Consider the following 55,040-nt stretch of genomic DNA (forward strand, 5'->3'; position numbering starts at 1 on the left):
AGAAGATTCCGGGCGCCGACGGCGTGCGGCCCCAGGGCGTTCGGCTGCGGCTGGCGGTCACGCCGACCTTCTCGCGCCAGATCTTGCTGCCGCGGCTGGCGCTGTTCCGGCATGCGAATCCGGAGATCGAGCTGGTGATGCAGGTGGCCATTCCGCTGGCGGACCTGAAGTCCGAGGAGGCTGACCTGGAGATCCGCTTCGGCAGCGGCGAGTACCCCGGCCTGGAAACCCGCCGCGTGCTGACCGACGACCTCAGCCCCGTCTGCAGCCCCGACTATCTGCACGAGCACGGCCCGTTCGACGGCTTCGACACCGTGGCCGACATCCGCCGCGTGCACCTCATCCGCAGCCCGCTGGCGCCCTGGAGCAGTTGGTTCGAGGCCCACGGCCTGCCGCTGGACGAGCCGCGCGGCGGCGCGCAGTTCAACGACCTGGGCCTGGTGCTGGACGCCGCGGCTGCCGGCTTCGGCGTGGCGCTGATGCGCATGAAGCTGGGCGCGTCGTGGCTGGACTCCGGGCGCCTGGTGCGCCTGTCGCCGCGCACCGTGCCGTCGAGCTTTCACCACTACATCTGCTGGAAGCCTGGCGCGCTGGAGCGCTGGGAATGCGCGGCCTTTGTCGAGTGGCTGACGCGCGCGCTGGCTTAAGTTGCGCCCCTCGCCCGGCCTCGCACCGCTGAACGCGGGCGAGTCCAGTCGGTCTTGCAGACCGCGCTGCGGCTCAAGCCGCAGCCCTTCGGCAGGCACATGCCGCCCACCGGGCGCCATGTGTCCGGCCTCAGCCCCCCGAGGGGACGGCGATGCCTGCGGCATTGAGCCGCAGGCACATCGCCGGAGCGGGCCGGCTTGGGGGCGGCCCGGCGCTCGGCCCGGAATACTTCGGTACCCCCCGGGCCAACCCTGTGTCCGCCCGGGCACCTGAAATTTCTTCACGCGACACGCCAAGAGGATTCACGCCGCCCGGTGGCGCTCGCCACGACCATCCCGCCCCAGTTCCCGCCTCGCCGCGGAAAAGATTTCAAAAACTGGAGACGACCATGGTCTGGCAACAGGTCTACAACCCCTTCGACAACATGCTGCTCAGCACGCTGGTGGCCGCCGTTCCGGTGGTCGTCATGCTGCTGGGGCTGGGCGTGTTCCACCTCAAGGCCCACGTGGCGGCCGCGGCCGGCCTGGTGAGCGCCTTTTTGATTGCGGTGTTCGCGTTCGGCATGCCCGCCGGCATGGCCAGCCGCGCCGCGCTGCTGGGCGGGCTCACCGGCCTGCTGCCCATCGGCTGGATCGTGCTGAACATCATCTTCCTGCACCAGCTGACCGAGAAGAACGGCAGCTTCCAGGTGCTGCAGGACTCCATCGCCGGCATCACGCAAGACCGCCGGCTGCAGCTGCTGCTGATCGCCTTCGCGTTCGGCGCGTTCTTCGAAGGCGCAGCCGGCTTCGGCACGCCGGTGGCCGTCACGGCCGCCATCCTGATCGGCCTGGGCTTCTCGCCGCTGGCCGCCTCGGGCCTGAGCCTGATCGCCAACACCGCACCCGTGGCCTACGGAGCTTTGGGCACGCCGGTCATCACGCTGGCCAAGGTGCACGGCTACGACCTGATGGCGGTGAGCGGCATGATTGGCCGCCAGCTGCCGTTCTTCAGCCTGCTGGTGCCGTTCTGGCTGATCTGGGCCTTCGCCGGCCGCAAGGCGATGTGGGAGATCTGGCCGGCCATCCTGGTCACGGGCCTGTCCTTCGCCATTCCGCAATACCTGGTCAGCAACTTCATCGGCCCCGAGCTGGTGGACGTGATCGCGGCCATGTGCTCCATGGTGGCGCTGGTGGGCTTCCTGCGCTTCTGGCAGCCCAAGAAGCTGTGGACCTCCGTCTCGCTGCGCGGCCATGAGCACGATGGCCCCGAGGCCAAGCCGGCCCTGGCGCCCCGCGTGCACCCGCGTGCCGCTGTCATCAAGGCCTGGACGCCCTGGGTCATCCTGACCGTGTTCGTGTTCGTCTGGGGCCTGCCGGCCACCAAGGCGGCGCTCAACGGCATCTACGCGCCCAAGTTCCCCATCGACGGCCTGCACAAGCTGGTGGAGAAGGTGGCGCCGGTGGTGCCCAAACCCACGGCAGAAGCCGCCGAGTACGTGTTCGGCCTGCTGTCGGCCACGGGCACCGGCATCCTGCTGGCGGCCATCGTCGGCGGCCTGGTGATGGGCTACCGCTTCGGTGGCCTGGTGAAGTGCTTCGGCCAGACCGTGTGGCTGGTGCGCACCTCGCTGCTGACCATCGTGCTGATGCTGGCGCTGGGCACGCTCACGCGCTTCTCGGGCCTGGACACGACGCTGGGCCTCGCGTTTGCCAACACCGGCGTGCTCTACCCCTTCTTCGGCACGCTGATGGGCTGGCTGGGCGTGGCCATGACCGGTTCGGACACCGCCAGCAACGTGCTCTTCGGCGGCATGCAGAAGGTGGCAGCCGAGCAACTGGGCCTGAACCCCAACCTCATGGGAGCGGCCAACAGCTCCGGCGGCGTGATGGGCAAGATGATCGACGCGCAGTCCATCGTCGTGGCCTCCACCGCCACGCGCTGGGAGAACGGCGAGGGCCCCATCCTGCGCTACGTGTTCTTCCACTCCATCGCGCTGGCCTGCCTGGTGGGCGTGTTCATCACGATGCAGGCGTACGTCTGGCCGTTCACCCTGCTGGTGTGGTGACGCCGTGCCGGCCGCTACAGTTGGCCGGCACTGAATGAGACTTCGGATCGCCTGCGATGAATGCCCTCGTCCAAGACCCCGAGCTGGACCCTGTCGCGCACCGCGCCGCGCGCCTGCAGCAGCTGGTGGCGGCCCTGTCGCCCGTGCTGCCGGCCCACGCGCTGCTGTACCAGGCCGAGCAGACCACGCCGTATGAGTGCGACGGCCTGACGGCCTACCGCCAGCGCCCGCTGGCTGTGGCCCTGCCCGAGACCGAGGCCCAGGTGGGCGCGGTGCTGAAGGCCTGCCATCGCTTGGGTGTGCCCGTGGTGGCGCGCGGGGCCGGCACCGGCCTGAGTGGCGGCGCCATGCCGCACGAAGCGGGCGTGACGCTGGCGCTGGCCAAGTTCAACCGCATCGTGTCCATCGACCCCTACGCCCGCACCGCCCGCGTGCAGTGCGGCGTGCGCAACCTGGCCATCAGCGAGGCGGCCGCCCCGCACGGCCTGTACTACGCGCCCGACCCCAGCAGCCAGATCGCCTGCACCATCGGCGGCAACATCGCCGAGAACTCCGGCGGCGTGCACTGCCTGAAGTACGGCCTCACGCTGCACAACGTGCTGCGCGTGCGCGGCTTCACGGTGGAGGGCGAGCCCATCGAGTTCGGCAGCGAGGCGCTGGACGCCGCGGGCCTGGACCTGCTGGCCCTCGTCGTCGGCAGCGAAGGCATGTTGGCCGTCGTCACCGAGGTCACGGTCAAGCTGGTGCCCAAGCCGCAACTGGCGCGCTGCCTGATGGCGAGCTTTGACGACGTGCGCAAGGCCGGTGATGCGGTGGCGGCGCTGATTGCCGCCGGCATCATCCCGGCCGGCCTGGAGATGATGGACAAGCCCATGACGGCGGCGGTGGAGGACTTCGTGCACGCCGGCTACGACCTGACGGCCGAGGCCATCCTGCTGTGCGAGAGCGACGGCACGCCCGAAGAGGTGGCCGAGGAGATCGAGCGCATGACCGCCGTGCTGCGCGGCAGCGGCGCGACCGACGTGCAGGTGAGTGCCGACGAAGCCCAGCGCCTGCGCTTCTGGAGCGGCCGCAAGAACGCCTTCCCGGCGAGCGGCCGCATCAGCCCCGACTACATGTGCATGGACTCCACCATCCCGCGCAAGCACCTCGCCACCATCCTGCTGGACATCCAGCAAATGGAGAAGAAGTACGGCCTGCGCTGCGCCAACGTGTTCCACGCGGGCGACGGGAACCTGCACCCGCTGATCCTGTTCGACGCCAACGACCCCGACCAACTGCACCGCTGCGAACTCTTCGGCGCCGAGATCCTGGAGCGCAGCGTGGCGCTGGGCGGCACCGTGACCGGCGAGCACGGCGTGGGCGTGGAAAAGCTCAACTCCATGTGCGTGCAGTTCAGCCCCGAGGAACGCGAGCAGATGCTGGCGCTCAAGAGCGCCTTCGACCCCGCCGGCACCCTCAACCCCGGCAAGCAGATCCCCACGCTGCACCGCTGCGCCGAGTACGGCCGCATGCACGTGAAGCGCGGGCTGCTGGCCTTCCCTGAGCTGGAGCGGTTTTGAAGTTCGACGACCTGCAAGCGCAGCTGCGCGACGCCCGCCAGCCGCTGCGCATCACCGGCCACGGCAGCAAGGATTTCTATGGCGAGCGTCCGCAGGGTGAGGTGCTGTCCACGCTGGGCCTCACCGGCATCACGGCCTACGAGCCCAGCGAGCTTTACCTGAGCGCCTTGGCCGGCACGCCCATCGCCGATGTGGAAACCGTGTTGGCCGCGCAGCGCCAGCGCCTTGCCTTCGAGCCGCCGCGCTTCAACGGCCGGGGCACGGTGGGCGGCATGGTGGCCTCGGGCCTTTCCGGCCCCAGCCGCGCGGCGCTGGGCTCGGTGCGGGACCACGTGCTGGGCGCCGTCGTCATCAACGGCGCCGGTGAATTGCTGAGCTTCGGCGGCACGGTGATGAAGAACGTGGCGGGCTTTGATGTGAGCCGCGTGCTGGCCGGCTCGCTGGGCCAGCTGGGCTTGATCACCGAGGTGACGCTCAAGGTGCTGCCACTGCCGGCGGCCACCGCCACGCTGCGCTTCGACCTGATCCAGGCCGACGCGCTGAAGGCGCTGAACACCTGGGGCGGCCAGCCCTTGCCCATCGAGGCCAGCGCCTGGTGGGACGGTGCGCTGGTGCTGCGCCTGGCCGGTGCGCAGGCGGCCGTGCAGGCGGCGATGACACGGCTGGGTGGCGACCGCATTCCCGACGACCTGGCCGCAAGCTTTTGGACCGGCCTGCGCGACCAAAGCGACGAGTTCTTCGTCGGCGCCGAGCGCGCGGTGGCGGGCGGTGCGCGCTTGTGGCGCCTGTCGCTGCCCAGCACCGCGCCGGAGCTCAAGCTGCACGGCGAGCAGCTCATCGAATGGGGCGGCGCCCAGCGCTGGGTGGTCACGCCCATGGAACCGGCTGCCGTGCGCGAGGCCGCGGCCAGCGTGGGCGGCCACGCCACGCTGTTCCGCGCGCTGGACAAGTCGCCCGGTGCGTTCACGCCGCTGTCAGCACCGCTCGCGGCCATCCACCGCCGCCTCAAGGCCAGCTTCGACCCCCACGGCGTGTTCAACCCAGGGCGCCTCTATGCGCACCTCTGACAACGTCGAACAGGTCATGCCGCGCTACTACGCGCAGCGCGCGGCCGAGTACGAGCGGGTGTTCGACAAGCCCCACCGCCAGCCCGACATCGCCACGCTCCAGGCCTGGCTGCGCAAGCAGTTCGCCGGCCGGCGGGTGCTGGAGGTGGCCACGGGCACGGGCTTCTGGCTGCCGGCCGCGACGGCCGATGCCACCGCCTGGCTGGGCACCGACCTGAACCCCGAGGTGCTGGCCGTGGCGCAGCAAAAGCCGCTGGACTTCCACAAGGTGCGCTTCCAGCATGCCGACGCGTATGCGCTGGCGGCCACGGTGGCGCCCGGCGGCTTCGATGCCGCCTTTGCCGGGCTGTGGTTCTCTCATGTGCCCATGTCGCGCCGCGCGGCCTGGCTGGCGCAACTGCACGCCTGCCTGCAGCCCGGCGCGCGCGTGGTGCTGATGGACAACCGCTACGTGGCGGGTGACAGCACGCCTATCACCCGGCACGACGACGAAGGCAACGGCTTCCAGCAGCGCCAGCTGTCGGACGGCAGCACGCACGAGGTGCTGAAGAACTTCCCGACCGCCGCCGAGTTCGCCGCCTTGCTGGGCGGGCGCGCCTTCGAGTTCCGCGAGCTGACCTACTTCTGGACCCTGGTCTACGAGGTCTGACCATGGGGCTGCTGCGCGGGCTCACGCTGCTGCTCATCGCCCAGGCGCTGGGCGAGGCCCTCGTGCGGCTGACGCACCTGCCGCTGCCCGGCCCGGTGCTGGGCCTGCTGTTGATGTGGGCGGCGCTGCAATGGGCGCCGCTGCGCCAGACGGTGCAGCCGGCGGCCGAGGGGCTGCTGGGCCACCTGTCGCTGCTCTTCGTGCCGGTGGGCGTGGGCGTGATGACGCACCTGCACCTGATCAGCGAGTTCGGCCTGCGCCTGCTGCTGGCGCTGGTGCTGTCCACGGGCATCGGCCTGGCGGTGACGGCGTGGGTATTGCGTGCCTTCCTTCGGCGGGAAGGCGAGGCCTGAGATGCAGGACTTCGTCCAGCTCTGGGTCTACCTCAGCGCCACGCCGCTGTTCGGGCTGACCGTCACGCTGTCGGTCTACGTGCTGGCCCACGCGGCCTACGTGCGGCTCGATCACGCCGCCTGGGCCAACCCCGTGCCCTGGAGCGTGGCGGTGCTGGCCACCGTGCTGCTGGCCAGCGGCACGCCGTACCCGACCTACTTCTCCGGCGCGCAGTTCATCCACTTCCTGCTGGGCCCCGCCGTGGTGGCCATGGCCTGGCCGCTGTGGCAGCGGCGCGAGGAACTGCGCCGCCGCTGGGGCGCCATCCTGGTGGCCGCGCTGGCCGGCGGCGCGGCGGCTTCGCTGAGCGCCGTGGCCATCGGCTGGGCGCTGGGCTTGCCGAAGGAGCTGGTCGCGTCGCTGGCCACCAAGTCCGTCACCGCGCCGGTGGCCATGGGCATTGCTGACAAGATCGGCGGCATCCCGGCGCTCGCGGCCGTGTTCGCCGTGCTCACCGGCATGGTGGGCGCAGTGGGCGGCAAATACCTGTTCGACCTCATCGGCGTGCATCCCATGGTGGCGCGCGGCTTTGCTTTAGGCACCTGCGCCCACGGCCTGGGCGCGGCGCGCGCGCTGCAGGTGAACGCCGATGCCGGCGCCTACGCCAGCCTGGCCTTGGGCGTGCAGGTGGTGCTGGCGTCGCTGCTGATGCCTCTCGTCTTCAAATTCTTCGTCTAGCCATGCAAACCAAGCTCGCTCCCGAATTCGTCGGCACCCGCGACGGCACCGAGGCCGAAGCCATTCTGCGGCGCTGCGTGCACTGCGGCTTCTGCACGGCCACCTGCCCGACCTACCAACTGCTGGGCGATGAACTCGACGGCCCGCGCGGCCGCATCTACCTCATCAAGCAGGTGATGGAAGGCGTGACGCCCACGCGTGAGACGCAGGCCCATCTGGACCGCTGCCTCACCTGCCGCAACTGCGAAACCACCTGCCCCTCGGGCGTGGAGTACGGCCACTTGGTGGACATCGGCCGCCGCGTGGTGGACGCCAAGGTGCCCCGCCCGGCGGGTGAGAAGCGCGTGCGCTGGCTGTTGAAGGAAGGCCTGACCTCGCCACTCTTCAAGCCCGCGCTGCGCGTGGGCCAGGCCCTGCGCCCGCTGGTGCCTGCCGCGCTGAAAGACAAGGTGCCGCCCAAGCCGCCGGCCACTGCGCACGACTGGCCCACACGCCAGCTCAACCGCAAGGTGCTGCTGCTGCTGGGCTGCGTGCAGCCGGGCATGGCGCCCAACATCAACAGCGCCACCGCGCGCGTGCTGGACGCCGCCGGCATTCAGACCGTGGTGGCCGACGGCGCCGGCTGCTGCGGCGCCATCCGCGAGCACCTGGGCGACCACGGCGGCGCGCTGGACGACATGCGCCGCAACATCGACGCCTGGTGGCCGCTGGTGGCTGGCCCGGGTGAGCGCGTGGAGGCGCTGGTGATGAACGCGTCCGGCTGCGGCGTCACCGTCAAGGACTACGGCCACGCGTTGGCCCACGACCCGGACTACGCCGACAAGGCCGCCCGCATCAGTGCCCTCACGCGCGACCTGAGTGAGCTGCTGCCCGACCTGGTGCCCACGCTGAAGACGCGCCTCAAGGCCAAGCCCGGGTCGCTGGCCTACCACCCCCCCTGCACGCTGCAGCACGGCCAAAAGCTCAAGGGCGGCGTGGAGACCGCCTTCCGCGAACTGGGCTTCACCATCGGCTGCGCGCCGACCGACAGCCACCTGTGCTGCGGCTCAGCTGGCACCTACTCGGTGCTGCAGCCCGAACTCTCGAAGCAACTGCGTGACCGCAAGCTGGCGGCCTTGGCCCCGCTGCAGGCCGAGCAAATCGTCTCGGCCAACGTCGGCTGCATCCAGCACCTGCAAAGCGGCACCGCCCAGCCCGTGCGGCACTGGGTGGAGGTGCTGGACGACGCGCTGCGCGGGGTGGGGGCGTAGCGCTCAGGTCCGGAAAGTCGACACCAGCTTCACCAGCTCGTCGGCCTGGTGGCGCAGGCTCTCGGCGGCGGCGGCACTTTCTTCCACCAAGGCTGCGTTTTGCTGGGTGGCCTGGTCCATTTGCGTGATGGCTTGGCCGACCTGGTTGACGCCCGTGCTTTGCTCCTGGCTGGCGGCGCTGATCTCGCGCACGATTTGCGCCACGCGGCCGATGGACGCCACCACGTGGTCCATGGTTTCGCCGGCGCGGTTCACCAGCTGCGCGCCTTGCTCCACGCGTTCCACGCTCACGCCGATGAGGCTCTTGATCTCCTTGGCGGCTTCAGCACTGCGCTGCGCCAGCATGCGCACCTCGCTGGCCACCACGGCGAAGCCGCGGCCCTGCTCGCCGGCCCGGGCCGCTTCCACGGCCGCATTCAGCGCCAGGATGTTGGTCTGGAACGCAATCGCGTCGATGGTGCCGATGATGTCGGCGATCTTGCGTGAGCTTTCTTCGATGCCGCGCATGCGCTGCACGGCCTCGCCCACCACCTCGCCGCCCTGGCGCGCCACGTCGCTGGCGTCTTGCGCCAGGCGGTCGGCTTCATTGGCGTGGCTGGCGTTGAGCTTCACGGTGGCCGACAGCTGCTCCATCGACGCGGCGGTTTGCTGAATCGCGCTGGCCTGCTGCTCGGTGCGGGAGGACAGGTCGTTGCTGCCCATCGCGATTTCCGAGCTGGCGGTGGCCACTTCGCTGGCGTTGTTGCGCACCGAGCCCACCAGGCCGCGCAGGGCTTCCTGCATGCTGGCCAGGGCACGGGTGAGTTGGGCGGTTTCGTCGTCGCCGATGGAATGGATGGGGCGCGACAGGTCGCCTTGACCGACCAGTTCCGCCTCGGCAATGGCGGTGTGCAGCGGACGCACCACCGACCGGGTGATGAACCACGCCGCCGCCACGCCCAGCGCCAGGCAGCCCAAGGCCATGAACACCATGATCAGCTGCGTGCGGCGGGCCTCTTCGCGCACCGCTTGCGTTTCGATGCGGACCCGCTCGCCCTGGAAATCGGCCATGGCGCTGATCTTGGTGATGTAGGCCTCGGACGCCGGGCGCATCTTGCTCTCCAGCGTGCGCAGGGCGTTCTCAGCCTCGCCCGCCTTCAGATCGGCAAACACCTGGTTGCGGATGTCGACGTAGGCCTTGCGGGCATCGGCGATCTCGGCCAACAAGGCTTTGCCGCGCTCGCTGTCGACGACCTTGACCAAGGTCTCCTGCAGCTCGCTGATCTTGGTGCTGGTGGTCTTGACGAGCGGCGAAAAATGCTCGGCCACCGGGCCGGTACCGCCCGCCCGCGCCACCGCTTCGGTGCGGGTCACGTTCAGCTGCGTCAGGGTGCGCCACTCTTCAGCGAGGCGCTGGCGTTTTTGCAGTTCCAGCAGCAAGTCCAGATGCGGGCCCACCGCGCCCACTTCCCGGTAACTGAGACCGACGGCCACCGCCAGCAGCAGCAGCACGGTGCCGAAGCCCACCGCCAAACGAGCGCCGATGCGCAGCGTCAACAAGTTCATTGCCGTTCTCCTTTGCACGCCGGCCGGGGCTAACGGCCCAGCCAGCGGATGACAACGACTTTACTCCTGAAGTTGGAAAATTTGATTTAATCGATTTAATCAAATTAGCCAAAGACGGGAATAGTCGGCGCTTGGATGCGGCCGGCGCCGACGGGCGGGCCGGGGTGGCTGCCCATGAAAAACGCCGCCCGAGGGGGCGGCGTGGTGGGCACGGTGGGGGACGCGTTCGCGCCGCCGGTGCGTGGTGCTGGGGCCACAGGGGCCGGCGCGCGGCGGCCTTACAGGCCGGCTGCAGCCTTGAGGGCTGCAGCTTTGTCGGTACGTTCCCACGTGAACTCGGGCTCTTCGCGGCCGAAGTGGCCGTAGGCGGCCGTCTTGGAGTAGATCGGGCGCAGCAGGTCCAGCATCTGGATGATGCCCTTGGGGCGCAGGTCGAAGTGCTCGTTCACCAGCTTGGCGATCTGCTCGTCCGGAATCACACCGGTGCCTTCGGTGTAGACCGTCACGTTCATCGGGCGGGCCACGCCGATGGCGTAAGCCACCTGCACCTGGCACTGGCGCGCCAGGCCAGCGGCCACCACGTTCTTGGCGACGTAACGCGCGGCGTAGGCGGCCGAGCGGTCGACCTTGGACGGGTCCTTGCCCGAGAAGGCGCCACCGCCGTGCGGGCAGGCGCCGCCGTAGGTGTCGACGATGATCTTGCGGCCGGTCAGGCCGCAGTCACCCTGCGGGCCGCCGATGACGAAACGGCCGGTCGGGTTGATCAGGTACTTGGTGTCGGCCGTGAGCCATTCCTTGGGCAGCACCGGCTTGATGATTTCCTCGCGCACCGCTTCGTAGAACTCGTCGGTCATGCGGTTGCCGAGCGAGTACTCCGGCGCGTGCTGGCTGGACAGCACGATGGTGTCGATGCTGTGGGGCTTGCCGTCCACGTAGCGCATCGTGACCTGGCTCTTGGCGTCCGGGCGCAGGAAGGGCAGGCGACCGTCCTTGCGCAGCTGGGCCTGGCGCTCCACCAGGCGGTGGGCGTAGTAAATGGGCGCGGGCATCAACTCGGGCGTCTCGTCGCAGGCGTAGCCGAACATCAGGCCCTGGTCGCCGGCGCCGAGGTTCAGGTAGTCGTCGCTGGCGCGGTCCACGCCCTGGGCGATGTCGTTGCTCTGCTTGTCGTAGGCCACCAGCACCGCGCAGCCCTTGTAGTCGATGCCGTACTCGGTGTTGTCGTAGCCGATGCGCTTGATGGTGTCGCGCGCGACCTGGATGTAGTCGACGTTGGCCTGCGTGGTGATTTCACCGGCCAGTACCACCAGGCCGGTGTTGCACAGGGTTTCGGCGGCCACGCGCGAGAGCGGGTCTTGCTCGAAGATGGCGTCGAGGATGGCGTCCGAGATCTGGTCGGCCACCTTGTCGGGGTGTCCTTCAGAGACGGATTCAGACGTGAAGAGGAAATCGTTGGCCACTTTTAAACTCCTGGTTGCTGTGGGTCGGCGTTGCCGTAGCTCCTGGAGGTGCGGCGAACGCTTTAGCAGGATTTGTGAATCGCCCCGCAAGTAGTTCATTAACTCGGCGATACCCCAAGTATAGGAAACATGGTCCTGCTCTTTCGTTGGTTCTCCCGGTGTCCTTTGGCGCTTTTGCACGCTTTGGGGTCGGTGTTGGGGTGGGCGGTGTACGCGGCGTCGGCCACTTACCGCCGCCGGTTCAGGGCCAACGTGGCGCAGGCGGGCCTGCCTTGGGCCGCTGCGCGCCCGGCTATCGCGGCCGCAGGGCGCATGGCGGCGGAGCTGCCGTGGCTGTGGGTCGGGCAGCGCGGCAAGCCGCTGGGGCGTGCCCTGCGCTGGGACGGCGAGCACCTGATCGCCGAGGCGCTGGCCGAGAAGCGGGGCCTGGTGGTGATGACGCCGCACCTGGGGTGCTTCGAGATCTGCGCGCAGGCGATTGCCGAGCGCTTCACCACGCCTGAGGCGCCCATCACCGTGCTGTACCGGCCTGCCCGCCAGGCGGCGCTGCGCGAGGTGATGGCCGGCTCGCGCGAGCGGCCAGGCCTGGCCACCGCGCCGGCTTCGCTGGCGGGCGTGCGGCAGATGATCCGGGGCCTGCGCCGCGGTGAGGTGATCGGCTTGTTGCCCGACCAGGTGCCGCCGGACGGCCTGGGCGTGTGGGCCCCGTTCTTCGGCCGCCCGGCCTACACCATGACGCTGGCGGCCCGCCTGGTGCAGCAGACGGGCGCCGCGCTGCTGCTGATCTGGGGCGAGCGCCTGCCCGGCGGGCAGGGCTACGTGGTCCATGTGCTGCCTGCGCCGAATATTCCCCGCGAGGCCAGCGCCGAAGACGCCGCCGCCACCGTGAACGCCGCCATGGAAAGCCTCATCCGCCGCGCGCCGGGTCAGTACCTGTGGGGTTACCACCGCTACAAGCAACCGCGCGGTCTGGACATCGGCGCCGCGCCGGATAATCCGGCCCCATGAACAAGCCCCCACGCTCACTGCGCTCGCTGCCCCCCGAGGGGGCGCGTCAGTCCCTTCGGACGGCCGGGCGGGACTGACATGAGATTGCGTTTCACCAAGATGCACGGCGCGGGGAATGACTTCGTCGTCATCGACGCCACGAAGCAGCCCCTGACGCTCACGCCCGAGCAGATGCGTCACCTCGGCGACCGCCGCTTTGGCGTGGGCTGCGACCAGATCCTGGTGATCGAGCCCAGCACCGACGCCGGCGCTGACTTCCGCTACCGCATCTTCAACAACACCGGGGCCGAGGTGGAGCACTGCGGCAACGGCTCGCGCTGCTTCGTGCGCTACGTGGTGGACGCGGGGCTCACCGACAAGCGCGAGATCCATGTCGACACCCTGAACCGCCGGCTGCGGCTCATGTTGCAGGACGATGGCCGCGTGACGGTCAACATGGGTGCGCCGGTGTTTGAGCCGGCGGCCTTGCCGTTCGACCCCGCCGGCCTCGTGCCGCGCCTGGAACACGGCTTCGAGCTGTGGCCGGTGGAAGGGGTGGAGCTGGGTGTCGTGTCCATGGGCAACCCGCACGCCGTGCAGCGCGTGGCCGATGTGGCCACCGCGCCGGTGGCAACACTCGGCCCGCGGATCGAAGGCCACGCCCGCTTCGCGCGGCGCGTGAATGCCGGCTTCCTGCAGGTGCTGGCGCGCGACCGCATCGCCCTTCGGGTGTACGAGCGCGACGCGGGCGAAACGCTGGCCTGCGGCACGGGCGCTTGCGCGGCCGTGGTGGTGGGCATCCGCGCCGGTTGGCTGGATTCGGCCGTGGAGGTGCAAACCCGCGGCGGCCAACTGCGCATCGAGTGGGCCGGAGGCGACAGCCCGGTGCTGATGACCGGCCCCGCTGTGAAAGTTTTTGACGGAGAGATCGAGCTGTGAGTTCCAACCCAGCCGCGGACGCGGTGCAAGGCATCACCGAAACCGACATCGCCAACTACCTGGCGGCCACGCCCGGCTTCTTCGAGCGCCACGCGGCGTTGCTCGCCACGGTCCAACTGCAGCACCCGCACGGCACGCGTGCCGTGTCGCTGCAAGAGCGCCAGGCCGAGATGCTGCGCGACAAGATCAAGGGCCTGGAGCAGCGCCTCATCGACATGATCCGCAACGGCCAGGACAACGTGGCCATTGCCGACCGCCTGCACCGCTGGACGCTGGCCGTCATGCGTGCGGCTGGCACGCCGGCGGAGCTGCCCGGCGTGCTGCTGCACGAGTTGCGCCACCAGTTCATGATCCCGCAGGCCAGCCTGCGCCTGTGGGGCGTGGCGCCGGCGTACGAGTCGGCTGAGTTCGCGGCCTCGGTCAGCGCCGATGTGAAGAGCTTTGCGTCCAGCCTCAGCCAACCCTACTGCGGCGTGAACTCGGGCTTCGAGGCCGCGCGCTGGCTGGGCCTGTCGGAAAGCGGCGGCACGGCCACGTCGCTCGCGCTGATTCCGCTGAGCCAGGCGAATGCACAAGACGGCAAGCCGTTCGGCCTGCTGGTGCTCGGCTCGCCCGACCCCACGCGCTACACCGCCGAGATGGGCACCGACTTCCTGACCCGCGTCGGCGAGATCGCCAGCGCGGGCCTGACGGGGCTGCTGGCCCAGGCATGACCGCCGCGGGCGTCAGCGTCGAACCCGAAGCCCTGGCTCTGCCGGCGGACTTCGAGGACTACCTGCGCCACGCCCGCGTTCAACAACGCCTGAGCCCGCGCACGCTCACGCTCTACACCGACGGCCTGGCGCGCTTGCAGGCGCTGCTGCTGGACGGGGCGCTGGAGTTGCGCACCCTGTCGCTGGCCCAGGCCCGGCGGCTGGCGGCGCAGCTGCACCGCGAGGGGCTGGCCCCGAAGTCCATCGCGCTGCTGCTGTCCATTTGGCGCAGCGCCTACCGCTGGCTGGGCCGCCAGGGCCGCGTGGCCGTGAATCCGTTTGATGGCCTGCGCGCGCCCAAGGCGCCCAAGCCGCTGCCCAAGGCGCTGGGCGTGGACGATGCCGTGCAACTGGCCAGCCATGTCGAAGCCGCGCCGGCCGATGCCCTGGCCGAACTGCAGGACCGCGCGGTGGTGGAGCTGCTGTACGGCGCCGGCCTGCGCGCGGCCGAGTTGATCGGCCTGGACGCGCAAGCCAGCACCAGCGCGGCCGGCTGGGTGGATCTGCAAGCCGGCGAAGTGCATGTGCTGGGCAAGGGCGGCAAGCGCCGCTCCACGCCGCTCGGGCGCGCGGCCGCGCAGGCCGTGCAGGCGTGGCTGGAGGTGCGTGACCAGCGGGCCGCGCCGGGCGAGGTGGCACTCTTCGTGGGCGCACGCGGTCACCGCCTGGCGGCCTCGGTGATGCGCCAGCGGCTGGCAGCCCGCGCGGTGGCAGCCGGCAGTCCGGCCCACGTGCACCCGCACATGCTGCGGCACAGCTTTGCGTCGCACCTGCTGCAGTCCAGCGGCGACCTGCGCGCCGTGCAGGAACTGCTGGGCCACGCCCACATCACCACCACCCAGGTCTACACGCAGCTGGACCACCAACACCTGGCGCGCATCTACGACGCCGCTCACCCGCGCGCAAAAAAATGAGATTCCGACTTGCTGCCCTGACGGCCTTGCTGGCGACATCAGCCGGCGCCACGCCCGACGATGCGCCATTCGCGCGCATCCAGGCCCTGCGCCCGGCCGCTGTGGAAGGCAACTGGACGCGCATGAAGATGCCCGACGGCGGCCGCACCGCGTTCGCCTCCATCAACTACCTGATGGCCCTGGACGACGACTGGGGCTTTGGCCCCGGCGTGTACGGCGCGGCCAAGGGCAACTACGGCGGCATCTTCACGGTGGGCTTCACCGGCCAGCGCCGTTGGCGCCTGAGCAGCCAGACCCACCTGGCGGCCAGCCTGTACGTGGGCGCGGGCGGCGGGCTGTCCAGCCAGCAGCTGCGTTTCGGCGGCGGCTTGATGCTCAGGCCCGAACTGTCGCTGCGCACCGAAACCGGTGCCTGGTACAGCGGTGTCGGCTTGTCGCAGATCCGCTTCCCCGGCGGCAACGTGAAGAGCGGCGTGGGCCTGAGCTTCACGCTCGGCCGGGCGATGGACTTCCCGAGCTTTGCACCGGAAGACGCCGGCCGGCGAGGCCGTGCCACGCAGCGCACCGGCCTGGGCTTTGACGAGATTGCGCTGACCGGTGGCTACGAAAAGCCCAGCGGCAGCAGCCGCGACCGCAGCGGCGCCCCGCTGGTGCGTCGCATCGGCCGGGCGGGTGCCGAGTTGCGCCAGTACATCGTGGACGGCAGCTGGTGGGGCATCGAGGCCGCCGGCGCAGCCCAAGGCGGCGCGGACGGCTACATGGAAGTGCTGGGCCAGATCGGCCAGGACTGGCCCCTGTTCGGTTCGCCCCGCCTGCGCGCGGGCGGCCAGCTGGGCGCGGGCCTGGGCGGCGGCGGCAATGTGGACACCGGCAGCGGCGTGCTGTTGCGTGCCGGGCCCACGGTGCGGTGGCTCACGCCCTGGGGCCCCAGCCTGCGCCTGGACACCGGCTACACCCATGCGCTCAGCGGCGGCTACCGCGCCCCCTACGCGCGCCTCGTGCTGGCCATGCCGCTGGACCGTGCACCGGCCGCGTTCGTGGACGAAACCGGCGGCGTCGTGCGGGTGCAGCAGTTGGGCGCCAGTGCGCAGTACCTGCCGCGCATGCGCTTCAAGGACGGTCGCGTCGAGGGTGTCACGCACCTGGCGGTGCGCATGTCGCGCGAGTTCTCGCCGCGTGTCTACGGCACGGCCCAGGCCGGCAGCGCGGCGGCCGGCAGTGCCGGAGCCTATTCCTTCGGCCTCTTCGGCCTCGGCGTGCAGAGCGACCCGCTGTGGCGTGGCGTGCGCGTGGGGGGCGAATGGCTGGTGGGCGCCGCGGGGGGCGGGGGCGTCTGGGTGGGCGGTGGCGCCGTCACGCAGGCCGAGCTGTGGGCCCAGTGGCCGCTCAGCGAGCGGCTGTCGCTGCGCGGCGGCGTGGGCGAATTCCACACGCTGCGCGGCCACACTCAATCCACCCCGCTGACCCACTTGTCGCTGAGCTACGCCTACGGCACGCTGCAGCGCTGAGCGCCGCGCCGGCGCTCAGCGCCCCTTTGAAGAGATTTGTCGATGAAGAAGATCACCCTCCGCCCGGGCAAGGAACGCTCGTTGGTCAAGCGCCACCCCTGGGTGTTTGAAAGCTCCGTGGCCCGTGGCGGCGGCGATGCGGGCGAAACCGTGCGCGTGGAGTCGGCCGACGGCCAGTTCCTCGCCTGGGCCGCGTTCAGCCCGCAGTCGCAGATCCGCCTGCGGGCCTGGAGCTTTGACGAGGCCGAGCGCATCGACGCCGCCTTCTTCCAGCGCCGCATCGCGCAGGCGCTGGCGTTTCGCGCCCGGCTGCCGGTCGCGTCGAATGCGGTGCGCCTCATCCACGGCGAGGCCGACGGCCTGCCCGGCTTGATCGTCGACCGGTACGTCGACACGCTGGTGGCGCAGTTCACCAGTGCGGGTGTGGAGCGCTGGAAGCCGGTGATTGCGGACGCGCTGATCGCCGCCACCGGCCTGACGCGCCTGTACGAGCGCTCGGACGCCCAGGCCCGCGAGTGGGAAGGCCTGCCGGTGAAGACCGGCTGGCTGCGCCAAGGCGCGAACGATGCGGGCGAGACGGCCCTGACCATCCAGGAACACGACTGGCAGCTCACGCTCGACGTGGCCGAAGGCCACAAGACCGGCTACTACCTGGACCAGCGCGACAGCCGCAAGCGCTTTGCCGATGCGGTGCGGCACTACGGCTGCCAGACCGTGCTGAACTGCTTCAGCTACACCGGCGGCTTCTCGGTGGCCGCGCTGGCTGGCGGGGCCCAGCGGGTGATCAGTGTGGATTCCTCGGCCCCGGCGCTGGCGCGTGCGCAGGCCCATGTGGCGCTGAACGGTTTCGACGCGGCCCGCCACGAGGCCTGGGACGCCGACGTCAACGCCACGCTGCGCCGCTGCCTGGCCGAAGGCCAGCGCTTTGACGCCATCGTGCTGGACCCGCCCAAATTCGCCCCCACGGCGGCGCACGCGGAACGGGCTGCCCGGGCCTACAAGGACATCAACCGCCTGGCCTTCATGCTCTTGAACGACGGCGGGCTGCTGTACACCTTCTCGTGCTCCGGCGGCATTGCGCCGGACCTGTTCCACAAGATCGTGGCCGGCGCGGGCCTGGACGCGGGCGTGGACGGCTACATCATCGAGCGCCTGTGCGCCGCGGCCGATCACCCGCAGACGGTGCGTTTCCCTGAAGGCGACTACCTCAAGGGCTTGGGCATCCTCAAGCGCTGACGCGGCGCAGCAGGCGCCGCCCGCCGGGTGTCATCGGCGGTTCAGTCCCTGGCGCTTCAGAAGAGCGCCATCGACAGCTTGCGGCGGTAGCTGTCGATCAGCGGGTCGCTGTGCACCACGGCGGCCTTGCCGGCAATTTCCAGCGTGCCGCTCTTGGCTTCGGCGGCGGGCTTGGGCGCCGGTTTGGTCAGCAACTCCAGGATGGCCACGTAGGTCTTGCGCGCGACCTGGTCCTTCCAGGCCTTGTCGCGCATGATGATTTCCAGCAGTTCGTCCATCGCTTCCGTGAAGCGCTGGCCGGCCAGGTGGGTTTGGGCCAGGGCCAGGCGGGCGTCGAAATCGCGCTTGTTCGCGGCAATGGCTGCTTGCAGCGCGGCCGGGTCAGCACCGGCGCTGGCGTCGAACGCGGCCAGCCAGGTGGCCAGGGCCGCCAGGCGCGGCGAGGGCACGAGCGTGTCGGCCGCCTTGGCGGCGACCGGGGCGAACGCCTCGCGTGCCTCCGAGAGGTGGCCGCGCTCCAGCAAGGCCTTCACGTAGTCGAATCGCGCGGTGTCGTTGGCCGGGTCGGTGTGCACGGCGTGGGCCAGCTTGGTCAGCGCGGCGTCTTCATCGCCCTGGGCCATCAGGGCCTCGGCGTCTTCCACGTCGGCAGCGGCTTCCAGCGCCTCACCGGGCGGCACGTGCTTGTCCAGGAACTCGCGGATCTGCGACTCGGGAATCGCGCCCAGGAAACCGTCCACCGGCTGCCCGCCCGCAAACATCACGCAGAACGGGATGGAGCGCACGTTGAACATCTGGCTCAGCTGCGTGGCGATCTCGGGCACCTCGTCGCTGTTGAGCTTGGCCAGCGTGAAGCGGCCGCCGTATTCGGCCTCCAGCTTCTCCAGGATGGGGCCCAGCGTGCGGCAGGGGCCGCACCAGGGGGCCCAGATGTCCAGCAGCACCGGACGCTCTTGAGACGCCAGGATGAGTTCGGCTTCGAAGTTCTGGAGGGTGATGTCGATCATGGCAACAAAGGGAGCTGAGAAGGAGGTGGAGCCTCGGCTTCTACAATTCAAGGCTTTTCTGAGTCTCGGAGCGCGCTTTGTCCATGTCAGCCCCCCAGAACCCCGACGCCGTCATCGGCATCGTCATGGGCTCCAGCAGTGACTGGGAGACGATGAAGCAGGCGGCCGCGATTCTGACCGAGTTCGGTGTGCCCTTCGAGGCACGCGTCGTGTCGGCCCACCGCATGCCGGACGAGATGTTTGCCTACGCCGAGGCCGCCAGCGGCCGAGGCCTGAAAGCGATCATCGCCGGCGCCGGCGGTGCCGCCCACCTGCCCGGCATGGTGGCCGCCAAGACCACGGTGCCCGTGCTGGGCGTGCCGGTGGCCAGCCGCCATCTGCAGGGCGTGGACTCGCTGCACTCCATCGTGCAAATGCCCAAGGGCATCCCGGTGGCCACCTTCGCCATCGGCACCGCCGGTGCGGCCAACGCGGCGCTGTTCGCCGTGGCCATGCTGGCCACCGGCAACCCGGCCTTGCTGGCGCAGCTGGATGCCTTCCGCGCCCGGCAGACGGCCGCGGCCCAGGCCATGACGGCGGAGCTGACCTGATGGCGGCGCTGCTGCCGGGCCAGGCGACGCTGGGGGTGCTGGGGGGCGGCCAGTTGGGCCGCATGTTCGTGCACGCCGCCCAGGCGCTGGGCTACCGCTGCGTGGTGCTGGATCCCGACGCCATCAGCCCGGCCGGCGCCGTGGCCGAGTCGCATGTGAAGGCCGACTACCTCGACCCGGTGGGTCTGGCCCAGATGGCGCGCGACTGCGACGCCATCACCACCGAATTCGAGAACGTGCCTGCCCTGGCGCTGGAAACCCTGGCCGGCATGCGCGTGGTGGCGCCCGCCGCGGCGGCCGTGGCCGTGTGCCAGGACCGCGCGGTGGAGAAGGCCCACTTCGAGGCCGCCGGCGTGGCCTGCGCGCCGCATGCCGTCATCACGAACGAGATCGAGCTGGCCGGCGTGGACCCGGCGCTGCTGCCGGGCATCCTCAAGACCAGCCGCATGGGCTACGACGGCAAGGGCCAGGTGCGCGTGCGCACGCCGGCCGAGCTGGCCGCCGCCTGGGACGACCTGAAGCGCGTGCCCTGCGTGCTGGAACAACTGCTGCCGCTGCGGGCCGAAGTGAGCGTGCTGGTGGCGCGCGGGTCCGATGGCCAGGTGGTGAACTACCCCGTGCAGCAGAACTTGCACCGGGCCGGCATCCTGGCCGTGACCGAAGTGCCGGCGCCGGCCGTGCCTGCCGACGTGCAAGCCGCCGCCGTGGCCGCGGCCCGGCAGGTGGTGCAGGCGCTGGGCTACGTGGGCGTGCTGTGCATCGAGTTCTTCTGGCTGGACGACGGCCGCCTGGTGGTCAACGAGATGGCACCGCGCCCGCACAACAGCGGCCACTGGACGATGAACGGCGCCAGCGTGTCGCAGTTCGAGATGCAGGTGCGCGCACTGGCCGGCCTGCCGCTGCCCGAGCCGCGCCAGCATTCCGCCAGCGTCATGCTCAACCTGCTGGGCGACTTGTGGTTCCCCGCCGGTGACGACGCCCGCACCCCGCCGTGGGACCGTGTGCTGGCGTTGCCCGGCACGCACCTGCACCTGTACGGCAAGGCCGAGGCCCGCCGCGGGCGCAAGATGGGCCACCTCAACATCACCGCCGACACGCCGGACGCCGCACGTGCAGTGGCGCGCGAGGCGGCGGTGCTGCTGGGCCTGCCCGCCGACTTCTGATGCTGAACCTGCCTGGGTCCGACCCCGCAGCCGTTCAGGCCGCCGCCCAGCGCCTGGCCGACGGCGAGTTGCTGGGGTTGCCGACCGAAACGGTCTACGGCCTGGCCGCGCGGGCCGACCAGGACACGGCCGTCGCCAAGATCTTTGCCGCCAAGGGCCGGCCGAGCGATCACCCGCTCATCGTCCATGTGCTGGACGCGGCGGGGGCCGAGCCGTTCGCGGTGTCGCTGCCCGAGCGGGCCCGCCGTTTGATGGACGCCTTCTGGCCCGGACCGCTCACGGTCATCGTGCCGCGCCGGCCGGGCATGGCCGAGGCGGCGGCCGGTGGGCATGCCACGGTGGCCGTGCGGGCACCGGCCCACCCGGTGGCGCGCGCGGTGCTGGCCGCTGCGCGTGAACTGGGCGTGCAAGGCGTGGCCGCACCGAGCGCCAACCGGTTCGGGCGTGTCAGCCCCACGCTGGCGCGGCATGTGGTGGAAGAGTTCGGCCCTGAACTGATGGTGCTGGATGGTGGCGCCTGCGATGTGGGCATCGAGTCCAGCATCGTGGATTGCAGCCGCGAGCGGCCGGCGTTGCTGCGCCCGGGGTTGATCAGCCGCGAGCGCATCGAAGCCGCGCTGGGCGAGACCCTTGTGGAGCCCGATGCGGCAGCGCCCAAGGCCTCGGGCACGCTGGCGGCGCACTACGCCCCGCGGGCGCGGGTGCGGCTGCTGGCGGCGGACGCGCTGGCTTTACGTTTCGCTGCGGCGGCGGCCAGCGGGGCCGTCGAGGGGCTGGCGGTATATTCACGCGCCCAACTGCCGGCCTGGCATTGGCAGGCCCTGCCGGCCGACCCGGCGGCAGCGGCCCACGAATTGTTTGCGGTGCTGCGGGCCCTGGATGCGGCCGGCGCCCGTGAAATCTGGGTCGAGGCGCCGCCCCGCGACGCCGCCTGGGATGGCGTGCGCGACCGGCTCAGCCGGGCCGCTGCGGCCTTCACCGATTGAGTTTTGTCCCTGAGTTGATCGTCATGCAACGTGTTGTCTCCCAGAAATTGAAGCGCAGCCTGGCTCTGGCCACGGTGGCAGCCGCGGCGCTGCTGGCGGGCTGCGGGGGTGGCAGCACCCAGCAGATCGACCCGTTTGCACCGAAGCGGATCATTGCGTTCGGCGACGAAAGCGGCGCCATCCTGCAAAGCGGCAAGAAGTACGGCATCAACGGCCTGAACGTCGACACCAAGCTGGTGGACTGCAAGCTCAACCCGAACTGGTCGCAAATCCTGGCCAGCGGTTTCGGCTTCGTCTACTCGCAGTGCAACACCGACTTCGTCGCGCTGCCGCAGGGCCTGATGTACGCCACGGCCGGCGCCAAGGTGGCGGACGTGCGCGACAAGATGGACCAGTACCTGTCCAACGACAACTTCGGCCCCAAGGACTTGGTGGCCATCATGGTGGGTGTGAACGACATCCTCGAGCTCTACCGCCAGTTCCCGGCGCAGAGCCGCGACTCGCTGATCAACGAGGCCAAGGCGCGCGGCAAGCTGCTGGCCGATCAAGCCAACCGCGTGGCCAACGCCAACGGCCGCGTCATCGTGTCCACCATCTTCGACGTGGGCCTGACCCCCTTCGCCCAGAAGGAAAAGCTGCAACAGACCGACATCGACCGTGCGCTGTTCCTGGACGACCTGAGTGCGGCCTTCAACACCGCTCTGCGCCTGAACCTGATCAACGACGGTCGCTTGATCGGCCTGATCCTGGTGGACGAAAGCATCCAGCAGATCGCCCGCTTCCCGACGGCGTTCGGCTACACCAACGTCACCACGGCCGCCTGCCGGACCGAAGTGGCCGCACAAGACTGCACGTCGGACACCCTCACCGCCGACGCCAGCGCGACGCAATGGCTGTGGGCGGGCGACACCCTGTTGGGCCCGACGGCGCAGCAGCGCATCGGCACGCTGGCGCTGAGCCGCGCCCGCAACAACCCGTTCTGACCGAGGCCCGCCCGACGACCGGCCTCGACGGTCTATCGGCCGTGGAGGCCGTTGAGGCCGTTGAGGCCTACGCCGCGTTGCCCACCGCGGGCGGCGCGGCGGGAGCCGGTCGAATCTCGAAGGCGCCGGCCGGCTTGCAGCCGCCGGCGACCGCTCAGGCCGTGTGGGTGCGCAGTTCTCTGCGCAGGATCTTGCCGACGTTGCTCTTGGGCAGTTCGTCGCGGAACTCGATGAACTTGGGCCGCTTGTAGGCCGTCATCTGCTGGGCGCAGTAGGTGGCCAGGTCTTCCTCGGCCAGCGCCGGGTCGCTCTTGACCACGAACAGCTTCACCGCTTCGCCGGACTTGGCGTCCGGGATGCCCACCGCCGCGCACTCCAGCACGCCCGGGTGCAGGTTCACCACCTGCTCGATCTCGGTCGGGTACACGTTGAAGCCGCTGACGAGGATCATGTCCTTCTTGCGGTCCACGATGCGCACGTAGCCGCGCTCGTCCATGATGCCGATGTCACCGCTCTTGAAGTAGCCGTCGGCGCACATGACGTTGGCGGTTTCGTCCGGCCGCTTCCAGTAGCCGGCCATGACCTGCGGGCCGCGAATGCAGATCTCGCCGCGCTCGCCAATGGCGACGTCCCGGCCGTCGTCGTCGCGGATGGCGATTTCGGTGCCCGGCACGGGCAGGCCGATGCTGCCGTTGAACACGCGAAGGTCCAGCGGGTTGATGGTGGCGGCCGGCGAGGTTTCTGACAGGCCGTAGCCCTCCACCACCGGGCAGCCGGTCACCTTCAACCACTTCTCGGCCGTGGCCTGCTGCACGGCCATGCCGCCGCCGTTGGAGATGACGAGTTCGGAGAAATCCAGCCGTGCAAAGCCCGGCTCGTTGGCCAGCGCGTTGAACAGCGTGTTGACGGCCGGGAAGATGTGGATCTTGTGGCCGCGCAGCGTCTCAATGAAGCCGGGGATGTCGCGCGGGTTGGGCACCAGGATGTTGAGATGACCCATGCGGGCGCCCAGCATGAAGCAGGCCGTCAACGCAAAGATGTGATACAGCGGCAGGGCGCAGACGTTGGTGAACTGCATGTCCTGGGGGAGCTTGGCCAGCATGGGCTGGAACCAGGCTTCCACCTGCAGGATGTTGGCCACGATGTTGCGGTGCAGCAGCGTGGCGCCCTTGGAGACGCCGGTCGTGCCGCCGGTGTACTGCAGGAAGGCCACGTCCTCAGGGCCGAGTTCGGGCTTCTTGAGCGTCAGCCGCTCGCCGTGCCGCAGCGCCTCGTTGAAGCGCACCACGGTGCGGCCCTCGCCCACGGGCAGGCGGAACTCGGGCACCATCTTCTTCAGGTGCCGCACCGCGAAGTTGATCAGCGGGCCCTTCCACCAGTTCAGCAGGTCGCCCATGGACGCCAGCACCACGTGCTTCACGTCGGTGTTGGCAATGACCTCTTCCAGCGTGTGCGCAAAGTTCTCCAGCACGACGATGGCGCGGGCGCCCGAGTCCTTCAGCTGATGTTCCAGCTCCCGCGGCGTGTACAGCGGGTTCACGTTCACCACCACGAAGCCCGCGCGCAGGATGGCCGCAATCGCCACCCCGTACTGCAGCAGGTTGGGCATCATGATTGCGACCCGGTCGCCCTGCTTCAGGCCCTGGGCCTGCAGCCAAGCGCCGAGCTGGGCCGACAGTTGGTCCAGCTCCGAAAAGCGCATGCGCTGGCCCATGCAGATCGCTGCGTCACGCTGGGCATGCTTGCGGAAGGCCTCGTTCAGCAGGTCCACCAAGGAGTTGTAGACGCTGGTGTCGATCTCGGCCGGAACGCCGGCCGGGTAGCTGGCCAGCCAGGGCTTGGTGCGGGCGGTCAGCGCAGGGGCGTCATCCAGGGTGGCGGCGGTCATCGGCAGGCCTCGGCGGGAGAAGGTCGCTGATGTTGGTGGCCGGCGTGTCACCCGGCTAGGGGACTTGCCCTACGTCGCGATCGCGACAACGTTTTCAGACGCCGGCAAACAACGCCCGGGCCAGGGCGTCCTCGCGCTGGCGAACCGTTTCCAGGAACTCATTCGCGCCGCGCATCGCGCGAAAGGTGTCGAAGCCGGTTTCCAGGAAGTGCTGCAGCGCGCCCAGGCCCGCCATCTGCGCCGGGCCGCGCATCAGCCGCAGGCTCTGCCGCAGCAGCGGCTTGCGCGTCAGGCGGTCCAGCGCCTGGCCCACCGCCAGGGTCAGGTCGATCTGCTGCTGGCGCGAGGCCGGCTCGCCGCAGGCCCGCCAGGCCGCGCCGTAGGCCGCGGTGTCGACCGCCGGCGAGGGCAGGTGCTCGGCCATGCAGGTGTCCAGCCGCTCGGACAGCGCGTGCAGCCGGGCCAGCTTGGCCACGGTGTCCACCACCTCGTCGGGGAATAGCCGGGTCAGCGTCGGGATGACGCGGGCGAACTGCGCATCGCGCTGCCGGTAATCCTGCGGGCCGTACAGCTCCTGCAGGAAGAACTGCGTGGCGGCTTCGTAGCGCGGGTGGGCCAACAGGTCGGCGTAGGTGTCCGCAAAGCGGCGCTGCTGCCAGGTCTTGAGGGCCTGCACCCGCGCGTCCAGCGACGCGTCCGCCGTCCGCCGGGCCCGCTCGGCGTCCACGGCGCGCAGTTCGTTCAGCAGAGATTCGGCGGTCAGGTCGTCCATCGCGAGGGTCGATTTTCGCTGCCTACACTGATCCGATGAATGCACGTCTTCAGCGGGTCTGGTTCTGGGTGCGGTGGCTGGGCGCCGCGGCGATCGGGTGGCATTTCGGGTGGGGCTGGGGGCTGGTGGCGGCGTGGGTGTACCCACTGTCGCTGCTGCCGTCGTTCGCGGTGCTGCGCTGGATCAACCGTGGCGCGCACGCACCGCGCTGGGGTGAGTTGCTGCAGGCCTGGGCGCGCGAGGTGGTGGCCACCGAGATGAGCTTCGGCTGGCGCCAGCCCTGGCGCACCCGCGCCGAGCCGGATCACCTGCCGGAACCTGCGCAGGGGGCCACGCACGGTGTGCTGCTGGTGCATGGCTTCAGCTGCAATCGGGCGTTCTGGAATGTGTGGATGGCGCGTTTGCGCCAGCAGCCCGGCGTGGCCTTTGTGGCGCCGAGCCTGGAGCCGGCCTTCGGCAGCATCGACGCCTACGCCGAGCCGCTGGAGCAGGCGGTGCAGCAACTGGTGGCCGCCACGGGCCGCATGCCGGTCATCGTGTGCCACAGCATGGGCGGCGTGGCGGTGCGGGCCTGGTGGCGGCGCTACGGTGGGGACGGGCGTGAGGCGCCGCAGGTCATCACCCTGGGCACGCCGCATGGCGGCACGCTGCTGGCGGCGCTCTCGCCGGCGTACAACGCGCGGCAGATGCGTTGGCAGTGCGACTGGATCCGTGCACTCCCGCCGCTGCCCCGCCTCACGGCGGTGTGGACGCCCTGCGACCAGATGGTGATGCCGGCGCTCACCGCCGCGCCGGCGGGGTCAAGCGCCCACCGCATCGACGCGGTGGGTCACGTGGGCCTGGTGAGCGACCCGCGGGTGTGGGCGCTGTTTCAGACGGCCTTGGCCGGCTCATCCTTGAGCACGCCACGGCGGATCTGATCGAGCTCGATGCTCTCGAACAGCGCCTTGAAGTTGCCCTCGCCGAAGCCCTCGTTGCCCTTGCGCTGAATCAGCTCGAAGAAGATCGGGCCGATCACTTCCTTCGTGAAGATCTGCAGCAGCAGCTCGTTGTCGGCGCCCAGGTGCGTGGCGCCGTCGATCAGGATGCGCAGGCGGCGCAACTCGGCCACGTTCTCGCCGTGCTGGGGCAGGCGCTTGTCGATGAGGTCGAAGTAGGTGTCGATGGTGTCCTGGAACACCACGCCCGTGTCCTTCATGCCCTGCACCGACTGGTAGATGTTGGTGGTGCCCAGCGCGACGTGCTGGATGCCTTCGCCGTGGTACAGGTCCAGGTACTCGGCGATCTGGCTCTTGTCGTCGCTGCTCTCGTTGATCGGGATGCGGATCTTTCCGCAGGGGCTGGTCATGGCCTTGCTCTTCAGGCCGGTCAGCTTGCCCTCGATGTCGAAGTAGCGCACCTCGCGGAAATTAAAGAAGCGCTCGTAGAACTCCGACCACTCCTTCATGCGGCCACGGAAGACGTTGTGCGTCAGGTGGTCGATCTCGGTCAGACCGTGGCCCACCGGGTTCGGGTCCACCGGCTGGCCGGCAGCGTCCAGCAGGGGCACGAAGTCCACGTCGTAGATGCTGATGTTGCCGATGGCGCCCGGCTTGGCGCCGCCCTTGCCCTGCCAGCGGTCCACAAAGTAGATCAGCGAGTCGCCGATGCCCTTGATGGCCGGGATGTTCAGCTCCATCGGGCCGGCCTTGTTGTCAAAGCCCCAGGCGCCCAGTTCCAGCGCGCGTTGGTAGGCGTGGGCCGCGTTGTCCACGCGGAAGGCGATGGCGCAGATGGACGGGCCGTGCAGGCGCGCAAAGCGCTGCGCGAATGAGTCGGTCTCGGCGTTGATGATGAAGTTCACGCCGCCCTGGCGGTACAGCGTCACGTTCTTGTGGCGGTGGCGGGCCACGGCGGTGAAGCCCATCGTGCGGAACAGCTCGCCCAGCGCGGCGGGGTCGGGAGCGGCGAACTCGATGAACTCGAAACCGTCGGTGCCCATGGGGTTGTCCCAGGGAGTGAACTTGGCCATGGATGTCTCCGGCGTGTGATGCGTGAAACCCAAAATTCTGCGGCGCACGGTGCGCAGCTTTCATGCAATTCACGGCGCCAGGGAAGCCTTCAACGCAGGAAAACTGCAAAATTCCGGGCATGGACGCTGTCATCGAGCTCGACGCCATCGACCGCCGCATCCTGCGCGCTTTGCAGCAGGACGGCCGTGTCACCTACGACGCCCTCGCCAGCGAGGCCGGCCTGTCGTCCTCCGCCGTGCTGCGCCGCGTGCGCCGGCTGGAGGAGGCGGGGGTGATTGCGTCTTACGTCGCCCTGGTGCCGCCCGAGCGCGTGGGCCTGGGCCTCACGGCCTACCTGAACGTGCGCCTGGAAAAGCAGACCGACAACCCGCTGCGCAACCCGCGCGACCTCTTCCGCGCCGCGGTGCAAACCTGGCCCGAGGTCGTGGAGTGCGCCGCCATGACCGGCGAGATGGACTACCTGCTGCGCGTGCTGGTGCAAGACATGCAGCACTACGCCCGCTTCATCAGTGACACCCTGCTCAAACACCCCAGCGTGCAAGACTGCAAGACCAGCTTCGTGCTGGAGCGGCTGAAGAACACGACGGCGGTGCCGGTGTGAGGTGTGGGTGGCAGGTGGAAGGTGCCTGAGTTGTGGAGCCGTGACCAACGCCCGCGTTTTGCTCGTGCCAGCGGTGACAGGGCAGCGTGACCCTAAGGGGCTTCCGGTACGGAAGTTACCCTGTGTACGGGCTACCGCCGGCTGGCAGAGTCGTAGCGCAGAAGGCCGCCCTTCGTACTGCGTTCATGAGCGTGAAAGCCGGTAATAAGAGCCTATTGATTCGGCTGCGCGTGCTATTGCTGCGGATCGTGTGAGGTTGGTTTGACGGGTATCGCTGGAATTTTTCAGCATGATGTGCTGAATTTGCGGGAAAATTACTCTCATAGAAGTTGCTCTATGGAAACCATTGCGAAACACCGAAAAAAGTTGTTGGAGCCGTATACGCAGAGCAGCGCAGCGGCGGACATCGTTGCCAGTGCGAAACATTTGGCACACCTAGTTCTTGCAAGCGATCGGCTGCTGCACAGGCACAAGAAGAAGATGTTGTCGGAAGTGTTGTGGCTAATTTCCGAGGCGGACGGGAAATACTCGACTCGTTATCGCAGTGTTGAGGTCGTTCGGTTGGCGCAATGTGAGCCGACATCAACGGCGCGAATACAGCACGAACATGTCTTTCCGCGAAAACGAGTTACCGAGTCAATTTTGCGTGATCGCGAGCGCCTCCTTGCAGACCCCGCGTTGCTCGACACAATTCTGGAGCAGACGGTTGGCTGTGTGGTCACGGTAGATGAACACAAGGCGCTGTGCGATCATGAAGATGGTTGGCGTCGTTATTCAAATGTTCCAGTCTTGGATATGGCTACCAGCCCACCGTCCATCATCCATGTCAGCTAATCTGGCCTTCATTCACTCGGGTAGCCAAAATTTGGCCGCTGCGAGCGGAATATAGTCATTGGCGCTTTTGCTCGAACTATTTGTCGCCGCTGACCTGCATCCCGCTTCAAAGCCCTGTAAATCTAAGCTCATGGGTCACCACTATCTACCGCAGAAGTACCTAAACGGTTTCGTGCGAGAGAAGAGGATTTGGGTCCACGACAGGCTGGATAGACGGTCGTTCCCTTCGCAGCCAAAGTCAGTGGCGAACGAAACTGACATGTACGGCAGCGAAGTAGAAGCATTCCTCGCTACTCAAGTCGAAGATCCAGCGTTAGAGGTTCTCGATGCTGTTCGAGCGAGAAAGCAGTTCGGTGCTGGCGAAAGGTCAGCCCTTGCACGGTATGTGGTTGCACTGTGGCGGCGTGTGCCCAGAGCGCGCGAGTTTGTCCGGCAGTTGATGCCAAGCCAAGCCGAAGCAACCCGAGCTGAGGTGCACGCAGCGCTCGATAATCTCCTGCAGACAAATCCAGCGCAGGCGGATCTGATTGCTCGTAAGCATCAGGAGGCCGATCAAATCGTGGATCGCATGGGCTCCACGGGCGGCGTTGAAATCTGGCAGAAGATGTTGACCACGCACCAGAGTACGAACGTTGAGCGTGCTCTTCTGAATATGAGCTGGTCTTTCCTTATTAGCGAGGAAGTGCCATACATCACTGGGGACAATCCTGTCTTTTTCTTCGAGCGCGAGGGCATTGGTCGGCCGGACTCAGAACTTACTGTTCCGCTGTCCTCAAGTGTCGCCCTCTGGGCATTTAACGGTCGCAGCAAGTACCCTTTGTATGTGGCCGCGCGCCCATATGCTGCCAGAGAAGTCAATCGCCGAACTATTGCCAAGGCAACGCGATACGTGTTTGACCGAGACAATGCGCCCTGGATACTTCCGGCTCTTATGAAACCGAGCCATCAGCATCACCGGTTGCGATGAGGTGCTCTCAGGTGATCCGCTGCCTGACGGCTCTGATGCCTTTAGCCGACGCGGCGCTTAACTCCATGCATGCGCGAATGCCTTCCCACAAATGGTTCTCAGGCAGGAGGCGTTTCTCAGGGGGCGCTCCTGTTCGTCGCGAGCCAGGCGCAGTGTTTGCCGGCGCCACGCGCCCGATCAGTCGAACTCGCGCAGCAGCTTGAGCGTGTGCTCGGGGCTGAGGTTCAGCAGCTGGGCAATTTCCAGCAGGTCGTCGGGCACGCCGGCGTCGTCCCAGCCGCGGGCGGTGTGGCGGGCCACGCGCACGGCCAGTTGCACGCAGCGCACTTGCGGGTCGCGGCCGTCTTCGTCGTTGGTGATGCGGGTCAGCAGCTCGGGCAGGCGCCAGCGCTTCATCAGCGCTTGCTCGATCTCGGCCAGCGTGATGCCCAGCACCTGCCGCTGCGCCACCACGCTGCGCAGGTGGCGGTCGGCCTCTTGCAGTTGGGCAATTTGCAGCGCCAAGGCGGGCGCGTGCAGCCACAGCAGCATTTCGGCGAAGTCGTGCAGCAGCGCGGCGCTGTGGATGACGGCGGCGTCGGGGTCGGCGCGGTGGGCGGCAAAGCCCAGGGCGTAGCGAGACGCGCGCTCGGCGCGTTGCATCACGCGCGACAGGCCCATCAAGGCGTCGTCGTTGTCGCCCAGCAGGGCTTCCATGGTGGGCTGCGGCCCGAACTCGCGGAAGAACGGCGAGATGCCGGTCATCACCAGGGCGGCGGTCACGGTTTCGGCGTCGGCCCGCATGCCGGTGTTGCGGCTGCGGCGCTGTTCGCTGGCGTGCACCAGCACCTTCAGCGTCATCAGCGGGTCGGTGGAGATCATGTCGCCCAGGCTGTGGGCGTCCACGTCGTCTTCGGTGGCCCGCATGTGCTCCAGCGCCTCGGCGGTCTCGGCCAGCACCGGAATCTCCGCACGCGCAAACGCTTCAACCCAGGCGTCAAGGCTGGGCAGTGGGGCGGTGAGGCGCAAACGGTGGGGCATGGGCCGGATGCTAGGCCTGAGTGGGGCCGCCTGCTTGCCAGAGGCGGCCCCGTTTTGCGGCTCAGTTCACAGCCTGGGCACGCCGTCCAGCTGGGCGGTCAGCGTTCCGTCGGCATACAGCGCCCCTTCGGGCGCGCCGGCTTCGGCGTAGAACTCCAGCTGGCCGGCGGCCTTGCGGCGGCGCCGCGCGGGCGAAAACACCAGGCGCAGCGCGCGGGCGGCGCGCCGCAGGCGCTTCCAACGCCGGGCCCAGGCGTCGTGGGTTTCTGCGGCATCGGGGCCGCGCAATTCCATCCATCTCATGAGGGTCTCCTTGGGCGCGAGCCCGGCGGCCCTCATCACATGGATCGGTGGTGAGGAGGGGGCCGTTCGCGCGGTGGCTTCAGGGGCTGTCGTCGGGGAAGCGCTCGCGCAGCAGGCGTCGCAAGTCCAGGCGGGCTTGCTGGCGCTGGGCGCGGGCGTCGTGCGGGCTGGCGTGTCGGCCGGCGGTGCGTTTCAAGGCCGGCGCGACGAGCGGATTGCGCGGCTTGCGCAGGTTCAGCTGCATCGGGCGGGGAGAGGTGAACTGGGGCATGGAGTGCTCCGGTGAAAGCCGCTCGCGGGCGGCGGGCCATGCAGCGGCTCGACCCGGGAGGGCCTGGCGTTTGCGCGAAAGGGGTCAGGGGGTGCCCGGGGCTTGCGCTCGAGACAAGCGGGCCGGGCGGGTCAGGGGTTGGTGTGCAACCTCGCTGCGACGTTTGGGGACTGCACCGTCACAACTTGCGCAAATGATAAACAAACGTTGATCTTGCGCAAGCAGTTTTTATCCAACAAGCGCAACGCAGCGCGGCGGCATCCCCCAGGTGAAGGAGATGCCGCCGCGTGGCGTTGGGCTGGGTCAGCGCTTCTTGGGTTTGAGCGGGGCGATGCCCGACTGCAGCTTGCGCCACTCGTCCAACTCGGCCTGCGGGCTGGGGGCAGCTTTGGGGGCGGCGCGCGGTGGCGCCACGGGTTCGGGCGTCAGCACCTCGCCAAGCAGGTCCAGCAGCCGGGTGCGGGCGCGCTGGGGGTGGCGGCGGTAGTAGGTCAACACCAGGCCCACGATGAAGCGCTCGTCATCGTCCTGCGGCAGGCTGGGCGAGGGCTCGGGGGGCGGCGGGGCCACGTGGCCCATGGCCGCGGCCATGGAGGTCAGCGGGGCGGGCGCGGGCGGTGCGCCGTGCTCCAGGTCCATCCAGCCCGGCGTCTTGTGGCACAGCTGCTCGAACTGCCGTGCCAGCCGTTCTCCGATCTGGCGCGAGCGGCCCTTGATCTGGCTCCAGTAGCTGGGCTGGATCTGCAGCTTCTCGGCAAAACGCCGCTCCAGCCCGCGCAGGGCGGCCGCATCGGGATTCTTCAGGGTGGCGTGGACGAACTCGTCGAACAGCCGCATGGCGTTGTCCAGACGGATCTGGGCCACGTCGCGGGGAGCGGGGGACATGGGGCCGGATGATAAATGGCCGTTAATCCCACTTGGAGAGGGCGGCCACTGCGGCTTGCGCGCCGGCTAGTCGTCCTCGTGCCCCCGGAAGGCGCTGACCAGCGCCGCCTGCGTGTTCGGCGGCACGGCTTCGTAGTGCGACAGCAGCAGCGTGTACCGGCCCTGGCCGGCGGTCATGGAGTTCAGCCGGGTCTGGTAGCTGGCCAACTCGGCCAGGGGCGCCAAGCCCTGCACCACCAGGCTGCCGGGCACGGCCGCGCGTGTGCCGTTGACCTGCCCGCGGTGGGAGGCCAGGTCGCCGGTGATGTCGCCAATGCTGTGCTCCGGCGCGGTCACCTCCACTTGCACGATGGGCTCCAGCACCATCGGTCGGGCGGCCTGCACGGCTTCCATCAGCGCGCGCCGGCCGGCGGTGACGAAGGCGATTTCCTTGCTGTCCACCGAGTGGTGCTTGCCGTCGTACACCGTCACGCGCAGGTCCACCAGCGGGTGGCCGGCGATCACGCCGCTGGCCAGCGCTGAGCGCACGCCCTTCTCCACAGCGGGCATGAAGGCGCCCGGAATGGTGCCGCCCTTCACCGCGTCCACGAACTCGAAGCCCGCGCCGCGTGCCAGCGGCTCAACCCGCAGGTAGACCTCGCCGAACTGCCCCGCGCCGCCGCTTTGCTTCTTGTGGCGGTAGTGGCCTTCGGCCGGGGCCGAGATGGTTTCTCGGTAGGCAATGCGCGGCGGCTCGGTCACGACCTCGCCCTTGTACAGCTCGCGCACGCGTTCCAGCAGCAGGCGCAGGTGCAACTCGCCCAGGCCGTAGACCAGGGTCTGGTGCGTTTCTCCGGCCTGCTCGATGCGCAGGCACGGGTCTTCGTCCACCAGCCGGGCCAGCACCTCCCAGAGCTTTTGCTCGTCGCCGCGCCGCGCGGGGCTGATGGCCAGGCCGTGCACGGGCGTGGGAAAGTCCAGGGCTTGCAGGAAGATGTGTTCGTCCTCCTGCGCGTCGTGCAGCACGGCGTCGAACGCCAGGTCGTCCACCTTGGCCACGGCGCACAGGTCGCCGGGCAGGGCTTCGTCCACGTCCACATGCTTGGCGCCTTGCAGCATGAACAAATGTCCCACGCGGATGGGCTTGCGCGCATGGCCCACGAACAGCAGGCCGCCCTTGGCCACCCGGCCCTGGTGCACGCGCATCACGCCCAGCTTGCCGAGGTAGGGGTCGGCCACGATCTTGAACACGTGGGCCAGCGCGTGGGCGGCGGGGTCCGGCCGGGCAGGGTAGGGCGTGGGCTCGGGGCCCTTGCCCTCCAGAAATGGCGGCGGGTTGCCCTCGGCCGGGTTGGGCATCAGCGCTTCAATCGCCGCCAGCAACTCGGCCATGCCGGCGCCGGTTTTGGCGGAGCAGAAGCACACCGGGATCAGGTGACCCTCGCGCAACGCCTGTTCCAGCGGGGCGTGCAGTTCGCGCGGGTCCACATCGCCGTCGGTCAGGTAGCGGTCCACGAACGCGGCGTCCACCTCCACCACCTGCTCCACCAGCGCGCGGTGCGCCTCGGCCACGCTGGAAAAGTCGCTGTCGCCGGAGGCCGCGAAGAAGCAGTCCGCCACGCGGCGGGCGCCGTCGGCCGGCAGGTTCAGCGGCAGGCATTCGCGGCCGAACACGGAGCGGATCTGGGCCAGCAGGCCGGGCAGGTCGGCGTCCGGCGCGTCGATCTTGTTGATGACGATCAGCCGCGCCAGCCCGCGCTCGCCGGCGGCGGTCAGCAGGCGCTGGGCCATCAGCTCGATGCCGTTTTGTGCGTTGATGACCACCAGCGCGGTGTCGGCCGCCTCCAGCGCCGGCAGGGCCTGGCCCACGAAGTCGGGCGCGCCGGGGGTGTCGATGGCGTGCACGCGAATGCCGCCGTGCGTGAAGTGCGCGAGGCTGGACTGCAGCGAGTGGCCCAGGCGCTTCTCCAGCGGGTCGTGGTCGCTCACCGTGTTGCCGCGCTCCAGGCTGCCAGCTTGCGGGATGGCGCCGGCATGGGCCAGCAGGGCCTCCAGCAGCAGCGTTTTGCCCGCCCCGGAGGGGCCCACCAGCGCCACCGTGCGGATGGCGCTCACGCGTGAATCCAGGCCGTGTTCAGCACTCATCGGACCTCCTCGGTGTGGCGCCCAGCGTAGAAGAACGCGGCCCGCGCGGCAAGGGCAGAATCTTTTGCATGCGACGCCTCCCCCCCCTGTCCCTCGCCGCCTCCTTGGCCCTTCCCCTGGCCCTCGCCCTGTTCGCTACCGCGGCCCAGGCCCAGCCCCAGCCCTCGCAGTCCCAGACGCCGCCACCCCAGCGGGGCGACGAGTTGCAGGCCATGCTGGCCGAGGTGAGCCCGGCGCGCATCGAGGCGCGCATCCGCAAGCTGGTGGGCTTCGGCACGCGGCACACCGCGTCCGACATTGCGTCTGAGACGCGCGGCATCGGCGCCGCCCGGCGCTGGATCACCGCCGAACTCAAGGCCTGTGCCAAGGCCTCGGGCGGCCGGCTGCGGGTGGAGGAGCAAAGCTTCATCGAGCCCGCCGGCAACCGCGTGAGTCAGCCGACTGAACTCGTGAACGTGGTGGCCACGCTGCCGGGCCAGGGTGCAAGCAAAGGCCGCGTGCTGGTGGTCAGCGGCCACTACGACTCGCGCAACAGCGACGTGATGGACTCGCTGGGCGAAGCCCCCGGCGCCAACGACGACGCCTCCGGCACCGTGGCCGTGATGGAGCTGGCCTGCGTGATGGCCCGCCAGGCCGCGCAGCGGCCGTTCGACGCCACGCTCGTGTTCATGGCCGTGCCCGGGGAGGAGCAAGGCCTGCTGGGCGCGGCGCAGTGGGCCCGCGAGGCCCGTGCTGCGGGCACGAACGTCGAAGCCATGATCACCAACGACATCATCGGCAGCTCGCGCGGCGATGCCGGCCAGCGGGACGCCAAGCGCCTGCGCCTGTTCGCCGACGGGTTGGACCCCTTGGTGCGCCTGCTCACCGCGGCCAACGCCAACCGCCCCGCGACCGAGGCCGATGCCAAGGCCCTGGCGGCGATGCAGGCCGATTTGCTGCCGTTGCTGCAAGCCGGCGGCAGTGAAGACCTGCCCACCCACCAGCTCGGCCGGCACCTCAAGGCCGCGGCCGAAGCGGCCATGCCGGGCTTCACGGTGCAGCTCATCCAGCGCCGCGACCGCTACCTGCGGGGCGGCGATCACATCCCCTTCCTGGAGCGCGGCTACGCGGCGGTGCGCATCACCGAGCCGTTCGAGAACTTCGCGCACCAGCACCAGAACCCCAGGACGGAGAACGGCGTGGTCTACGGCGACCTGCCCGAGTTCGTGGACTTCCCCTTCGTGGCTGACGTGACCCGCGCCAACCTGGCCGGCCTGGCCACGCTCGCCTGGGCGCCGGCTGCGCCCAAGGGCGTGCGGCTGGACGCGCGCGAACTCACCAACGATTCCACGCTGGAGTGGCAGCCCAGCGACGACCCCGAGGTGGCGGGCTACCGCGTCGTCTGGCGCGACACCGACTCCGCCGCCTGGCAGCAGGCCAAGGACGTGGGCCGCACCACGCGGGTGACGCTGCCGGTGTCCAAGGACAACGTGGTGTTCGGCGTGCAGGCGGTGTCCAAGGCCGGCTACGCCAGCCTGGCGAGCTATCCGCTGCCGCGCCGTTGAACTGCGTCCGCCGGCCGCTCAGCAGCCCAGGCCGGAGCCCTGGGCGCTGCAGGACTGGCTGTCCAACTGCAACACCAGCCCGTCCGGCATGCGGCCGGTGATGCGCAGCAGCTTGTAGTCGCTGGCATTCAGCGCCGTGCCGCCCAGCGTGGGCGCGAATGCGGCCGTGGTGGCGCCGGCGGCCAGTTCCAGGTCGGCCAGTTTGCTGGTGCAGGCCTTGTCGGTGCACAGCTGGGCGCGGTTCACGGCCAGGCTGGCCCGGGGCAGCGTCCAGGTGGGCGCAAACGTCAACTTGCCACCGGCGCTGCCCTTCAGGCCCACGAGTGCGGTGGTGGCGGCCGCCGCCAAGGCGGGCCAGGGCTGGCCCGTCTGGCTGGTGCTGGCCAGCGGCAGCAGCCCGGCCACGTCGATGCTGACGGAGGCGCCGTCCAGCCCATTCAGCGGCGTGCTGCAGACGGTGTCGGCAAACAGTTCCACCTTCAACGCGCGGCCGTTGCGCACGAAGTTGCGCACGACCGCATCGCCCGCCGTGCCGCTGGCCAGCGGCAGCGCCACCACGTTGCTGCCGCGCGTGGCGCCGCTGGCGGGGTCCAGGCTGGGCGTGGGGTCGCCCGCGCTGGCGCTCCACAAGCTGAGGTAGTTGCCCCCCGCCCTCTTGAAGAGCCCCAGCGGCACATCGGCGCCGCTGCTGTCTTTCTGGCTCACGCGGGCGCACTGCAAGGCCGCACCGCCGCTGACGTTGATGGCCGGAATCGCCACGTCCAGGTAGCGGCTGTAGCTGTCGTTGGCCAGCGAGTCGACGCGGCGCGTCAGCACCAGGCGCGCGGTGGCGGTGGCCTGCACCTCCAGCCGGTTGCCCAGGAACAGCCAGCCCGCAGCGCGCTTCACGGCCACCTGTTCCACGCCAAGGGCGCGCTGGAAGCCCTTGCTCGTCTGGAACATCAGGTTCACGCGGCACACCGGGTCGGTGCCGGAAAAGTCGCACCGGCCCAGCGTGGTGGGCAGCAGCTTGCCGCCGAACAGCACCTCGCCGTCGCCCAACACGCCGCCCATGCGCAGGCAGATCAGCTGCGCCGCCTCCACCGCGCCGCTGGAGGTGAGGGAGGTCGGGTCCAGGCTGCTGCGGGCGGCGCTGTCGAACACGGCGGCCAGGCCGCTTTGGCAGGTGGCGCTGTTGGCCACCGCCAGGGCCATGCGGGAGAACAGCGTGTCCAGCCCCGGCAGGTCGAGGTTGGCGGCAGCCGGTGCGAACTGCAGGCTGCCCAGGGTGTTGGCGGGCTCCAGATAGGCTTGCCCGCCGCCCATGCGGCCTTCCAGGGTGACGAAGCCCTTGGTGTCAGCGCCCAGACCCACCCCCACCGTGTCCAGCACCCGGTCGTGCCCGGTGTGGGTGCCCGGGGCCACCACGCCGGTCATGACGTTGAAGTCACTGGCCAGGCCCGCATCGCTGAACGCGGGGGCGAGCGCCAGGCGCAGCCAGCTTTGTGCAGCGATCAGCGAGGTGTCACTGACGCTGAGGGCGTCGCTCATCAGCGTCTCGGGGCCCTGGCCGCTGGCCAGGACCGCCACGGCGCTTGTCAGAGGGGTCAGGTTGACCGTGCCGCCGGCATTGGTGAGCGCCCAGACGCACAAGGGCTTGTCGCCCACGGTGCCGCAGGCCTCCACGCGGAAGGTGCCGGTGCCCGTGAGGGTGATGGGCCCGTAGGCGCCGGTGGCCGCCGTGACGCTGCGGCCCGAGGCCACGACTTTGCCGGTGGTGTCCAGCACCCGCACGGTGGCTCCGTTGAGGGCCAGTCCGGCCGCCACCACGCCCGAGACCGGCGGGGGCGGTGGCGGAGGTGGCGGGGGGGGCGGCGTTGGCGTCGGTGTGGGCGCTGGCGTTGGGGCCGGGGTCGGGCTTGGAGACGGCGTGGGCGTCGGCGCCGGGGTGGGCGACGGCGTCGGCGACGGTGTGGGGCTGGGCGTCGGGCTTGGCGTTGGAGCCGGACTGGGCGTGGGGCTGGGCGAGGGGGACGGAGAGGGCGTCGGCGAGGGGGATGGCGATGGCGACGGATTCGGCGTCGGCATCGGCAGCGGCGTGGGCGTGGCGGCCGGGGGCGGCGGCGGGATGGGGGTGTCGGCGGTGCTGCCACCACCGCCTCCGCAGGCGGCCAGCGCCAGCAGCATGGGCCAGGCGTAGGCCGAGGGGCCGTAGCGGCGCGGTGCGGGCGGCGACGCGATCTCGCGCAGGGGCGGGCGGGCGGCAGGGGCGGGCGAGTTCATCCGGCAGTCGGGCGGTTTACAGCCACTCAACTGTAGGGGCCGCAGCCGCGCCAGGGTGCATCGATCTGTGCGGTTGCGCCGGCGCTTCTCAGTGCACTTCTGGGCGGACTTCTGGGCGGACGTCCCGGGGGCGCATCCCCGGGGCCCGTGGGGCTCGGCGCGGTGTCAGCGCCGGAGGGCGTCAGTCCTTGTCGTGACCACGGCCATGCCCATGGCCGCGCCCGCGGCCCCGGCCCCGGCCGCGGTCGTCGCGGTCGTCCCGGTCCTCGCGCCGCTCCACCACCACATGCTGGCGGTACCAGCCGTCTTCGATGAAGTACACCGGCGCGCCGCAGGCGCCGTAATGCGCGCAGTGCTTTCGCCAGTCTTTGCGGTGGCCGGGCGGCACCCACAGGTACATCGGCTCGGCGGCGTACACCGGCCGGCCGATGACCACCGGTTGCGGCGCCACCAGCACGGGCTGCGGGTAGCGGCCGATGTCCACTCGGCCGTAGACGCCCGGTTGGCTGAAGCCGATGGACACCGCCACGTCGGCCGCGTGGGCCACCGGGCTCAGGGCCGCGAGGGCCAGGGCGGCCACGCCGGCGAGTTGGGTCGGGGAGGTCAGTTGCTTCATGCGCAGCAGTGTCGCCTGGCGGTGCAAGCGACGGTGTAGGACAGTGGCGCAAATGGTCTGCGCGGAGTGCGGCTGCGGCGTTGTCCTACAGGGGGCTCAGGCTTGGCCGACAAGGCAGCGCGACTGGGGCGCCGAAGCTTTCGGATCCTGGTGATGGAGCCGCTCGATGACCCAGCCCACCGCCCCTTCGGCGGCCGAACGCGCCCTGGCGCAGAACGCACGATTCCTGGACCGCTGCTGCCGCCTGGCCGGCGTGGGCGCCTGCGAGTGGTGGCCGGCCTCCGGGCAACTGGTGGTGTCGGACGCCGCCTGCGAGCTGCTCGGGCTGCCCGCCGGGCGGGTGCCCACGCTGGCCGCCGTGCTGGGCGCCTTCGGCCCTGATGGTGCGGCCATGCTGGACGCCGCCCTGCAGCGCGCCGCCGAACAAGGGCAGGGCTGGGACGTGGAGTTGCCCTGTGGCACCGGCCGGGTGCTGCGGGTGGTGGGGCGGGCCGATGCTGCGGTGGCAGGGGCCGATGCCGGGACCGATGCCGAAGTGGGCGCTGAAGGCTCTTCATCGCCGACGGGGCCCGTCAGCCTGGTGCTGCTGGATGTGACCGAGCCGGCCGCCGTGCGTGCCGAGCTGGAGCGGGCGCTGGACCGGCTGGACCTGGCCACGCACAGCGGCGGTGTGGGCGTGTGGGATTGGGACTTGACCCCCGGCCCGCGGGCCGGGCGCCTGACCTGGGACGACGCGATGTGGCGCCTGCACGGCGAGACCGCCCGCCCAGCGGGCCTGGACCTGGCCGCGTGGCGCCGCCGCCTGCTGCCGCCCGACCGGCGCGCGGCGGCGCAGGTGCTGCGGGCCGCGCTGCGCGAGGGCGCCGCGCTGGACGGTGAATGGTGCGTGACCTGCCCCGACGGCGAGCTGCGCGTGCTGCGCTGGGCCGGCCGCGTGCTGCGCCACGCCAGCGGCCGGCCGGTGCGCGTGGCCGGCGTGTGCTGGGACGTCAGCGAACCGCGCCGCCTGCAACAGCAGCTGCAGGAGCAGCGTGAGCTGCTGGAAACCACGCTGCAAAGCATTGGCGACGCCGTGCTCACCACCGACGCCCAGGGCCGCGTGACCTGGCTCAACCCGGTGGCCCAACGCCTGACCGGCTGGCGGGCTGACGACGCCCAGGGCCAGCCCGCAGCGCATGTGTTCGTGACCGAGCTGCCGGCGGCGTCTGCACCCGCAGGCCCGGGCCCCGGCGAGGGCCCCGCCCATGTGGTGGGACGCTGCCTGCGCGACGGGCAGGTCACGCCGCTGGCGGCGGCCGCCGTGCTGGTGTCGCGCGACGGCCGCCGCCGGGCGGTGGATGCGTCGGTGGCGCCCATCCGCCACGGCGGGGGCGCGGTGCGAGGCACGGTGCTGGTGTTTCGTGACGTCACGCAGCAGCGGCGCCAGTTCGACGAGATCCGCTGGCATGCCAGCCATGACAGCCTCACCGGCCTGGTCAACCGCGCCGAGTTCGCGCAGCGGTTGAACCGCGCGCTGGAACGCAGCCGGCGCGACGGCAGCCACCACGCGGTGCTGGCGCTGGACCTGGACCGGTTCAAGCAGGTCAACGACCTGTGCGGCCACGCGGCGGGCGATGCGGTGCTGTGCGAGGTGGCGCGCCGCCTGCAGGCCGGCGTGCGCGGGCGTGACACCGTGGCCCGGTTGGGCGGGGATGAGTTCGCCGCGCTGCTGGAGAACTGCGGGCCGGACGAAGCCGAGCGCGTGGCCGAGGCCCTGTGCCGCAGCGTGGCCCAGGTGCGGCATGAGCAGGGGCCGCATCGCGTGCAGCTGGGGGTCAGCATCGGCGTGGCCGCGCTGGGGCCGCGGGCCGCCACGGCCGATGCCGTGCTGCAGCAGGCCGACGCGGCCTGCCTGGCCGCCAAGGCGGCCGGGCGCAACCGGGTGCAGTTGGTGCCGCTGGCGGCGTGAACGGGGTGGGCGCGCCCCGGTCGGACGGTCCCGCCGGACGGACCGGCAGGCGCCAAGCGCCTCAGGCCGTGAGACGCGCGGCGGGTGCAGTCGGCCCTTCCGCCCGTGCGCTGTCCAGCGCGCCGGGTTCGGACAGCGGGGCCGGTTCGGTGCCGGTGGCATCGCCCGCCGGCGGCTCGGTGTCGGCCGTGACCGGCAGGCGGGCCAGCACCAGCGTGCCGCGCCCGGGGGTGGACAGCAGTTGCAGCGTGCCGCCCAGGCTTTCCATGCGGTAGCGCATGCCCAGCAGCCCGTGGTGACCGGAGCCCACGGCGTCGGGGTTGAAGCCCTGGCCGTCGTCGCGGATCTGCAGCTGCAGCCAGCCGTCCGTCGCCTGCAGCGACACCCGCACCACGCGCGCCTTGGCATGGCGCAGCACGTTGGTCAGCGCCTCCTGCACCAGCCGGTACAGCGCCAGCCGCCCGGCTTCGTTGGTGGGCGCGTCATCCAGCTCGATCTGCAGTTGCAGGCCCGAGCGCTGGGCGAACTCCTGCGTGAAGATCTCCAGCGCCGGAATCAGGCCCAGGTTGGACAGCGCCGACGGGCGCAGGTCTTCGATGATGCGGCGCTTGAGCGCAATGCCCTGGTCCAGCAACTCGCTCATGTGCTTGAGCCGGTCGTCAATCTCCGGGGCCGCGGTTTTCGTCATGCGGCGGATGCGGGCCACGTCCAGCTTGGCGGCGGTCAGCAGCGCGCCCAGTTCGTCGTGCAGCTCGCGGGCCAGGTGGGCACGCTCGTCTTCGCGCACGGTTTGCAAGTGCTGGGCGAGTTCGGTCAGCTCGGCGGTGCGGCGGGCCACTTCGCGGTCCAGCCGGTCGCGCTCTTGCGCCAGCTCCTGCGCGTGGCCGCGGCGGGCGGCGTGCAGGGCCTCATTGCGGCGCAGGAACACCGCCAGCCCCACCAGGCTTAGCAGCGTGAGCGCGTGCACGCCCAGGCGGCCGTAGTTCAGCGAGCGGGCCACGGCGTCGCGCTCGGACGCGATCTGCGTCAGCTCGTGGGCGTCCAGCTGCGCCACGGCCTCGCGCACCGCCTGCATCTTTTCGCGGCCGATGTCCGACTCCACCAGGCCGCGCCAGGCGCTGTCTTGCCCGTCGCGGTAGAGCTTCACCACCAGCTGCAGTTCCGAGAGTTTTTCGCCCGCGCGGCGGCTGGCGTCGGCCACCAGCGCTTCCCAGGCGGAGCTGGCGTACTGCCCGCGCAGCCGCTTGAGCACGCTGGGCAACTCGGCCTCGGCCAGGTGCAGCGGGGCGAGGTAGTCGTCCCGCCCGGTCAGCAGGTAGCCGCGTTGGCCGGTTTCGGCGTCGGTCAGCAGTTCGCGCAGGCGCAGGCCGTCGTTGCGGGCCACGTGGCGCGCTTGCGATTGGCGCAGCGCTTCATCGGCGCCCCAGTACGCGGCCTCGCTCACGCCCATCACGGCGGCGGCGGCCAACGCGGCCAGGCCCACGGCCAGGCCACGGTTGCGGCTGGCACCTTCCAGCCACGGGTCGAGGTGGCGCAGCATGGCGGGCGCCTTCACGGCGCGCTCGCGGTGGCGGGCGTGGGGGGCTCGGCCAGCTCGGCGCAGTAGCTGATGAGGTCGTCCAGTTCGCGGCTTTTGTCGAACACGCGCTCGGCGCCAAGGCTCTCGCAGCGGCGGCGCATTTCTTCAGTCGCGTAGTTGGTGAGCACCACGCGGCGGGCGCGCACGCCCAGCTGCTGGGCCGCCTGCAGCACGCCCAGGCCGGTGCCGGAGCGCAGGAACACGTCGACGATGAACAGGTCGGCGCTGGCGTCGGGGTCGCGCTTCATCCAGCGCACCGCGCCAGCTTCGTCAGGCACCGAGCCCACCACCTCCACCTGGGCCAGTTCCTCCAGCGTCGCGATCAGGTTTTCCAGGATCACCGGGCTGTCTTCAACGATGAACGCTTTGAGTGCTGGCATGGCCCGACGGCGGCGCTGGAAGGGGAGGGGAGGCGCAAGTATGGCCCGCTTCGGCCGCGGGCAGGGCGCGCCAGCAGCGCATTGCGCTGTAGGACGCGTCCTAGGCCGGCGTGCCTCAGGAGCTGTGGCGCACGGCAATGTCGTTGCGCACGGCCACCACGCCGGAGGTCTCGCGGGCGAGCTTCTCGGCCATGGCCTTTTCTTCGTGCGACTTGGCAAAGCCCGACAGCTGGACGGTGCCCTTCATCGTCTCCACGCTGATGGCCATGGCGCTGACGGTCGGGTCGGCGGCGAACTTGGCCTTGACGCGGGTGGTGAGGGCCGTGTCGTCGACGTAGGCGCCGACGCTTTCCTGGTTGCGCGTGACGGCGCAGCCGCTGGTGGTGGCCACAGTGGCCACCAGAGCAGCAGCCAGGGCGAGGGTAAGGGCAGACTTGTTGAGCATGAGGTTCTCCTGAGGGTGGGCGGCTTCGGTGAGCCGCTGGGTCTCACTGTGGCGGGCGCGCCGGGCGGGCCGGGTCGTCCCGCAGCGCGGCCGGATGTCGGACGGCGCTGGGCCAGCTGTAGGACAGGCGGCGCGGCCCGGGCGTGGTCACGTCGGCGTGGCGCTGCTACGCTGCCGGCCCGCTCCCCAACTCCTTGCATCCCCGGCCCATGATCCGCATCGGCATCGTTGACGACCACGCCATCGTGCGGGCCGGCCTGCGCCAGTTCCTGTCCGAGCACGTGGACCTGCGCGTGACAGCCGAGGGCGGCACCGGGCGCGAGGCGCTGGAGATGGCGCGTGCCGGCACGGTGGATGTGCTGCTGCTGGACATTTCCATGCCCGACCAGAGCGGTGTGGACGCGCTGGCGGCAATCAAGGCGCGATTCCCGGACCTGCCGGTGCTGATCCTGAGTGGCTTCCCCGAGGCGCACTACGCCACGACCTTGCTGCGCCAAGGGGCCAGCGGCTATCTGAACAAGGAATGCGACCCGGAGGAGATTGCCGACGCGGTGCGCGTGGTGGCCCGGGGGCGGCGCTACATCAGCCCGGCCGTGGCCGAGCAGTTGGCCGACAGCGTGGCCGGCGCGGGTGGGGCGGCGGGCGCGGCCGATCGGCCGGCGCACGAGGCGCTGTCTGAGCGGGAGTTTCAGGTGTTCTTGCGGCTCGCCCGCGGCGAGACCGTGGGGCACATGGCCGATGCGCTGTGCCTGAGCGTCAAGACCGTCAGCACCTACCGCACCCGCGTGCTGGAGAAGCTGCGCCTGGCCACCAACAGCGACCTGACTTACTACGCGCTCAAGAACGGGCTCATCGAGTGAGGGCCACCACGGCGACGGCGTGCTCGCCCTCGCTGTGCAACGCCACCAACGCCCACGGCAGGGCTGATTCGTAGCCCACGTCCACCTCCACCGCCGCCGGTGCGGCGGCCCACCAGGCGGCCAACGTGGGCCAGCGGGGGCGGTGCGAGGCCCGGGGCTGGATGCAGGGGCGGTCAGTGGACAGGGCGGTGAGGTTGCGAGCGGCACGGGCCATGTCGGGCTCCTGGGTGAACGGAGCCTGCAGCATCGCGCTGCGTGGGGGCCGGTGCTGTCGGTCGCGCGCGGGGTGTCGTGTCAGCGGTGGCTGACAACGTGGCGCGTTTGCGGTGACGGCGCGCGCCCCCCCCTCAGCCCGCCAGGGCGGCCGCCAGCAGCGCCGCAGCTTGCGGCACGGGCTGCGTGCCCAGCATGCGGCCGTCGCTGCTGAAGCGGGTGGTCACGAAGGCGTCGGCCGCGGCGGTGCTGGCTTGCTCGCGCATCAGCACGGCCTGGGCGCACAGCACCAGGCCCTGCGCCACGCGGCGGGCCTGGGCTTCCAGCGCGGCGGGGTCGCCGGTCAGCAAGCGGCGCAGGCGCTGGGCCTCGGCCTGCACCGGCGCGTCCGGGCTGTGGGCGAAGCCGTCCAGCAGCGCCAGGGCCACGTCGGGCTCGCGGGCGATGGCGCGCAGCACGTCCAGCGCCATCACGTTGCCCGAGCCTTCCCAGATGGAATTCACCGGTGCCTCGCGGTACAGCCGGCCCAGCACGCCGTCTTCCACATAGCCGTTGCCGCCCAGCAGCTCCATCGCCTCGCCGGTGCATTCAATCGCGCGCTTGCACACCCACAGCTTGGCGGCCGGCGTCATCAGCCGCTGCCAGGCAGGCTCGCCGTGCTCGAAGCCGCGCGCCAGGCGCAGCATCAGGCGCATCGCGGCCTCGCTTTCCAGGGCCAGGTCGGCCAGCACGGTCTGCATCAAGGGTTGCTCGGCCAGCGCCCGGCCGAAGGCGTGGCGTTCGCGTGCGTTGTGCAGCGCCTGCACCAGCCCGGCCCGCAGCAAGGCGGCGCTGCCAATCACGCAGTTCAGCCGGGTGTAGCCGGCCATCTCGACGAGCGTCGGGATGCCGCGCCCCTCCTGGCCCACGCGCTGTGCCCAGGCGCCGTGGAACTCCACCTCGCTGCTGCAGTTGCTGCGGTTGCCCACTTTGTCTTTCAGCCGCTGCAGGTGCACCGCGTTGCGCTGGCCATCCGGTGTGTAGCGCGGCAGCCAGAAGCAGGTGGGCCCTGCCTCGGTGCGGGCCAGCACCAGGTGGGCGTCGCTGGTGGGCGCCGAGAAAAACCATTTGTGCCCGGTCAGGGCATGGCTGCCGTCGGCCTGCGGCACGGCGGTGGTGGTGATGCGGCGCAGGTCCGAGCCGCCCTGCTTTTCGGTCATGCCCATGCCCACCCAGAGGCTGGCCTTGTGGGCGATGGGCGCGTCTTGCGGGTCGTGGGCACGGCTGAACAGCCCGTCGCGCACGGTCGCGAACAAGGCCGGTTCGCGCATCAGCACCGGAATGGCGGCCTGCGTCATGGTGGCCGGGCACAGGCTGCCGGCCTCCACCTGGCCGTGCAGGTAGCAGCCGGCGGCGAACTTCGCCCAGCGGCCGGGCGTGTCGGTGGCGAACACGTCGGCCACCAGACCCTCGCCGCGGTACATCGCCAGCAGCGTGTGCCACGCGGGGTGGAAGTCCACCCGGTCCACGCGGCGCCCGCGGGCGTCCAGCGTGTGCAGCTGCGGGCCGTGGCGGTTGGCGTCGCGCGCCAGTTGCTCGGTGTGGGCCTGACCCAGCTGCTCGCCGTAGCGGGTGAGGGGCGCCACGGCGTGGGGTGCGGTGGCGAGCAGCGCGGCGTGCAGGGCTGGGTCGGTGGTGAGCCGGTTGTGGCCCACCCAGTCGTCCACGAGGTTGTCGGCCATGGTGCGCAGTGGGATGGGGTCAGTCGGCCAGACCCGGCTCGGCCTGCATCTGGCTGCGGCCGGCACGCACGGCTTCGTACAGCGCGGTTTCGGCGCGGCGTTGCAGGTCGGCAATGTTGCGGTCGCCCGGGCGCAGCTTGGCCCAGCCGGCGCTGAAGCTCAGCGTCAGCCCCAGCTCGGCCGGGGCGCGTTCGGCCAGCGCGGTGCGCAGCCGCAGGTCCAGCGCTTGCGGGCCTTCGGGCTGGCAGCGGGCCATCAGCACGCCAAAGCGCTGCGTGCCCAGGCGGCCGGCCACGTCGCCCAGGCGCATCTGGGTTTGCACACAGCTGCCGAACAGGGCGAGCGCCCGGTCGGCGAGGTCCAGGTCGTGCTCGGTCTGCAGGCGGTCGAAGTGGTCCAGCTCCACCACCACCAGCGCCAGCGGTTCGTCGTAGCGGCGGGCCATGGAGATGAGGTCCACCGAGCGCTTCACGAACGCGGGGCGGTCGGTCAGGCCGGTGAGGCCGTCGGTTTGCGCCAGGTGCGCGAGCTCCGCCTCGGTCTGGCCTCGCCAGGCCAGCAGCAGCATGGGCAGCGTGAGCAAGAGCGCCAGCTGGCCGGCCAGGGCCAGCAGCAGGTCGGGCGTGGGTGAGGGGACGCCGAACTGCGTGACGGTCGCGCGCGCCAGCAGCGCCACGCCCAGCGGCAGCACGGCCGCCAGCCCCAGCAGCCGCCAGCGCCGCGTGGCCAGGCCCTGCAGCACGCTGGCGCGGCCCGGCTGCGTGAGCGCCACGCCCAGCCAGGCCAGTTGCAACGCCAGGCCCAGGTCGGCCCAGGTTTGTGCGGCGGCGCGGTCGTGCCACAGCAGCGCGTAGCCCAGGCCCAGCACGGCCGGGGCCGCTCCCATCACCGGGCGGCCGCGGCGGCGGCGCAGCCATTCGCCCAACGCACACCACAGGGCCGCCAGCCCGGCGCTCAGCGCCACCACGCCCGCGCTGTGCAGCACCAGTTGCGGGCCCACCCGGGCCGTAACGGCTGGGCTCACCAGCGCCAGGCCCAGGGCCAGCGCAAGCAGCCCGCCCTGTGCCCAGCGCCCGCCGGCCTGGCCGCTGCGCACGCCCATCAGCGTGACGAGCACCAGCGCGGCCACCAGGGCCTGCAGCGGCAGCAGCGTGAACAGCGCTTCGGTGAAGCTCATTTCTTCAGCGGGATCGGGGTGTCGCGCGGCACGGGCACGGCGGTCACGCTGTTCTTGGGGGAGCCGTCGATCAGGCGGTCGGAGTAGGTCAGGTACACCAGCGTGTTGCGCTGCGCGTCGGCCATGCGCACGATGCGCAGCTTCTTGAACACCAGCGAGATGCGCTCGTTGAACACCTCTTCCTGCTTGGCCAGCGGCTGCGTGATGCTGATGGGGCCGACCTGGCGGCAGGCGATCGAGGCCTCGGCCTTGTCCTCCGCCAGGCCGATGGCGCCGCTGATGCCGCCCGTCTTGGCGCGCGACACGTAGCAGGTCACGCCCTGCACCTTGGGGTCGTCGTAGGCGTCGACCACGATCTTGTGGTCCGGCCCGATGAGCTTGAACGCGGTGTCCACCGAACCGATGGGCTCAGCACCGGCGGCCGTGGCAGCCAACACCAGCACGAGGCTGGCCAGGGGGAGCGATCCAGTCTTCATCAACCCAGTCTAAAGCGCGCAAGCGGCTGCTGGCGAGGGCACGGCCGTCTGGCGCCCGGTGAAGCGCGGGGCTTCGGGGCGGCCGAGGTCGAAGTGGCTGAGTTGGTCGCTGCGCTGGTTGCACACATACAGGTGCCGGCCCACGCGGCCGGCGCTGCGGGGGTAGCTGCCGTGCACCCAGTGGTGGTCCAGCAGGCGCGGGCGGCGCGGCTGGGCCAGGGCGATGACGGCCAGGCTGTCGTGCAGGCGGTTCAGCGCATAGAGGTGCCGCCCGCCGGGCGCCACCAGCAGGTCGGACGCGTAGCTGGTGCCCACGAAGCCTTCGGGCAGCACCGACATCTCGTGCAGCAGGCGCGGGCCGGCGTCGGTGAGTTCCACGGTGGACAGCGTGGAGGATTCCTCCTGCAGCACGTACACCCAGCGCGGGTCGTCCGGGTGGAAGGCGAAGTGGCGCGGGCCGGAGCCCGGGCTCAAGGCGAGCTCCTGCGCGGCGGCCTGCGGCGCGCCGGCGGCCAGCGGCCACACCAGCAGCCGGTCGCGGCCCAGGTCGGTGCCCAGCAGCCAGCGGCCGTCGGGGCTGGGCTGGATCATGTGGGCGTGCGGTGCCTCGTGCCCGCTGCGGGCCAGGCTGCCCGGCGGGCCGCTGACCGCCTGGGCCGGGCCGAGCACGCAGGCCGCGCCTTCGCAACTGGCCCAGCTGTGCGCATCGGCCAGGCGGCCGTCGGCCTGCAGCGCCAGTGCGGCGAAGCGGGCGTCGCCGTAGTGCGCCACCCAGGCGTGGCCCGCGGCGAGGCTGAGCTGGCACGGGCCCCGGCCGCCGCTGGGCAGGCGTTGCAGCAGGTCCAGCCCGCCGCTTGCGGTGGGGGCATACACGGCCACTTGGTCGCTGGCTTCTTCTGCGGCGTACAGGCGCCCGGCGTGGGCCACCAAGGCGCTGGGGCTGTGCGCGTTGGGGGTGAGGCCGGCCGGGCGCAGGCCGCCGTCCGGGGCGATGGAGAAGCTGTAGATCCCTTGGCCCTGGGGCGCGTAGGTGCCCACATGCAGGCGTTGGGGGGGAAGGGCAGGCGCGGGGGTGGCGGTGGACATCAGAGGGGCCAGGGTCAGGCCGGGCAGGGTCAGCAGGTGGCGGCGTTGCATGGCAGGGGCCGGGGAATGGACAGCAGCGTCAGGTGGGGGTGGAGCATCGGCACCAGTCTCGCGCGGGGCGCGCCGGGCTCACAGCCACATCATGCGCGCACCACGGCCAGGGTCGCGGGCTGCACCTGCACCTGGAATGCGCGAGCGGCGGGCAGGGGCTCGCCGTCCAGGGCCAGGGGCACGGGTGCGGGGCTGGTGACCTGCAGCGTGCGCACGCCGCTGAGCGCCACACGCGGGTGGCTGAGGTGCCGGCCCGCCAGCAGCCGGGGCATCATGGCCAGCGCGCCCAGGCGGCCGAAGGCGCCCACGCGCAGCAGTTGCAGCACGCCGTCGTCGATGCGGGCGCCCGGCGCGGCGGGCATGCCGCTGCCGTAGGTGGGGGTGTTGAGCGTGGACGCGAACAGCAGCGGGCCGTCGTGCAGCCGTTGGCCATCGGCCTGCACGCACAGGTGGTGGCAGCGCAGCCGTGCGATCTCGGCCAGCGTGGCCCACAGGTAGCGCGGTTGGCCGCGCAGCCAGGCGGGCGCGGCGTGGGCGCGCTGGGCGATGGCGGCATCGAACCCGGCGGTGAGGCTGGACATGAACCATTGCACCGGCCCGCCCTCGGCCTGGAACCGGCCCACGTCCATGGGCGGGGCCGGGGCGTGCAGGGCGTGGGCGAGGGCGTCACGCCAGGCCATCCCCGCCAGGCCCAGCGCACGGGCCAGGTCATTGCCGGTGCCGGCGGGCAGCAGGGCCAGTTGCAGGCGGCGCTCCAGCAGGGCGGGCAGCAGTTGGTGCACGGTGCCGTCGCCACCAGCCACCAGCACGCGGCTGCCTTCGGGCAGGGCCAGCAGTTGCTGGCGGGCGTCGTCGGGCGATGCGGGCAGGCTCACGCGCACACCGGGCAGCGCGGCCTGCAGCGGGGCGGCCAGCGCGGCGCAGCGGCCGCGGGCGGCGTGGGGGTTGAGCAGGCACAGGGCCGGCGGTGCGGAAGCGAACGGGGCGGCGCAGGCCGTGGCAGACGGGGTCACGGCCCGCATTGAAGCGGGGGCGGCGTCCCACGGCCATCGGCGCAGACCCTGGCCCAAACCGTGGTGGCGTGCCTACACTGGGGCGAGAGCAGTGCCGTTGGCTGGTCTGCTTCTCGGTTCCTGCTTTGGCGGATCGCGCATGACCCTTCACGTGCCCACCCTGGTGCTGATGTTGGTGGTTGGCTTCGGCCTGCTCACGGCGCAGCTGTGGCTGGCCGGGCGCGGGGTGTTGCACCGCGGTGAGCTGCAGCGGCTGGGCTGGGCGGGCCTGGCGTTTTGCGCGGGCTTTGCCAGCTTTGTGATGCGCACCGGCGTGCCGGGCTGGCTGGCGTTGCTGATCGGCAACTGGTTGTTGATGGGCGGGCTGGTGGGCGTGGCGTCGGCCGTGTGCCGGCACCTGCTGAACCGCGACCTGCCGGTTTGGTACTTTGGGCTGTGCCTGGTGGCGGTGCTGTCGGTGCCCGCGGCGCTGAACGTGGCCACGCCGGTGCGGGCGGGGGCGATGTCGGTGGCCATGGCGCTGCTGCTGATGCCCGCGGCAGCGCTGGCCGCGTGGCGGGGCTGGCGCGGCGAGCTGAGCTTTCGCGTGGTGACGGTGATGCTGGTGCTGGCCAGCGCGGCGCTGCTGGTGCGCGGGGTGCATGCGGCGCTGTGGCTGCAGTCGCTGCCCGAGGGCAACGACGCGTGGCAGACCTGGAGCAGCGCGATCTTCATGCTGGCCTTCATGGCGGTGCTGGCGGCGGGGTTCGGCTTCGTGCTGGCCAACTTCGAGCGCATGGCCAGCCAGATGCGCAAGCTCGCCAGCGTCGACGGCCTGACCGGCGCCTGCAACCACAACACCACGCTGTCGCTGCTGGCGCATGCCATGGAGCGCAGCCGGCGCGAGGGCCAGCCCGTCAGTTTTGTGATGCTGGACCTGGACCACTTCAAGCGCGTGAACGACCAACACGGCCACGTGGTGGGCGATCAGGTGCTGAAGGCGGTGGCGCAGTGCACGCGCGGGCGGCTGCGCGGGTCAGACGTGTTCGGGCGGCTGGGCGGCGAGGAATTCGGCCTGGTGCTGCCGGCCACCGGCGTGGGCGGGGCGCGGCACGTGGCCGAGCAGGTGCGCCAGGCGGTGGAAGCCTTGGTGCTGCAAGGCGACGCGGGCCGCACGCTGCGCGTGACGCTGTCGGCCGGCGTGGCGGAGGCCGCCTTCAGCGACACGCCGGAAACGCTGATGCACCTGGCCGACAAGGCCCTCTACCAAGCCAAGCAGCAGGGCCGCAACCGGGTGGTGGTGGCCGACGACTGGCTGCGCAACTCGTCGCTGCAGGGCGTGACCGGCTGAAACGTTGTGCGGATGAGCCGCTGAGGCGTCAGCAGTTCTCGTACTTCCAGTTGCGCGACTTGCCTTCCGCCAGCCAGGCCACCGCCTGGGCAATGCGGCGGGCGCGGGTGTCCTCGCGCTTGGCCTCCAACACCCATTCCAGGTAGTCGCGCTGCTTGCTGGGTGGAAACGCCTGGTAGGTGGCCGCTGCGGCTGGCACACCCGCCAGCGCGGCGGCGAAGTCTGGCGGCATCTCCAGCGCGGCGCGCGGGGGGCGGTCGGCTTTCTGCGCGCGCGGGGCGCCTGAGCTCAGCAGCGCGGCGGCCGCCTGGATCTGGCGTTGAAGTTCGGCCGGTGGGGGCAGGTCGGCCAGGGTGGTGATGCGGCCGTAGTCGCCCATCGCACCGGTTTCGCCCGGGGCTGCGCCTTCGCGGGCCCAGAAACCGAAGGCGCAATGCGCCTTGAAGGCCGACATGCCGCAAAGCAGCTTGCCGTCCAGCAGGAAGTGCGGGCGGCTCCATTTCAGGGTTTCGGTCACCTCCGGGCAGGCTGCGTGCACCGCGGCGCGCAGGTGCTGCAGCAGCGGCTGCGCGAACGCCGGGGCGGCGCTCAGGTAGGCATCGATGCGGGGGTCGATCATGGGCATGGGCCAGTCTAGACTTCGGCCCCCTGCCACCGCCCCCCGGACTGACCCTTGCGCCCCGTGCTTCATCTGCTGCTGGCCCTGTGCGCGGCTTCGTGCTCGGCGGCTTGGGCCCAAAGTCCGGCGCCCACGCTGACCCTGGAGCAACTGCCCCGCCCCACCATGCCGCCGGGCGAAAAGGGCCCGGTGGTGCCCGCGCAGGTGGAGCGCTGGCGGCAGGAAGCCAAGGCGCTGGAGTACGGCGACGGCGTGCCGCGCAACGAGGTGGCGGCGGCCAAGCTGTACTGCCGGGCCGCACGCTATGGCGACGCCGAGGCGCAGTTCAGCCTGGGGTGGATGCTGACCAATGCGCGCGGCATCCAGCGCAACGATGCCGAAGCCGCCCACATGTTCGCCGCGGCGGCTGAGCAAGGCATGGCCCAGGCGCAGAACATGCTGGATCGCATGGGCGGCACGCCGTTGGGCGACCCGCCGCCCTGCCTGCGCCCGCCCGAGAACGACCCGCTCATCGCCGCTGCCGCCCCGCCGCCGCCCGTGGCGCCCAAGCTGGGCGGACCGCCGGGCAGCATCCCGGGCTTCTTCGCGGTGCCCGAGCCGGCCCAGGCGCCGCCTGCACTGGTGAACTACGTGAAGCTGGTGGCGCCGGAGTACAAGCTGTCGCCCAGCCTGGTGCTGGCGGTGATTGCGGCCGAATCCAACTTCGACGCCACGGCCGTGTCGCCCAAGAAGGCGCAGGGGCTGATGCAGTTGCTGCCCGAAACGGCCGCGCGCTTCAAGATCACCAAGCTCAGCGACCCGACCCAAAACGTGCGCGCCGGCATGGCCTACCTGCAGTGGCTGCTGGCCTACTTTGAAGGCAGCGTGCCGCTGGCCCTGGCCGGGTACAACGCCGGCGAGCGGGCGGTGGAGCGCTACCGTGGCGTGCCGCCTTACGCCGAGACGCGGCTGTACGTGCTCAAGATCCTGGCCGCCGTGGCTGGGCAGCGCAGCCACCCGTTCGACGCCAAGGTGACGCCGGCCAGCCCGGTGCTGCCGCTGATTCGGCGCTGATCCGTCGCTGATCTGCTGCGGTTGCGGGGGCTGGGGGCTCCGGCATCGGCAGGCCGCGTGAATTCCTGCCTCTGGGTGGCCCCTCCCTGCGCTGGGCTTGCGGGTGCTGCGGGTTAGCCTGCGGTATCAGCCGGCCGCCATGAGGCCCCCGGCTCGAACCATGCCGCCCAGCCCTGAAGCCTTGAACATCGACACCCTGTTGAGGGTGTACCTCGTGGTCACCGCCGTCCTGGCCGTGACCAGCTGGGGAGGGGCGCGTCACCTCAAAGAGCGAGGCAGCTTGCGGCTGTGGGCCTGGGCGTTCGGCGCCTCGGCCCTGACGCAGGCCGTGCGCCAGGTGCTGCTGCTGACGGACGCCTCGCGCGCCTGGCTGACGGTGGGGCACCTGGGCGGCTTGTGGTCTACCGCGCTGCTGTTGTGGGGCTTGAGCCTCTTTCTCGGTCAGGCGGCGCCGTGGCGGCGCTTGCTGTTGGTGGGCGGGCTGGCGTCCGTGGCTTGCCCGCTGTTGGCCGCCAGCGTCGGGGGCTTGTGGCCTTCTTTGGCGCTGAGCACGGCGGTTGCGGCCGCGCTGTCGTTCTGGGCCGGCCTGAAGGCCTGGGGTGCGTGGCGGCAGCAGGGCGGTTTCCCGTGGGGTTTGTTGACCTTCAGCCTGATGTTGGCGGCGGTGGTGTACGTCGGGCGCAGCCTGGATGCCTGGCCCGCCCTGGCGCGCGGGCCGGACCCGTTCCAGCACGCCAATGCCATCGGTCTGCTCGCCCTGATAGCCCTGACGCTGTTGCAAGCCCTGTCGCTGCTGCTGCTGTTGCAAGACCGCGCCATGCGCCGCATCCAGCAACTCATCGAGATCGATGTGCTGACCGGCCTGTTCAACCGACGCGGGTTCGAGGACCGACTGCGCCGCCTGCTGGCCCGCGCCAGCGCCCAGCCGCCGGTGCTGGCCGTGCTGGATGTGGACCACTTCAAGCGCATCAACGACAGCCACGGCCACGCGGTGGGGGATGCGGTGTTGAGCGGCATCGGGGCCCGGCTGCGCGCCACGCTGCGGCCGACCGATGTGGCGGTGCGCTTGGGCGGCGAAGAGTTTGCGGTGATCTGGGCCCAGGTCGACCCGCCCGACCCCGGCGGTGACGCCCGCCTGGGCGAGCGCCTGCGCGAAGCCGTGGCGGCCGAACCCTTCATGACCGAGGCCGGCCCGCTGCACGTGACCGTCAGCGTGGGCGTGGCGCGGGCAGGCGGAACGGCCGCATCGCCCGAGACGCCCGCCCAGCTGTTCAGCCGCGCCGACCAGGCCTTGTATGCCGCCAAGGCGGCAGGGCGGGATCGGGTGCTGACCGCGGCCTGAGCGTCGCGTCGCGCTGGCCCCTCGATCGCGGGGGCGCTGCGCGTGGGGCAGGGTAAGCCCTCGCTACAGTCTCGCCCTCGCGCCGCCCGGGAGGGGCGGCACAGGGAGAACGCAATGATTCGACGTGGGTGGAGCCGCCTGTTCTGGGTGCGGCTGGGGCTGTTTTTGGTGGCGGTGTTCGGGGGCGGGAGTGCGCATGCCGCCTGCGCTGCGGGCACCTGGTCCGCGGACGGGGTGACGAACTGCCAGCCGACGCCGCCGGGGTCCTACGCCCCCGCGCCAGGAACGACGGCGCCACAGATCTGCCCGGCCGGCTACTTCTGCCCGGCGGGGGCGGTGCAGCCGACGATGGCGCCCCCGGGCTCCTACATCACCTCGTCAGGGGCCTCGGCGCCCAACCGCTGCCCCGCGGGCTATTACTGCACCGGCGGTTCCGCCATCGCGGCCGCGCCCGCGGGCACCTACGCGCCGGCGGGCTCCGCCGCTGCCATCACCTGCCCGGCGGGCGCCTACTGCCTTGTCGCGTCCGCGGCGCCGACGCCGGCCCCGGCGGGCAGCTATGTTCCCAACACGGGCGCACGGTCGGCGGCAGACGCCGTCACGTGTCCGGCGGGGGCGTACTGCCTGGCGGGTTCGGTGGCGCCCACTGCCACGCCGCCCGGCACCTACATCGCCGCGACGGGGGCGACCTCCGCGGCTGCGGCCCTGATGTGCCCGGCAGGCTACTTCTGCACGGCGGGTGCAACGCGGCCGACGTTCGCGCCGCCCGGCACTTACATCACCCAGCTGGGAGCCACAGCGCCTCAAACCTGCCCGGGGGGCTACTTCTGCACGGGCGGCTCCGCCATCGCCGCAGCGCCTGCAGGCACGTATGCGCCGGCCGGTTCTGCGGCCAGCACCGTGTGCCCGGCGGGCTCGTACTGCCCGGCCGCTTCGGCCGCTCCCACGGCCGCCCGGGCCGGCACCTACGTGCCCAACCCAGGCGCCCGGTCGGCGGCGGATGCCCTGACCTGCCCGGCGGGCTCGTATTGCGTTGCGGGCGCTGCGGCACCCGTGGCCGCACCGGCGGGCACGTACATCTCAGCATCGGGTGCTACGTCGTCGGCCGCGGCCCTGATGTGCCCGGCGGGCTACTACTGCCCGGCGGGTGCGGCGAAGCCCACGATGGCCCCTCCGGGCACGTACATCACCATGGCCGGTGCGACGGCGCCGCAGCCGTGCCCGGCGGGCTACGTCTGCACGGGCGGCTCGGCCATCGCTGCGGCGCCTGCTGGCACCTACGCG

The 55,040-nt window shown here is 70.6% G+C and carries 53 protein-coding genes (2 of these 53 only partly in view); 30 read left to right on the forward strand and 23 right to left on the reverse strand.

Going from position 1 to position 55,040, the window contains the following annotated elements; translation table 11 throughout:
* From ACG01O_RS13510 to glcF, 8 genes are all read left to right on the forward strand, one after another.
* Positions 1-647: the 3' portion of a LysR substrate-binding domain-containing protein gene (locus ACG01O_RS13510; protein ID WP_394385401.1), read on the forward strand. 235 nt of this gene lie to the left of the window's left edge; 647 of the gene's 882 nt are visible here — the last part of the coding sequence; its start codon lies beyond the left edge, outside the window; the stop codon is at positions 645-647.
* Between the two features lie 389 nt (positions 648-1,036).
* Positions 1,037-2,695 carry an L-lactate permease gene (locus tag ACG01O_RS13515; RefSeq protein WP_394385402.1) on the forward strand — a complete coding sequence of 553 codons (1,659 nt, stop codon included), beginning with the start codon at positions 1,037-1,039 and terminating at the stop codon, positions 2,693-2,695.
* A gap of 56 nt (positions 2,696-2,751) precedes the next feature.
* Positions 2,752-4,257, forward strand: a complete 1,506-nt coding sequence (locus ACG01O_RS13520; RefSeq protein ID WP_394385404.1) for an FAD-linked oxidase C-terminal domain-containing protein — start codon at positions 2,752-2,754, stop codon at positions 4,255-4,257.
* Complete coding sequence (gene glcE, locus ACG01O_RS13525) at positions 4,254-5,324, forward strand: glycolate oxidase subunit GlcE (protein ID WP_394385406.1); 1,071 nt, start codon at positions 4,254-4,256, stop codon at positions 5,322-5,324. Before ACG01O_RS13520 ends, glcE begins: the two co-directional genes overlap by 4 nt.
* Positions 5,311-5,973, forward strand: a complete 663-nt coding sequence (locus tag ACG01O_RS13530; protein ID WP_394385408.1) for a class I SAM-dependent methyltransferase — start codon at positions 5,311-5,313, stop codon at positions 5,971-5,973. The genes glcE and ACG01O_RS13530 overlap by 14 nt, the downstream gene beginning before the upstream one ends.
* A 2-nt stretch (positions 5,974-5,975) precedes the next feature.
* Positions 5,976-6,326 (forward strand): CidA/LrgA family protein, encoded by a 351-nt coding sequence (locus ACG01O_RS13535; protein WP_394385410.1) that lies wholly within the window; start codon positions 5,976-5,978, stop codon positions 6,324-6,326.
* Between the two features lies 1 nt (position 6,327).
* Positions 6,328-7,044, forward strand: a complete 717-nt coding sequence (locus ACG01O_RS13540; RefSeq protein ID WP_394385412.1) for an LrgB family protein — start codon at positions 6,328-6,330, stop codon at positions 7,042-7,044.
* Positions 7,045-7,046: 2 nt separating this feature from the next.
* Positions 7,047-8,294, forward strand: coding sequence for a glycolate oxidase subunit GlcF (gene glcF, locus ACG01O_RS13545; protein WP_394385414.1), 1,248 nt, complete (start codon positions 7,047-7,049; stop codon positions 8,292-8,294).
* A 3-nt stretch (positions 8,295-8,297) separates the two neighbouring features.
* Here the strand turns inward: glcF and ACG01O_RS13550 are convergent, their stop codons facing one another.
* Together ACG01O_RS13550 and metK are read right to left on the reverse strand one after the other, a co-directional pair.
* Positions 8,298-9,839, reverse strand: coding sequence for a methyl-accepting chemotaxis protein (locus tag ACG01O_RS13550; protein ID WP_394385416.1), 1,542 nt, complete (start codon positions 9,837-9,839; stop codon positions 8,298-8,300).
* Positions 9,840-10,117: 278 nt separating this feature from the next.
* On the reverse strand, positions 10,118-11,299 hold the full coding sequence (metK, locus tag ACG01O_RS13555; RefSeq protein ID WP_394385418.1) for a methionine adenosyltransferase: 1,182 nt from the start codon (positions 11,297-11,299) through the stop codon (positions 10,118-10,120).
* A 129-nt stretch (positions 11,300-11,428) separates the two neighbouring features.
* Between metK and ACG01O_RS13560 the strand changes: the two genes are divergently transcribed.
* The 6 genes from ACG01O_RS13560 (at position 11,429) to ACG01O_RS13585 (ending at position 17,635) form a co-directional block, all read left to right on the forward strand.
* Entirely contained in the window at positions 11,429-12,307 is an 879-nt protein-coding gene (locus ACG01O_RS13560) for a lysophospholipid acyltransferase family protein (RefSeq protein WP_394385420.1), read from the forward strand.
* A gap of 78 nt (positions 12,308-12,385) precedes the next feature.
* Positions 12,386-13,225, forward strand: coding sequence for a diaminopimelate epimerase (gene dapF, locus ACG01O_RS13565; protein WP_394385422.1), 840 nt, complete (start codon positions 12,386-12,388; stop codon positions 13,223-13,225).
* On the forward strand, positions 13,222-13,938 hold the full coding sequence (locus ACG01O_RS13570; RefSeq protein WP_394385424.1) for a DUF484 family protein: 717 nt from the start codon (positions 13,222-13,224) through the stop codon (positions 13,936-13,938). The genes dapF and ACG01O_RS13570 overlap by 4 nt, the downstream gene beginning before the upstream one ends.
* A complete protein-coding gene (locus tag ACG01O_RS13575; RefSeq protein ID WP_394385426.1) occupies positions 13,935-14,891 on the forward strand; it encodes a tyrosine recombinase XerC in 957 nt (318 codons plus the stop codon). The genes ACG01O_RS13570 and ACG01O_RS13575 overlap by 4 nt, the downstream gene beginning before the upstream one ends.
* On the forward strand, positions 14,888-16,399 hold the full coding sequence (locus tag ACG01O_RS13580; protein WP_394385428.1) for a hypothetical protein: 1,512 nt from the start codon (positions 14,888-14,890) through the stop codon (positions 16,397-16,399). The genes ACG01O_RS13575 and ACG01O_RS13580 overlap by 4 nt, the downstream gene beginning before the upstream one ends.
* Before the next feature lie 42 nt (positions 16,400-16,441).
* On the forward strand, positions 16,442-17,635 hold the full coding sequence (locus tag ACG01O_RS13585; protein WP_394385430.1) for a class I SAM-dependent rRNA methyltransferase: 1,194 nt from the start codon (positions 16,442-16,444) through the stop codon (positions 17,633-17,635).
* Positions 17,636-17,691: 56 nt separating this feature from the next.
* Here ACG01O_RS13585 and ACG01O_RS13590 read toward each other — a convergent pair whose 3' ends face one another.
* The gene (locus ACG01O_RS13590) at positions 17,692-18,642 is read right to left on the reverse strand and encodes a tetratricopeptide repeat protein (protein ID WP_394385432.1); all 951 of its coding nucleotides are present in this window, start codon (positions 18,640-18,642) and stop codon (positions 17,692-17,694) included.
* Positions 18,643-18,725: 83 nt separating this feature from the next.
* Here ACG01O_RS13590 and purE point away from each other — a divergent pair, with 83 nt between their 5' ends.
* The 4 genes from purE to ACG01O_RS13610 are packed head-to-tail and all read left to right on the forward strand — an operon-like array spanning position 18,726 to position 22,364.
* The gene (gene purE / locus ACG01O_RS13595) at positions 18,726-19,232 is read left to right on the forward strand and encodes a 5-(carboxyamino)imidazole ribonucleotide mutase (protein ID WP_394385434.1); all 507 of its coding nucleotides are present in this window, start codon (positions 18,726-18,728) and stop codon (positions 19,230-19,232) included.
* Positions 19,232-20,395: a 5-(carboxyamino)imidazole ribonucleotide synthase gene (locus ACG01O_RS13600; RefSeq protein ID WP_394385436.1), complete on the forward strand. Its 1,164-nt coding sequence runs from the start codon at positions 19,232-19,234 to the stop codon at positions 20,393-20,395. The genes purE and ACG01O_RS13600 overlap by 1 nt, the downstream gene beginning before the upstream one ends.
* A complete protein-coding gene (locus ACG01O_RS13605) occupies positions 20,395-21,381 on the forward strand; it encodes an L-threonylcarbamoyladenylate synthase (RefSeq protein ID WP_394385438.1) in 987 nt (328 codons plus the stop codon). The genes ACG01O_RS13600 and ACG01O_RS13605 overlap by 1 nt, the downstream gene beginning before the upstream one ends.
* A 23-nt stretch (positions 21,382-21,404) precedes the next feature.
* Complete coding sequence (locus ACG01O_RS13610) at positions 21,405-22,364, forward strand: SGNH/GDSL hydrolase family protein (protein ID WP_394385440.1); 960 nt, start codon at positions 21,405-21,407, stop codon at positions 22,362-22,364.
* Between the two features lie 154 nt (positions 22,365-22,518).
* Here ACG01O_RS13610 and ACG01O_RS13615 read toward each other — a convergent pair whose 3' ends face one another.
* The gene (locus tag ACG01O_RS13615; RefSeq protein ID WP_394385442.1) at positions 22,519-24,252 is read right to left on the reverse strand and encodes a long-chain-fatty-acid--CoA ligase; all 1,734 of its coding nucleotides are present in this window, start codon (positions 24,250-24,252) and stop codon (positions 22,519-22,521) included.
* Between the two features lie 94 nt (positions 24,253-24,346).
* On the reverse strand, positions 24,347-25,024 hold the full coding sequence (locus ACG01O_RS13620) for a DUF8198 family protein (protein WP_394385444.1): 678 nt from the start codon (positions 25,022-25,024) through the stop codon (positions 24,347-24,349).
* Positions 25,025-25,059: 35 nt separating this feature from the next.
* Between ACG01O_RS13620 and ACG01O_RS13625 the strand changes: the two genes are divergently transcribed.
* Complete coding sequence (locus ACG01O_RS13625; protein ID WP_394385446.1) at positions 25,060-25,944, forward strand: esterase/lipase family protein; 885 nt, start codon at positions 25,060-25,062, stop codon at positions 25,942-25,944.
* On the opposite strand, the gene hppD is transcribed toward ACG01O_RS13625, so the two are convergent.
* Positions 25,896-27,035, reverse strand: coding sequence for a 4-hydroxyphenylpyruvate dioxygenase (hppD, locus tag ACG01O_RS13630; RefSeq protein WP_394385448.1), 1,140 nt, complete (start codon positions 27,033-27,035; stop codon positions 25,896-25,898). The genes ACG01O_RS13625 and hppD overlap by 49 nt on opposite strands.
* Positions 27,036-27,154: 119 nt before the next feature.
* Between hppD and ACG01O_RS13635 the strand changes: the two genes are divergently transcribed.
* From ACG01O_RS13635 to ACG01O_RS13645, 3 genes are all read left to right on the forward strand, one after another.
* Positions 27,155-27,637, forward strand: a complete 483-nt coding sequence (locus ACG01O_RS13635) for an Lrp/AsnC family transcriptional regulator (RefSeq protein ID WP_394385450.1) — start codon at positions 27,155-27,157, stop codon at positions 27,635-27,637.
* Between the two features lie 336 nt (positions 27,638-27,973).
* Entirely contained in the window at positions 27,974-28,471 is a 498-nt protein-coding gene (locus ACG01O_RS13640; RefSeq protein WP_394385451.1) for a hypothetical protein, read from the forward strand.
* A 130-nt stretch (positions 28,472-28,601) separates the two neighbouring features.
* Entirely contained in the window at positions 28,602-29,438 is an 837-nt protein-coding gene (locus tag ACG01O_RS13645) for a DUF4238 domain-containing protein (RefSeq protein ID WP_394385650.1), read from the forward strand.
* A 177-nt stretch (positions 29,439-29,615) separates the two neighbouring features.
* Here the strand turns inward: ACG01O_RS13645 and ACG01O_RS13650 are convergent, their stop codons facing one another.
* The 5 genes from ACG01O_RS13650 to fusA form a co-directional block, all read right to left on the reverse strand.
* Positions 29,616-30,458 carry an HDOD domain-containing protein gene (locus tag ACG01O_RS13650; protein ID WP_394385453.1) on the reverse strand — a complete coding sequence of 281 codons (843 nt, stop codon included), beginning with the start codon at positions 30,456-30,458 and terminating at the stop codon, positions 29,616-29,618.
* A gap of 66 nt (positions 30,459-30,524) precedes the next feature.
* Positions 30,525-30,761, reverse strand: a complete 237-nt coding sequence (locus tag ACG01O_RS13655; RefSeq protein WP_394385455.1) for a hypothetical protein — start codon at positions 30,759-30,761, stop codon at positions 30,525-30,527.
* A 79-nt stretch (positions 30,762-30,840) separates the two neighbouring features.
* Complete coding sequence (locus ACG01O_RS13660; protein ID WP_394385457.1) at positions 30,841-31,032, reverse strand: hypothetical protein; 192 nt, start codon at positions 31,030-31,032, stop codon at positions 30,841-30,843.
* A gap of 303 nt (positions 31,033-31,335) precedes the next feature.
* Complete coding sequence (locus ACG01O_RS13665; protein WP_394385459.1) at positions 31,336-31,917, reverse strand: hypothetical protein; 582 nt, start codon at positions 31,915-31,917, stop codon at positions 31,336-31,338.
* A 66-nt stretch (positions 31,918-31,983) separates the two neighbouring features.
* Positions 31,984-34,041 (reverse strand): elongation factor G, encoded by a 2,058-nt coding sequence (gene fusA, locus ACG01O_RS13670; protein WP_394385461.1) that lies wholly within the window; start codon positions 34,039-34,041, stop codon positions 31,984-31,986.
* 68 nt (positions 34,042-34,109) lie between these two features.
* Here fusA and ACG01O_RS13675 point away from each other — a divergent pair, with 68 nt between their 5' ends.
* Positions 34,110-35,585, forward strand: coding sequence for a M28 family metallopeptidase (locus ACG01O_RS13675; protein WP_394385463.1), 1,476 nt, complete (start codon positions 34,110-34,112; stop codon positions 35,583-35,585).
* Between the two features lie 18 nt (positions 35,586-35,603).
* Here ACG01O_RS13675 and ACG01O_RS13680 read toward each other — a convergent pair whose 3' ends face one another.
* Complete coding sequence (locus ACG01O_RS13680) at positions 35,604-37,394, reverse strand: hypothetical protein (RefSeq protein ID WP_394385465.1); 1,791 nt, start codon at positions 37,392-37,394, stop codon at positions 35,604-35,606.
* 100 nt (positions 37,395-37,494) lie between these two features.
* Between ACG01O_RS13680 and ACG01O_RS13685 the strand changes: the two genes are divergently transcribed.
* Positions 37,495-37,764, forward strand: coding sequence for a hypothetical protein (locus ACG01O_RS13685; protein WP_394385466.1), 270 nt, complete (start codon positions 37,495-37,497; stop codon positions 37,762-37,764).
* A gap of 264 nt (positions 37,765-38,028) precedes the next feature.
* On the opposite strand, the gene ACG01O_RS13690 is transcribed toward ACG01O_RS13685, so the two are convergent.
* Complete coding sequence (locus ACG01O_RS13690; RefSeq protein WP_394385468.1) at positions 38,029-38,463, reverse strand: hypothetical protein; 435 nt, start codon at positions 38,461-38,463, stop codon at positions 38,029-38,031.
* Between the two features lie 166 nt (positions 38,464-38,629).
* On the opposite strand from ACG01O_RS13690, the gene ACG01O_RS13695 reads away from it, so the two are divergent.
* Positions 38,630-40,411 (forward strand): diguanylate cyclase domain-containing protein, encoded by a 1,782-nt coding sequence (locus tag ACG01O_RS13695; RefSeq protein WP_394385470.1) that lies wholly within the window; start codon positions 38,630-38,632, stop codon positions 40,409-40,411.
* A gap of 61 nt (positions 40,412-40,472) precedes the next feature.
* Here the strand turns inward: ACG01O_RS13695 and ACG01O_RS13700 are convergent, their stop codons facing one another.
* The 3 genes from ACG01O_RS13700 to ACG01O_RS13710 form a co-directional block, all read right to left on the reverse strand.
* Positions 40,473-41,966, reverse strand: coding sequence for a CHASE3 domain-containing protein (locus ACG01O_RS13700; RefSeq protein ID WP_394385473.1), 1,494 nt, complete (start codon positions 41,964-41,966; stop codon positions 40,473-40,475).
* A complete protein-coding gene (locus ACG01O_RS13705) occupies positions 41,963-42,370 on the reverse strand; it encodes a response regulator transcription factor (RefSeq protein WP_394385475.1) in 408 nt (135 codons plus the stop codon). Before ACG01O_RS13705 ends, ACG01O_RS13700 begins: the two co-directional genes overlap by 4 nt.
* Positions 42,371-42,485: 115 nt before the next feature.
* Positions 42,486-42,815: a BON domain-containing protein gene (locus ACG01O_RS13710; protein ID WP_394385477.1), complete on the reverse strand. Its 330-nt coding sequence runs from the start codon at positions 42,813-42,815 to the stop codon at positions 42,486-42,488.
* Positions 42,816-43,024: 209 nt separating this feature from the next.
* On the opposite strand from ACG01O_RS13710, the gene ACG01O_RS13715 reads away from it, so the two are divergent.
* Positions 43,025-43,675 (forward strand): response regulator, encoded by a 651-nt coding sequence (locus tag ACG01O_RS13715; protein ID WP_394385479.1) that lies wholly within the window; start codon positions 43,025-43,027, stop codon positions 43,673-43,675.
* Here ACG01O_RS13715 and ACG01O_RS13720 read toward each other — a convergent pair.
* The 6 genes from ACG01O_RS13720 to ACG01O_RS13745 form a co-directional block, all read right to left on the reverse strand.
* A complete protein-coding gene (locus tag ACG01O_RS13720) occupies positions 43,665-43,889 on the reverse strand; it encodes a hypothetical protein (protein ID WP_394385481.1) in 225 nt (74 codons plus the stop codon). The genes ACG01O_RS13715 and ACG01O_RS13720 overlap by 11 nt on opposite strands.
* A gap of 133 nt (positions 43,890-44,022) precedes the next feature.
* Positions 44,023-45,609, reverse strand: coding sequence for an acyl-CoA dehydrogenase family protein (locus ACG01O_RS13725; protein ID WP_394385483.1), 1,587 nt, complete (start codon positions 45,607-45,609; stop codon positions 44,023-44,025).
* Between the two features lie 19 nt (positions 45,610-45,628).
* The gene (locus ACG01O_RS13730) at positions 45,629-46,786 is read right to left on the reverse strand and encodes a GGDEF domain-containing protein (RefSeq protein WP_394385485.1); all 1,158 of its coding nucleotides are present in this window, start codon (positions 46,784-46,786) and stop codon (positions 45,629-45,631) included.
* Positions 46,783-47,262, reverse strand: coding sequence for a CreA family protein (locus ACG01O_RS13735; protein ID WP_394385487.1), 480 nt, complete (start codon positions 47,260-47,262; stop codon positions 46,783-46,785). Before ACG01O_RS13735 ends, ACG01O_RS13730 begins: the two co-directional genes overlap by 4 nt.
* A gap of 9 nt (positions 47,263-47,271) precedes the next feature.
* Positions 47,272-48,399 (reverse strand): lactonase family protein, encoded by a 1,128-nt coding sequence (locus tag ACG01O_RS13740; protein ID WP_394385489.1) that lies wholly within the window; start codon positions 48,397-48,399, stop codon positions 47,272-47,274.
* Between the two features lie 89 nt (positions 48,400-48,488).
* Complete coding sequence (locus ACG01O_RS13745; protein WP_394385491.1) at positions 48,489-49,412, reverse strand: diacylglycerol/lipid kinase family protein; 924 nt, start codon at positions 49,410-49,412, stop codon at positions 48,489-48,491.
* 139 nt (positions 49,413-49,551) lie between these two features.
* On the opposite strand from ACG01O_RS13745, the gene ACG01O_RS13750 reads away from it, so the two are divergent.
* On the forward strand, positions 49,552-50,742 hold the full coding sequence (locus ACG01O_RS13750) for a GGDEF domain-containing protein (protein ID WP_394385493.1): 1,191 nt from the start codon (positions 49,552-49,554) through the stop codon (positions 50,740-50,742).
* A 28-nt stretch (positions 50,743-50,770) separates the two neighbouring features.
* Here the strand turns inward: ACG01O_RS13750 and ACG01O_RS13755 are convergent, their stop codons facing one another.
* A complete protein-coding gene (locus ACG01O_RS13755) occupies positions 50,771-51,367 on the reverse strand; it encodes a YdeI/OmpD-associated family protein (protein WP_394385495.1) in 597 nt (198 codons plus the stop codon).
* A 57-nt stretch (positions 51,368-51,424) separates the two neighbouring features.
* Between ACG01O_RS13755 and ACG01O_RS13760 the strand changes: the two genes are divergently transcribed.
* From ACG01O_RS13760 to ACG01O_RS13770, 3 genes are all read left to right on the forward strand, one after another.
* Positions 51,425-52,414, forward strand: a complete 990-nt coding sequence (locus ACG01O_RS13760) for a transglycosylase SLT domain-containing protein (RefSeq protein WP_394385651.1) — start codon at positions 51,425-51,427, stop codon at positions 52,412-52,414.
* 160 nt (positions 52,415-52,574) lie between these two features.
* Positions 52,575-53,756: a GGDEF domain-containing protein gene (locus tag ACG01O_RS13765; protein WP_394385497.1), complete on the forward strand. Its 1,182-nt coding sequence runs from the start codon at positions 52,575-52,577 to the stop codon at positions 53,754-53,756.
* A gap of 114 nt (positions 53,757-53,870) precedes the next feature.
* Positions 53,871-55,040, forward strand: partial view of a PEP-CTERM sorting domain-containing protein gene (locus ACG01O_RS13770; RefSeq protein WP_394385499.1) — the 5' portion only. The gene runs 639 nt beyond the window's last position; only the first 1,170 of its 1,809 coding nucleotides appear in the window; its start codon is at positions 53,871-53,873; the stop codon falls past the right edge of the window.

The organism is Pelomonas baiyunensis, from assembly GCF_043555935.1.
GTDB classification, from domain to species: domain Bacteria; phylum Pseudomonadota; class Gammaproteobacteria; order Burkholderiales; family Burkholderiaceae_C; genus Pelomonas; species Pelomonas baiyunensis.

What these genes read in the sequence shown, in the direction of transcription:
- ACG01O_RS13515 (WP_394385402.1), top strand. Translation starts at nt 1,037, where the DNA reads ATGGTCTGGCAACAGGTCTACAACCCCTTCGACAACATGCTGCTCAGC.
- ACG01O_RS13520 (WP_394385404.1), top strand. Translation starts at nt 2,752, where the DNA reads ATGAATGCCCTCGTCCAAGACCCCGAGCTGGACCCTGTCGCGCACCGC.
- ACG01O_RS13530 (WP_394385408.1), top strand. Translation starts at nt 5,311, where the DNA reads ATGCGCACCTCTGACAACGTCGAACAGGTCATGCCGCGCTACTACGCG.
- ACG01O_RS13535 (WP_394385410.1), top strand. Translation starts at nt 5,976, where the DNA reads ATGGGGCTGCTGCGCGGGCTCACGCTGCTGCTCATCGCCCAGGCGCTG.
- ACG01O_RS13540 (WP_394385412.1), top strand. Translation starts at nt 6,328, where the DNA reads ATGCAGGACTTCGTCCAGCTCTGGGTCTACCTCAGCGCCACGCCGCTG.
- glcF (WP_394385414.1), top strand. Translation starts at nt 7,047, where the DNA reads ATGCAAACCAAGCTCGCTCCCGAATTCGTCGGCACCCGCGACGGCACC.
- ACG01O_RS13550 (WP_394385416.1), bottom strand. Translation starts at nt 9,839, where the DNA reads ATGAACTTGTTGACGCTGCGCATCGGCGCTCGTTTGGCGGTGGGCTTC.
- ACG01O_RS13560 (WP_394385420.1), top strand. Translation starts at nt 11,429, where the DNA reads ATGGTCCTGCTCTTTCGTTGGTTCTCCCGGTGTCCTTTGGCGCTTTTG.
- dapF (WP_394385422.1), top strand. Translation starts at nt 12,386, where the DNA reads ATGAGATTGCGTTTCACCAAGATGCACGGCGCGGGGAATGACTTCGTC.
- ACG01O_RS13575 (WP_394385426.1), top strand. Translation starts at nt 13,935, where the DNA reads ATGACCGCCGCGGGCGTCAGCGTCGAACCCGAAGCCCTGGCTCTGCCG.
- ACG01O_RS13580 (WP_394385428.1), top strand. Translation starts at nt 14,888, where the DNA reads ATGAGATTCCGACTTGCTGCCCTGACGGCCTTGCTGGCGACATCAGCC.
- ACG01O_RS13585 (WP_394385430.1), top strand. Translation starts at nt 16,442, where the DNA reads ATGAAGAAGATCACCCTCCGCCCGGGCAAGGAACGCTCGTTGGTCAAG.
- ACG01O_RS13590 (WP_394385432.1), bottom strand. Translation starts at nt 18,642, where the DNA reads ATGATCGACATCACCCTCCAGAACTTCGAAGCCGAACTCATCCTGGCG.
- purE (WP_394385434.1), top strand. Translation starts at nt 18,726, where the DNA reads ATGTCAGCCCCCCAGAACCCCGACGCCGTCATCGGCATCGTCATGGGC.
- ACG01O_RS13600 (WP_394385436.1), top strand. Translation starts at nt 19,232, where the DNA reads ATGGCGGCGCTGCTGCCGGGCCAGGCGACGCTGGGGGTGCTGGGGGGC.
- ACG01O_RS13605 (WP_394385438.1), top strand. Translation starts at nt 20,395, where the DNA reads ATGCTGAACCTGCCTGGGTCCGACCCCGCAGCCGTTCAGGCCGCCGCC.
- ACG01O_RS13610 (WP_394385440.1), top strand. Translation starts at nt 21,405, where the DNA reads ATGCAACGTGTTGTCTCCCAGAAATTGAAGCGCAGCCTGGCTCTGGCC.
- ACG01O_RS13615 (WP_394385442.1), bottom strand. Translation starts at nt 24,252, where the DNA reads ATGACCGCCGCCACCCTGGATGACGCCCCTGCGCTGACCGCCCGCACC.
- ACG01O_RS13620 (WP_394385444.1), bottom strand. Translation starts at nt 25,024, where the DNA reads ATGGACGACCTGACCGCCGAATCTCTGCTGAACGAACTGCGCGCCGTG.
- ACG01O_RS13625 (WP_394385446.1), top strand. Translation starts at nt 25,060, where the DNA reads ATGAATGCACGTCTTCAGCGGGTCTGGTTCTGGGTGCGGTGGCTGGGC.
- hppD (WP_394385448.1), bottom strand. Translation starts at nt 27,035, where the DNA reads ATGGCCAAGTTCACTCCCTGGGACAACCCCATGGGCACCGACGGTTTC.
- ACG01O_RS13635 (WP_394385450.1), top strand. Translation starts at nt 27,155, where the DNA reads ATGGACGCTGTCATCGAGCTCGACGCCATCGACCGCCGCATCCTGCGC.
- ACG01O_RS13640 (WP_394385451.1), top strand. Translation starts at nt 27,974, where the DNA reads ATGGAAACCATTGCGAAACACCGAAAAAAGTTGTTGGAGCCGTATACG.
- ACG01O_RS13645 (WP_394385650.1), top strand. Translation starts at nt 28,602, where the DNA reads ATGGGTCACCACTATCTACCGCAGAAGTACCTAAACGGTTTCGTGCGA.
- ACG01O_RS13650 (WP_394385453.1), bottom strand. Translation starts at nt 30,458, where the DNA reads ATGCCCCACCGTTTGCGCCTCACCGCCCCACTGCCCAGCCTTGACGCC.
- ACG01O_RS13655 (WP_394385455.1), bottom strand. Translation starts at nt 30,761, where the DNA reads ATGAGATGGATGGAATTGCGCGGCCCCGATGCCGCAGAAACCCACGAC.
- ACG01O_RS13660 (WP_394385457.1), bottom strand. Translation starts at nt 31,032, where the DNA reads ATGCCCCAGTTCACCTCTCCCCGCCCGATGCAGCTGAACCTGCGCAAG.
- ACG01O_RS13665 (WP_394385459.1), bottom strand. Translation starts at nt 31,917, where the DNA reads ATGTCCCCCGCTCCCCGCGACGTGGCCCAGATCCGTCTGGACAACGCC.
- fusA (WP_394385461.1), bottom strand. Translation starts at nt 34,041, where the DNA reads ATGAGTGCTGAACACGGCCTGGATTCACGCGTGAGCGCCATCCGCACG.
- ACG01O_RS13675 (WP_394385463.1), top strand. Translation starts at nt 34,110, where the DNA reads ATGCGACGCCTCCCCCCCCTGTCCCTCGCCGCCTCCTTGGCCCTTCCC.
- ACG01O_RS13690 (WP_394385468.1), bottom strand. Translation starts at nt 38,463, where the DNA reads ATGAAGCAACTGACCTCCCCGACCCAACTCGCCGGCGTGGCCGCCCTG.
- ACG01O_RS13695 (WP_394385470.1), top strand. Translation starts at nt 38,630, where the DNA reads ATGACCCAGCCCACCGCCCCTTCGGCGGCCGAACGCGCCCTGGCGCAG.
- ACG01O_RS13705 (WP_394385475.1), bottom strand. Translation starts at nt 42,370, where the DNA reads ATGCCAGCACTCAAAGCGTTCATCGTTGAAGACAGCCCGGTGATCCTG.
- ACG01O_RS13710 (WP_394385477.1), bottom strand. Translation starts at nt 42,815, where the DNA reads ATGCTCAACAAGTCTGCCCTTACCCTCGCCCTGGCTGCTGCTCTGGTG.
- ACG01O_RS13715 (WP_394385479.1), top strand. Translation starts at nt 43,025, where the DNA reads ATGATCCGCATCGGCATCGTTGACGACCACGCCATCGTGCGGGCCGGC.
- ACG01O_RS13720 (WP_394385481.1), bottom strand. Translation starts at nt 43,889, where the DNA reads ATGGCCCGTGCCGCTCGCAACCTCACCGCCCTGTCCACTGACCGCCCC.
- ACG01O_RS13725 (WP_394385483.1), bottom strand. Translation starts at nt 45,609, where the DNA reads ATGGCCGACAACCTCGTGGACGACTGGGTGGGCCACAACCGGCTCACC.
- ACG01O_RS13730 (WP_394385485.1), bottom strand. Translation starts at nt 46,786, where the DNA reads ATGAGCTTCACCGAAGCGCTGTTCACGCTGCTGCCGCTGCAGGCCCTG.
- ACG01O_RS13735 (WP_394385487.1), bottom strand. Translation starts at nt 47,262, where the DNA reads ATGAAGACTGGATCGCTCCCCCTGGCCAGCCTCGTGCTGGTGTTGGCT.
- ACG01O_RS13740 (WP_394385489.1), bottom strand. Translation starts at nt 48,399, where the DNA reads ATGCAACGCCGCCACCTGCTGACCCTGCCCGGCCTGACCCTGGCCCCT.
- ACG01O_RS13750 (WP_394385493.1), top strand. Translation starts at nt 49,552, where the DNA reads ATGACCCTTCACGTGCCCACCCTGGTGCTGATGTTGGTGGTTGGCTTC.
- ACG01O_RS13755 (WP_394385495.1), bottom strand. Translation starts at nt 51,367, where the DNA reads ATGCCCATGATCGACCCCCGCATCGATGCCTACCTGAGCGCCGCCCCG.
- ACG01O_RS13765 (WP_394385497.1), top strand. Translation starts at nt 52,575, where the DNA reads ATGCCGCCCAGCCCTGAAGCCTTGAACATCGACACCCTGTTGAGGGTG.